This window comes from Pseudooceanicola onchidii (genome assembly GCF_004959925.1).
GTDB lineage: Bacteria > Pseudomonadota > Alphaproteobacteria > Rhodobacterales > Rhodobacteraceae > Pseudooceanicola > Pseudooceanicola onchidii.
The window spans coordinates 167803-224770 of the sequence record NZ_SPUW01000002.1 but is presented as its reverse complement, the minus strand read 5'-3'; the positions used below and the strand labels follow the sequence as shown (position 1 = coordinate 224770).

At 65.9% G+C, this 56968-nt stretch carries 52 protein-coding genes and 1 tRNA gene (2 of these 53 running past the window's edge); 22 read left to right on the top strand and 31 right to left on the bottom strand.

The window, feature by feature from the left end:
- The 8 genes from trxA to regB form a co-directional block, all read right to left on the bottom strand.
- A protein-coding gene (gene trxA, locus E4S58_RS08985; RefSeq protein WP_136636079.1) for a thioredoxin crosses the window boundary here: on the bottom strand, window positions 1-218 show its 5' portion. The gene continues 103 nt to the left of window position 1, outside the view; the window shows 218 of its 321 coding nt (coding positions 1-218); it begins with the start codon at window positions 216-218; its stop codon lies off the left edge, out of view.
- A gap of 62 nt (window positions 219-280) precedes the next feature.
- A complete protein-coding gene (gene addA, locus E4S58_RS08980) occupies window positions 281-3640 on the bottom strand; it encodes a double-strand break repair helicase AddA (protein ID WP_136636078.1) in 3360 nt (1119 codons plus the stop codon).
- Entirely contained in the window at window positions 3637-6576 is a 2940-nt protein-coding gene (gene addB, locus E4S58_RS08975; protein WP_136636077.1) for a double-strand break repair protein AddB, read from the bottom strand. Before addB ends, addA begins: the two co-directional genes overlap by 4 nt.
- Window positions 6569-7231, bottom strand: a complete 663-nt coding sequence (locus E4S58_RS08970) for a nucleotidyltransferase family protein (RefSeq protein ID WP_136636076.1) — start codon at window positions 7229-7231, stop codon at window positions 6569-6571. Before E4S58_RS08970 ends, addB begins: the two co-directional genes overlap by 8 nt.
- Window positions 7228-8226 (bottom strand): aminoglycoside phosphotransferase family protein, encoded by a 999-nt coding sequence (locus E4S58_RS08965; RefSeq protein WP_136636075.1) that lies wholly within the window; start codon window positions 8224-8226, stop codon window positions 7228-7230. The genes E4S58_RS08970 and E4S58_RS08965 overlap by 4 nt, the downstream gene beginning before the upstream one ends.
- Entirely contained in the window at window positions 8219-8689 is a 471-nt protein-coding gene (gene tsaE, locus E4S58_RS08960) for a tRNA (adenosine(37)-N6)-threonylcarbamoyltransferase complex ATPase subunit type 1 TsaE (RefSeq protein WP_136636074.1), read from the bottom strand. Before tsaE ends, E4S58_RS08965 begins: the two co-directional genes overlap by 8 nt.
- 44 nt (window positions 8690-8733) lie before the next feature.
- Window positions 8734-10266: a PAS domain-containing protein gene (locus E4S58_RS08955; protein ID WP_169052643.1), complete on the bottom strand. Its 1533-nt coding sequence runs from the start codon at window positions 10264-10266 to the stop codon at window positions 8734-8736.
- An 88-nt stretch (window positions 10267-10354) separates the two neighbouring features.
- Window positions 10355-11749 carry a sensor histidine kinase RegB gene (gene regB / locus E4S58_RS08950; protein ID WP_136636798.1) on the bottom strand — a complete coding sequence of 465 codons (1395 nt, stop codon included), beginning with the start codon at window positions 11747-11749 and terminating at the stop codon, window positions 10355-10357.
- Between the two features lie 94 nt (window positions 11750-11843).
- On the opposite strand from regB, the gene E4S58_RS08945 reads away from it, so the two are divergent.
- Window positions 11844-12464 carry an SCO family protein gene (locus E4S58_RS08945; RefSeq protein ID WP_136636072.1) on the top strand — a complete coding sequence of 207 codons (621 nt, stop codon included), beginning with the start codon at window positions 11844-11846 and terminating at the stop codon, window positions 12462-12464.
- A 96-nt stretch (window positions 12465-12560) separates the two neighbouring features.
- Window positions 12561-13109, top strand: a complete 549-nt coding sequence (locus E4S58_RS08940) for an ActR/PrrA/RegA family redox response regulator transcription factor (protein ID WP_136636071.1) — start codon at window positions 12561-12563, stop codon at window positions 13107-13109.
- Here E4S58_RS08940 and E4S58_RS08935 read toward each other — a convergent pair.
- From E4S58_RS08935 to E4S58_RS08925, 3 genes are all read right to left on the bottom strand, one after another.
- Complete coding sequence (locus E4S58_RS08935; RefSeq protein WP_136636070.1) at window positions 13106-13984, bottom strand: LysR substrate-binding domain-containing protein; 879 nt, start codon at window positions 13982-13984, stop codon at window positions 13106-13108. The genes E4S58_RS08940 and E4S58_RS08935 overlap by 4 nt on opposite strands.
- A gap of 223 nt (window positions 13985-14207) precedes the next feature.
- The gene (locus E4S58_RS08930) at window positions 14208-14687 is read right to left on the bottom strand and encodes a GNAT family N-acetyltransferase (RefSeq protein ID WP_136636069.1); all 480 of its coding nucleotides are present in this window, start codon (window positions 14685-14687) and stop codon (window positions 14208-14210) included.
- A complete protein-coding gene (locus E4S58_RS08925; RefSeq protein ID WP_136636068.1) occupies window positions 14684-15280 on the bottom strand; it encodes a hypothetical protein in 597 nt (198 codons plus the stop codon). Before E4S58_RS08925 ends, E4S58_RS08930 begins: the two co-directional genes overlap by 4 nt.
- A gap of 194 nt (window positions 15281-15474) precedes the next feature.
- Here E4S58_RS08925 and ahcY point away from each other — a divergent pair, with 194 nt between their 5' ends.
- From ahcY to E4S58_RS08910, 3 genes are all read left to right on the top strand, one after another.
- Window positions 15475-16863 (top strand): adenosylhomocysteinase, encoded by a 1389-nt coding sequence (gene ahcY / locus E4S58_RS08920; protein WP_136636067.1) that lies wholly within the window; start codon window positions 15475-15477, stop codon window positions 16861-16863.
- A gap of 134 nt (window positions 16864-16997) precedes the next feature.
- Window positions 16998-18107, top strand: coding sequence for an NADH:flavin oxidoreductase (locus tag E4S58_RS08915; protein WP_136636066.1), 1110 nt, complete (start codon window positions 16998-17000; stop codon window positions 18105-18107).
- Window positions 18108-18254: 147 nt separating this feature from the next.
- Entirely contained in the window at window positions 18255-18596 is a 342-nt protein-coding gene (locus E4S58_RS08910; protein WP_136636065.1) for a DUF2853 family protein, read from the top strand.
- 54 nt (window positions 18597-18650) lie between these two features.
- Here the strand turns inward: E4S58_RS08910 and E4S58_RS08905 are convergent, their stop codons facing one another.
- From E4S58_RS08905 to tsaD, 5 genes are read right to left on the bottom strand one after another with little or no spacing between them, the layout of a single operon-like run.
- Entirely contained in the window at window positions 18651-19046 is a 396-nt protein-coding gene (locus tag E4S58_RS08905; protein WP_136636064.1) for a DUF1761 domain-containing protein, read from the bottom strand.
- Window positions 19047-19106: 60 nt separating this feature from the next.
- Entirely contained in the window at window positions 19107-19520 is a 414-nt protein-coding gene (locus E4S58_RS08900; protein ID WP_136636063.1) for an EVE domain-containing protein, read from the bottom strand.
- On the bottom strand, window positions 19520-19792 hold the full coding sequence (locus E4S58_RS08895; RefSeq protein ID WP_136636062.1) for a YciI family protein: 273 nt from the start codon (window positions 19790-19792) through the stop codon (window positions 19520-19522). Before E4S58_RS08895 ends, E4S58_RS08900 begins: the two co-directional genes overlap by 1 nt.
- 1 nt (window position 19793) lies before the next feature.
- Window positions 19794-20750, bottom strand: a complete 957-nt coding sequence (locus E4S58_RS08890; protein ID WP_136636061.1) for an NAD(P)H-dependent glycerol-3-phosphate dehydrogenase — start codon at window positions 20748-20750, stop codon at window positions 19794-19796.
- On the bottom strand, window positions 20747-21838 hold the full coding sequence (tsaD, locus tag E4S58_RS08885) for a tRNA (adenosine(37)-N6)-threonylcarbamoyltransferase complex transferase subunit TsaD (RefSeq protein ID WP_136636060.1): 1092 nt from the start codon (window positions 21836-21838) through the stop codon (window positions 20747-20749). Before tsaD ends, E4S58_RS08890 begins: the two co-directional genes overlap by 4 nt.
- A 70-nt stretch (window positions 21839-21908) precedes the next feature.
- On the opposite strand from tsaD, the gene E4S58_RS08880 reads away from it, so the two are divergent.
- The 4 genes from E4S58_RS08880 (at window position 21909) to E4S58_RS08865 (ending at window position 25652) form a co-directional block, all read left to right on the top strand.
- Window positions 21909-22625, top strand: a complete 717-nt coding sequence (locus tag E4S58_RS08880) for a uroporphyrinogen-III synthase (RefSeq protein ID WP_240789514.1) — start codon at window positions 21909-21911, stop codon at window positions 22623-22625.
- A gap of 47 nt (window positions 22626-22672) precedes the next feature.
- On the top strand, window positions 22673-23998 hold the full coding sequence (locus E4S58_RS08875) for a COG4223 family protein (RefSeq protein WP_169052642.1): 1326 nt from the start codon (window positions 22673-22675) through the stop codon (window positions 23996-23998).
- Window positions 23999-24010: 12 nt separating this feature from the next.
- Window positions 24011-25531: a heme biosynthesis protein HemY gene (locus E4S58_RS08870; protein WP_136636058.1), complete on the top strand. Its 1521-nt coding sequence runs from the start codon at window positions 24011-24013 to the stop codon at window positions 25529-25531.
- Between the two features lie 45 nt (window positions 25532-25576).
- Window positions 25577-25652: transfer RNA gene (locus E4S58_RS08865), tRNA-Thr, on the top strand.
- A 246-nt stretch (window positions 25653-25898) separates the two neighbouring features.
- Here the strand turns inward: E4S58_RS08865 and E4S58_RS08860 are convergent.
- Window positions 25899-28466 carry an HWE histidine kinase domain-containing protein gene (locus E4S58_RS08860; protein WP_136636057.1) on the bottom strand — a complete coding sequence of 856 codons (2568 nt, stop codon included), beginning with the start codon at window positions 28464-28466 and terminating at the stop codon, window positions 25899-25901.
- Window positions 28459-28992 (bottom strand): biliverdin-producing heme oxygenase, encoded by a 534-nt coding sequence (locus E4S58_RS08855; RefSeq protein ID WP_136636056.1) that lies wholly within the window; start codon window positions 28990-28992, stop codon window positions 28459-28461. Before E4S58_RS08855 ends, E4S58_RS08860 begins: the two co-directional genes overlap by 8 nt.
- A 455-nt stretch (window positions 28993-29447) precedes the next feature.
- Between E4S58_RS08855 and E4S58_RS08850 the strand changes: the two genes are divergently transcribed.
- The 5 genes from E4S58_RS08850 to E4S58_RS08830 all read left to right on the top strand — a co-directional run bounded on the left by E4S58_RS08850 (window position 29448) and on the right by E4S58_RS08830 (window position 35285).
- Window positions 29448-31442 (top strand): TonB-dependent receptor domain-containing protein, encoded by a 1995-nt coding sequence (locus E4S58_RS08850; RefSeq protein WP_136636055.1) that lies wholly within the window; start codon window positions 29448-29450, stop codon window positions 31440-31442.
- 74 nt (window positions 31443-31516) lie between these two features.
- Window positions 31517-32566 (top strand): hemin-degrading factor, encoded by a 1050-nt coding sequence (locus E4S58_RS08845; protein WP_136636054.1) that lies wholly within the window; start codon window positions 31517-31519, stop codon window positions 32564-32566.
- A complete protein-coding gene (locus tag E4S58_RS08840) occupies window positions 32563-33411 on the top strand; it encodes a heme/hemin ABC transporter substrate-binding protein (RefSeq protein ID WP_136636053.1) in 849 nt (282 codons plus the stop codon). The genes E4S58_RS08845 and E4S58_RS08840 overlap by 4 nt, the downstream gene beginning before the upstream one ends.
- Window positions 33412-33430: 19 nt before the next feature.
- Complete coding sequence (locus tag E4S58_RS08835) at window positions 33431-34492, top strand: FecCD family ABC transporter permease (protein ID WP_136636052.1); 1062 nt, start codon at window positions 33431-33433, stop codon at window positions 34490-34492.
- 1 nt (window position 34493) lies between these two features.
- The gene (locus tag E4S58_RS08830) at window positions 34494-35285 is read left to right on the top strand and encodes a heme ABC transporter ATP-binding protein (RefSeq protein WP_136636051.1); all 792 of its coding nucleotides are present in this window, start codon (window positions 34494-34496) and stop codon (window positions 35283-35285) included.
- On the opposite strand, the gene pepT is transcribed toward E4S58_RS08830, so the two are convergent.
- The 5 genes from pepT to E4S58_RS08805 all read right to left on the bottom strand — a co-directional run bounded on the left by pepT (window position 35282) and on the right by E4S58_RS08805 (window position 39954).
- Window positions 35282-36511 (bottom strand): peptidase T, encoded by a 1230-nt coding sequence (gene pepT, locus E4S58_RS08825; protein ID WP_136636050.1) that lies wholly within the window; start codon window positions 36509-36511, stop codon window positions 35282-35284. The two genes, E4S58_RS08830 and pepT, sit on opposite strands and share 4 nt — an antisense overlap.
- Before the next feature lie 9 nt (window positions 36512-36520).
- Window positions 36521-38026 (bottom strand): L-piperidine-6-carboxylate dehydrogenase, encoded by a 1506-nt coding sequence (amaB, locus tag E4S58_RS08820; RefSeq protein ID WP_136636049.1) that lies wholly within the window; start codon window positions 38024-38026, stop codon window positions 36521-36523.
- Between the two features lie 90 nt (window positions 38027-38116).
- Window positions 38117-39394, bottom strand: coding sequence for an NAD(P)/FAD-dependent oxidoreductase (locus tag E4S58_RS08815; protein ID WP_136636048.1), 1278 nt, complete (start codon window positions 39392-39394; stop codon window positions 38117-38119).
- Window positions 39395-39514: 120 nt separating this feature from the next.
- The gene (hemP, locus tag E4S58_RS08810) at window positions 39515-39682 is read right to left on the bottom strand and encodes a hemin uptake protein HemP (protein ID WP_136636047.1); all 168 of its coding nucleotides are present in this window, start codon (window positions 39680-39682) and stop codon (window positions 39515-39517) included.
- A complete protein-coding gene (locus tag E4S58_RS08805; protein WP_136636046.1) occupies window positions 39670-39954 on the bottom strand; it encodes a DUF2218 domain-containing protein in 285 nt (94 codons plus the stop codon). The genes hemP and E4S58_RS08805 overlap by 13 nt, the downstream gene beginning before the upstream one ends.
- 127 nt (window positions 39955-40081) lie before the next feature.
- Here E4S58_RS08805 and E4S58_RS08800 point away from each other — a divergent pair, with 127 nt between their 5' ends.
- From E4S58_RS08800 to E4S58_RS08780, 5 genes are all read left to right on the top strand, one after another.
- The gene (locus E4S58_RS08800; RefSeq protein WP_136636045.1) at window positions 40082-40990 is read left to right on the top strand and encodes a siderophore ABC transporter substrate-binding protein; all 909 of its coding nucleotides are present in this window, start codon (window positions 40082-40084) and stop codon (window positions 40988-40990) included.
- A complete protein-coding gene (locus E4S58_RS08795) occupies window positions 40991-41935 on the top strand; it encodes an ABC transporter permease (RefSeq protein ID WP_136636044.1) in 945 nt (314 codons plus the stop codon). It abuts the gene before it with no gap.
- The gene (locus E4S58_RS08790) at window positions 41928-42893 is read left to right on the top strand and encodes an iron chelate uptake ABC transporter family permease subunit (protein WP_136636043.1); all 966 of its coding nucleotides are present in this window, start codon (window positions 41928-41930) and stop codon (window positions 42891-42893) included. Before E4S58_RS08795 ends, E4S58_RS08790 begins: the two co-directional genes overlap by 8 nt.
- A complete protein-coding gene (locus E4S58_RS08785; protein WP_136636042.1) occupies window positions 42890-43642 on the top strand; it encodes an iron ABC transporter ATP-binding protein in 753 nt (250 codons plus the stop codon). The genes E4S58_RS08790 and E4S58_RS08785 overlap by 4 nt, the downstream gene beginning before the upstream one ends.
- Window positions 43643-43757: 115 nt before the next feature.
- Complete coding sequence (locus tag E4S58_RS08780) at window positions 43758-45731, top strand: TonB-dependent receptor domain-containing protein (RefSeq protein ID WP_136636041.1); 1974 nt, start codon at window positions 43758-43760, stop codon at window positions 45729-45731.
- A 98-nt stretch (window positions 45732-45829) separates the two neighbouring features.
- On the opposite strand, the gene E4S58_RS08775 is transcribed toward E4S58_RS08780, so the two are convergent.
- The 5 genes from E4S58_RS08775 to E4S58_RS08755 are packed head-to-tail and all read right to left on the bottom strand — an operon-like array spanning window position 45830 to window position 48707.
- Window positions 45830-46870 (bottom strand): energy transducer TonB family protein, encoded by a 1041-nt coding sequence (locus E4S58_RS08775; protein ID WP_136636040.1) that lies wholly within the window; start codon window positions 46868-46870, stop codon window positions 45830-45832.
- A complete protein-coding gene (locus E4S58_RS08770) occupies window positions 46867-47256 on the bottom strand; it encodes an ExbD/TolR family protein (protein WP_136636039.1) in 390 nt (129 codons plus the stop codon). Before E4S58_RS08770 ends, E4S58_RS08775 begins: the two co-directional genes overlap by 4 nt.
- Complete coding sequence (locus tag E4S58_RS08765) at window positions 47253-47639, bottom strand: ExbD/TolR family protein (RefSeq protein WP_136636038.1); 387 nt, start codon at window positions 47637-47639, stop codon at window positions 47253-47255. Before E4S58_RS08765 ends, E4S58_RS08770 begins: the two co-directional genes overlap by 4 nt.
- Entirely contained in the window at window positions 47632-48282 is a 651-nt protein-coding gene (locus E4S58_RS08760; RefSeq protein ID WP_136636037.1) for a MotA/TolQ/ExbB proton channel family protein, read from the bottom strand. Before E4S58_RS08760 ends, E4S58_RS08765 begins: the two co-directional genes overlap by 8 nt.
- Complete coding sequence (locus tag E4S58_RS08755) at window positions 48279-48707, bottom strand: hypothetical protein (RefSeq protein WP_136636036.1); 429 nt, start codon at window positions 48705-48707, stop codon at window positions 48279-48281. The genes E4S58_RS08760 and E4S58_RS08755 overlap by 4 nt, the downstream gene beginning before the upstream one ends.
- Before the next feature lie 348 nt (window positions 48708-49055).
- On the opposite strand from E4S58_RS08755, the gene E4S58_RS08750 reads away from it, so the two are divergent.
- The 3 genes from E4S58_RS08750 (at window position 49056) to E4S58_RS08740 (ending at window position 54305) form a co-directional block, all read left to right on the top strand.
- Complete coding sequence (locus E4S58_RS08750; protein WP_240789513.1) at window positions 49056-50159, top strand: efflux RND transporter periplasmic adaptor subunit; 1104 nt, start codon at window positions 49056-49058, stop codon at window positions 50157-50159.
- Between the two features lie 3 nt (window positions 50160-50162).
- Window positions 50163-53261, top strand: a complete 3099-nt coding sequence (locus E4S58_RS08745) for an efflux RND transporter permease subunit (protein ID WP_136636034.1) — start codon at window positions 50163-50165, stop codon at window positions 53259-53261.
- A gap of 69 nt (window positions 53262-53330) precedes the next feature.
- Entirely contained in the window at window positions 53331-54305 is a 975-nt protein-coding gene (locus tag E4S58_RS08740) for a LysR family transcriptional regulator (protein WP_136636033.1), read from the top strand.
- Here the strand turns inward: E4S58_RS08740 and E4S58_RS08735 are convergent.
- The 3 genes in view from E4S58_RS08735 to E4S58_RS08725 are tightly spaced (at most 23 nt apart) and all read right to left on the bottom strand, a layout consistent with a single transcriptional unit that may run on beyond the window.
- Window positions 54277-55101: an HTD2 family dehydratase gene (locus E4S58_RS08735; protein WP_136636032.1), complete on the bottom strand. Its 825-nt coding sequence runs from the start codon at window positions 55099-55101 to the stop codon at window positions 54277-54279. The genes E4S58_RS08740 and E4S58_RS08735 overlap by 29 nt on opposite strands.
- A 20-nt stretch (window positions 55102-55121) precedes the next feature.
- Complete coding sequence (locus tag E4S58_RS08730) at window positions 55122-56288, bottom strand: acyl-CoA dehydrogenase family protein (protein ID WP_136636031.1); 1167 nt, start codon at window positions 56286-56288, stop codon at window positions 55122-55124.
- Between the two features lie 23 nt (window positions 56289-56311).
- A protein-coding gene (locus tag E4S58_RS08725; protein WP_136636030.1) for a CaiB/BaiF CoA transferase family protein crosses the window boundary here: on the bottom strand, window positions 56312-56968 show its 3' portion. It continues 474 nt past the right edge of the window; the window shows 657 of its 1131 coding nt (coding positions 475-1131); its start codon lies beyond the right edge, outside the window — the gene reads right to left on this strand; its stop codon occupies window positions 56312-56314.

Below are 56968 nucleotides of genomic sequence, written 5' to 3'. Positions count from 1 at the left end.
CCACGAACGCCCATCTGCATCGGCGAATTCGGGTTCGAATCGACGTCGACCTTGGCAATTTTCACTTTGTCGCCAAACTCTTCCGCCAGTTCTTCCAGAGCCGGGCCGATCTGCTTGCACGGTCCGCACCATTCGGCCCAGAAGTCCACGACAACGGGGACGTCCGAGTTTTTCACTTCAGCATCAAAGGTATCGTCGGTGACGGCAACGGTGGTCATGCGGGATCTCCTGGATCATGGGTGCGCTTGGGGATCAAACCTAGGCTTGCGATCTGGGAAGTTCAAGAAGCAGTGGTGTCGCGCAAAGCCGCCATCACAATATCCTGAGGCAACATCATCAGCTGTGCCGTGCGCGTCCAAAGCAGCGCGGTGTCGATCTTCCGGTCGGGATAGATCTGCGCCAGTGCGGCGGCATAGGCGCCCATCTGGCGCAGCAGGCCATCGGGAATATCCTCGGGCCGGTCGGGCACCACGGCGTTGGTCTTGAAATCGACGGCCAGCACGCGATCGTGGGTCACGATCAACCGGTCGATGGTGCCGTGAATGCGGTCGCCAAGTTCGTCCAGCTGCGCGGTGACGGAAACCTCCTCCAGCGCCTCTGGCCCGAACAGCATGGCGAGATGGGGGGCGGACAGCACGCGCTGCGCCTCGCCCGTCAGAAGCGCCAGTTCCGCACCCTCGGCCCGGTCCATCCCGTCGGACAGCAGCAGACCGGCGCGCGCGGCAAAGTCCGCCTCGGTCACGCCGGGCAGGTGTTCCAGCAGGCGGTGCACCTGGCGCCCGCGCCGTTTCGCGGCCTCTTCGTCCAGTCCGGCCTCGCCCGGCAGCGCCTTGGCGCCACCCAGATCAGACGGGCTGAGCGTGCGGCGCGGGCCTTCCACAACGGGCGCAGGCCGCAGACCCCAGTCGGGCAGGGCAGGGCGGTCATCCCGGCGTTCCGGCGCGGGCGCAACGTCGAAGCCCGACCAATCGCCGGTTTCCAGCCGCAGCCCCCGGCCCCCCGGCGCGTCGAATTCGACAGCACCCAGATCGGTCATGCCGTCACGGATGCGGTCGTACCAGGTGTCACCATCCTTGCCCAAATCACCCGCTGCAGCGGCGATCAGCCATTTCTCGGCCCGCGTCATCGCGACGTAAAGCAACCGGTCGGACTCCTCGGCCTGCTTGGCCAGCGCGGCGTCGCGCAAATTGGTCAGCCGGGCCGGGGCGTCGTCCTTGTTGGGGCGCCACCAGGCCTGACCTTCGCCGGTCAGCACCTCTCCGCGCAGTTCCTCGCGCCGCTTCTGCGTTTCGGGCAGGAAGACCACGGGCGCTTCCAGACCTTTGGAGCCATGCACCGTCATCACCCGGATGCGCGACCCGGCGCTTTCCATCTGGCGCTTCACCTCGGGATCGTCGCCCTGAAGCCAGACAAGGAAGCCGGTAAGGCTCGGCACCTCGTTGCGTTCGTATTGCAGGGCCTGATCCAGAAGCGCGTCGATGCCGTCCTGCGCCTCGACTCCAAGCCGGGCCATCAGCCGCCGCCGCCCGTCGTGCTTGGTCAGGGCCCGTTCAAGCAGTTCGTAAGGCCGCAGGAAATCCGCGTTGTTGCGCAGGTCGCGCAGTATCGCCCGGGTCTCGGCGTGATCTTCCCGGTGATCCAGCGCGGGCCATAGCCGCCGACTTTGCCGCGCGTGCGCCAGGTCGAAAAGCATCTTCTCGTCCCAGCCGAAAAGCGGCGATTTCAGCGCGGCCGCCAGGCTCAGGTCATCGTCCGGCGTCGCAAGGAAGGCCAGAAGCGCGGTCAGGTCCTTCACCGCCAGTTCCGCCCCGATGCGCAGCCGGTCGGCCCCGGCGATTTCAAGCCGTTCGGCCTTGCAGGCGCGGATGATCTCGTGAAACAGCCGCGCGCGGCGGCGCACGAGGATCAGGATATCGCCTTCCGAAATTTCGCGCGCCCGGCCACCGCCAAGGGGCAGAGGCGTCTTCGCATCGATCATCCGTCGAATGTCCCGCGCCACCCGCCGCGCCAGAACCACGTCGTGATCGGTTTCGGCAGGCAGATCCACCGGATCATCCCAGTCGCCATCTTCGCTGTTGTCCACCTTGTCGATGTGCGGCCACAGATCGACGCGGCCGGGCAGGGCCTCGTGAAAGGCGATGTGTCTCTCTTCCGGGGAAAAACCGGCCTTTTCGCGCCCCTCGAACACCTGGTCGACCAGCGACAGGATGGCGGGGGACGACCGGAAGGAATGCGCCAGCGCCATCCGCTGCAACGGCGTGCCAAGCGCGGTAAGCCTTTCGTCGAAGTCGTCGCGCATGCGGTCGAATTCGGACGGATCGGCGCCCTGGAACGAATAGATCGACTGCTTCTTGTCGCCGACGACAAAGATCGTCCGGGCCTTGCCGTCCTGCGCGCCCTCGCCGCTGGTGAATTCCCGCGCCAGGGCCTGGATCACCTGCCATTGTTCGGGGCTGGTATCCTGCGCTTCGTCCACGAGGATGTGGTCGATCCCGCCATCCAGCCGGTACAGCACCCAGGACGACACATCGCGATTGGTCAGCAGGTCCCGCGCCCGCAGGATCAGGTCGTCGAAATCCATCGCGCCGCGCAGGGTCTTGGCCATGGAATAGGCCGGCAGGAAGGCGGCCGCAAAGTCGTGCAGGGTGACGGTCTTGTCCAGCGCAGCCAGCGCGACGCGCCTGTCCCGCGCGGTTTCGACCCGCAGCATCAGCGGTTCGATCCGGTCCATCAGATCCGCGTGCGCCGCCCGCACGCCCTTGGTCGGAACCGAGCCTATCTTGGCGGAAAACGGCACCTTGGCCGATCCGCCGGTCAGGAACACGTCCTCAAGCAGTGTCAGCGTCTTCAGGTCAGGGCCCGTGGCCGTGGCCAGCTTGGCCGAAAGCTTTGAATCGCTTGCCCCGCCGCCCGCCGTCGCATCGCGGAGAGAGGCGATCAGCTCCATTTCTCCGCCCAGGAAGACCTCGGCCAGAAGCTGATCCAGGTCGAACCCCGGCGGCAGGTCCAGCCGCGCGGCCAGGGCATCGCGCCCCGGGTGTCGGGCCAGAACATCGGCGTGACCCGCGACCGTCGCCGTCAGCTCCTCCATCGTCTGGCCGGAATACTGCATCGCCATCCGCGTCAGCACCCGCGCGTCCGGCCCCTCGGCCAGCCGTTCGATCACATCGGCGCGCAGAAGGGCGGCGTCGCGCTCCTCCATCTCGGTGAACTGGGGGCTGACCCCGGCCTCAAGCGGGAAGCGCCGCAGAAGCGAGGCACAGAACGAATGGATCGTCTGGATCTTCAGCCCGCCCGGCGTTTCGATCGCGCGGGCAAACAGCGTCCGGGCATGGCGCAGCCGCGCGCCGTCCACCGCCCCTTCGATCCCGAGCGTGTCAAGTTCGGTACGCAGATCGGCATCCGGCAGCATCGCCCAGGCGCCAAGCCGTTTGAACAGGCGGTTCTGCATCTCGGTCGCGGCGGCCTTGGTGTAGGTCAGGCACAGGATGTGCTGCGGCGACACGCCTTCCAGCAGCAGGCGCGCCACCCGGTCGGTCAGCACGCGGGTCTTGCCCGACCCGGCATTCGCGGCCAGCCAGGTGGACCGGTCAGGGCGCGCGGCGTCGACCTGGCGCTGGGTGGCGGCATCGCGGCTCATCCGACGTCCTCCGGTGTTGCGTCCTGCGACACGTCCCATTCCCCCAGCCGCGCAAGGTGGTCATAGTCGCCTTCCATCGCGGTCTTGAACATGGCCCGGCGCGAGGTGAAGGGCTGTGCCGGGTCCGAATACCGCTGGATCAGGGTCGAAAATCGCGCCCAGACATCATCGGCCGAGATATCCCACAACGGGGCTTCGACTTCTTTCGTCACCGATCCGATCCCGATGAAGGCCGCGCGGACGACGTGGCGCGGATCCAGATCGCGGAAGGCCCACCGTTCCGCCATCGCCGCCTGCAACAGCAATTGCAGATCAAAGCTTTTCTGCTGGTCAGGCGATGACATCGCCCCGGTCTTGTAGTCGTAGATCAGCGCATTGCCGTTGGCATCCAGGTCGACCCGGTCTGCCCGCGCGGTCAGTTTGAAATCGTGCTGGTCCAGCACGATCTCGCCCGGCACCTCGTAGACGGCGGGCCGGGCAAGGCCCTGGCGCGTGATCTCTCCGGCGATGATGTCCTCGGCCGATCGCGCCATGCGGGCCAGCCAAAGGATCCGCGCCTCGGCCCAGGGCACCTCGCGCGCCAGAACCTCTTCGGTCAGGGCGGTCAGCCGGGCGGGGGTCAGCATCGCGGGGTCATCCACGACGTCCTTGACGAAGCGTTCCATGACCTCGTGCGCGATGATCCCCCGCAACAGCGCATCGGGCGCTTTCATCAAGGGATCCAGAGGTTTGAGGTCAAGGATCTTGCGGGCGTAGATGGCATAGGGATCGCGGATCAGTGTCTTGACCTGCGTTACCGACAGGTCGCGCAGCCGCGCATGGGCGGGCGGTCGGGGCGCGGGGCGTGGGGCGGGTGGCACCGGTGTGACGGCTTCAAGCGTGCGTACAAGGCCCAGCCAATGCCGTCCCCGCGTCCGCGCGCCGGCCAGGGCGGTCTGGCCCGGTTCCCCCAGCCCGTTCAACAGGTTGGTGATCCGGTTCAGCCAGCGCGAGGCGACGGTTTCGGCCTCGGACCCGCGCAGGGCGCGCGTCACCCAGACCTCGGGCGCGGCAATGGCCTGTTGGAAGTCGTGCGCGGACAAGCCGATCCGGCGTTCCGGCAACAGCAGCCCGACAGCCGCCCGCATCTGCCGGTTCAGCCAGGGATCAGGCGACGGGGCTTCAGGCCACGACCCTTCGTTCAGCCCACCCAGGATCACCAGGTCGGCCCCCTGAACCCGGGCCTCGAGCGTACCCCAGATGAGGATATCGGGATGCGGCGTGGTGCTGTCGCGTTCCTCGGCGCCGCGCAGGATCGCGGTCAGCAGGTTGGTGAAATCGTCCGGACCGATCGCGCCCGCCACATCGGCGGCATCCTGAAGCTCTTGCAGCTTGCCGCGCACGTCCTCGCCCGCGTTGCCCTGCCATAGCCCGCCGGATCCGTCCGTCCCGGTACCCGCTGCCAGCTGCCCGGCGCGGTCGATCAACAGGTCAAGCCGGTCACCCAGAGGCCGCGGATCTTCGTCCGGACCCGAAGCCAGAAGCGGCGCAGCCCAGGCGGCCCAGGCCATCACCTGGGGTTCGTTCATCATCTTCGCATAAGTCTCTGCAAAGGCGAACAGGGTCTGGGCATCGGGAAACGGTGGGCCGTGACGCCGCAGTTGCAATTCGAAGGCACGGCAGTACCGCAGGTGATCGGCGCGGTCGGCCCCGCTGTGACACAGCGGGTGTTTCAGCAGCGCAAGGATTCCCGCGGCCCCGACCCGCCGTTGCCACAGCGCGGCAACCTGCCGAATGAACCGCCCGGGCGGGGTCAGGTGCAACGCCTCGCCCGCGCTGTCATCAGGCAGGATGTCCCAACGGCTCAGCGCGGCCTTGACCTGGCGCGACAAAAGCCGGTCGGGCGTGATCAGCGCCGCGCGCTGTCCCTCTTCGGCCGCCTGCCGCAGACGCAGGGCGATGGCCTGCGCCTCTTCCCGGGCCGACGGTGCCTCAAGCAGGGTGACGCCGTCAAAAGCCTGGTCCAGTTCCCGCAGGGCCGGACCTTCGGACAGCCATTGGTCCGTCACGGGGGCGGGCCGCATCGCCAGCGACACCAGCCGGTTCCGGGCGTCGTTCTGCCGCGACATGTGCCAACGCCCGATATCCCGCGGGCCCAGATCCAGCGACACGGCCAGCTTGCGGAACCGGAACTGCGGGTGATCCTCGCCGGTCAGGGGATCATCCAGCGCCGAGGTCCAGACCGCATCCGGCAGGTCGAAATCGTAACCGGGCAGCACGACGGCCCCCTGCGGCAACCGCGCCACCGCCTGCATCAGCACGTTGGTCGCACCGCGTGATCCGGTCGACCCGGCAAGGATCACGGGTCCGGGCGGCGGTGAAAGCGGCCAGTCCTTCGCCAGCATCTCGGCCACGAGGCGCAGGCGGGCGGCGGGGTCGGGCGCCTCTTCCTCCTCGACCTGGTCGACGATGGTCAGAAACTTGAGCGCCCGCGCCCAGTGGTCCGAATGCTGCGATACGTCCAGTGTCCGGATGTCATCGAAACTGATGCCTTCACCGCGCATTTCCTCAAACACCTGCGCCAAGCTGTCGGCCAGGTCATACAGGGCAGCGCGGGGGGCAAGATCGGGCTCCTGCTCCAACAGGGCCGAGACCAGCTGCACAAGCCCCAACCGCCGCCGCAAGGGTGACACGGGCGCGGGAATCGTCCCTAACGCGAAGGTTTCGCCAATATCGGTGACCAGCTGCACCCGGGGCAGAAGCCGCGCCGGGCCTTCATCGAACAGGGATCGGATACGCCGGGCCATCCGCCGTGTGTTCACGATCAGCGTCACCCGGCCCAGGGCTTCGGGCGGCAAATGGGACGTGCGTGCGATCAACCCCTCGACCAGAAGGCGCGGGAAATCCGCGCCGGGGGGCAGGCCGAAGACCCGGGCTTTGTCCGAAGGATCAAACATCGGCCAGCATCGCCTCGGCCAGCGCGATCCCCTCGGGGCGACCGACATCGCACCATTGCCCGCCATAGGGCAGGATGTGCAACGTCCCCCGCACCAGCATCCGGTCCCATAGCAGGTTGAGAGAGAAGGCGTCTTCGGCGATCTCGGCCAACCCGTCGGTCCGGATGATCTGGGCGCCGGAATAGACCAGCCCAGGGCCGCGCGCGACAGGCGGTCCGGGGGTGAAATCACCCAGGCCGACATGGCCGATCGCCTGAGCTGGCGGGATGCCCAGCAACAGGGCCTCCATGTCGTCACGCCAGGCGGCATTCAACAAGGCCAGAGGATTCGGGCCCGCCCAGACCGCATCGGAGTTCAGTGTAAAGACCGGCCCCGTCCCCAGGTGGGGCAGGGCGTTGCGAAGCCCGCCACCGGTTTCAAGGATCGGGTCTTCGTACAGGCAATGCACCGGGCTTTCGGCCAGATGCGCCTTCAGCTGGGGGGCGCGATAGTGGGTGTTCACCACGATCGGCCCGGCCACCGGTAAGGCCAGGTCCAGCGCGTGATCGATCAGCGGGCGCCCCGCGACCTCGACCAGCGGCTTGGGCCGGTCGGCGGTCAGCGCGCCCATGCGGGTGCCGAACCCCGCCGCGAACAGCATCAGGGGCCGCGTCATCGGCGCAGCGCCTTGAGCACGTCTGGCGTCGGTTCCGGCAGATCGCGTCGCACGATCGCAGCGACATCGGCCAGTGCGGGATGCGACAGGTTGCGCATCAACAGCCCCCAGACGCGCGGGATCAGGTCGACATAGTGCCTCTTGCCATCACGCTGCGACAGCCGGGCAAAGGCACCGATGATCCGCAGGTTCCGTTGCGCCCCGGCGACGTGATAGCGCGCCTCGAAACCCGCGCGATCCATGCCGGCGCCGTCCGCGTATCGGGTGATCATCGCGGTCTCGACCTCTGCCGACACATCCCGCCGGGCGTCCATCAGGATCGACACGAGATCGTAGGACGGATCGCCGGTCATCGCGTCCTGAAAATCCAGAAGACCGACCCGCGCCGCGCCTGTCCTGTCGGGCAGCCACAGCAGGTTTTCCGCGTGATAGTCCCGCAGGATCACAACCGAACAGTCGGTGTGCTGCGCCAGAACAGGCTCTAACGCGGCACAAAACGCGTCCCGTGCCGCATCATCCCGCCCCCGGGCGCCTGCCAGGTACCAATCATAGGCCAGCGCGGCGAGCGGGGTCATCACGGCCGGATCATAGGGTTTCAGCCCCGCCATCGCCGGCGCCCGGTGCAGGTCCAGAAGAACATCCGTCGCAGCCTCGTAGAGCGGGCGTTCCAGGGCCGGATCGCGGGCAACGACGCGGGCGAACAGATCATCGCCCAGATCCTCGATCAGCAGGAAGCCATGCGTCGGATCCTGCGCAATGATCCGGGGGGCGGACAGCCCAAGACCGGTCAGCCAATCGGCGACGGCAACAAAGGGCCGAACGTCTTCGCCAAGCTCGGGCGCAGCGTCCATCAGGACAGCACTGTCGTCCCCCAAGTGCAGGCGCTGATACTTGCGGTTCGACGCGTCCCCGGCCAGGGGGGCGCGGTCGGCCGACGCCCAGTCGGTCGTCGCCAGAAAGGCGGTGGCAAGCGCGTCGCGCGGGGTGTCAGGCATCGGTGTCTCCGGGCAGGATATCGTCCCAGGCAGCGGGTCCGTGGGCGGTGATCCGACGGCCATCCTCAGCGTCTGGGACAAAGGTCAGGTGCAGCGCATCGCCGGGGGCAAGATCACCCAGCCGATCGGGCCATTCGACCAGAACGATCGCGGTCTCGAAGGCCTCTTCCAGCCCCAGCTCGATCACCTCGTCGGGGGATGACAGCCGGTAGAGGTCGCTGTGCCAGATCTCTCCGTGCGTGCCATCGTAGGTCTGCACCAGAGTGAAGGTCGGCGAGGGCACGTCTTCGGGCACGGACAGCAGCGATTGGATCAGCGATCGGGCGAAATGGGTCTTCCCGGCACCGACCGGCCCGTCCAAAAGCAGTACATGTCCGGGCCGCAGGCCAAGGCCGATCCGTCGTGCCAGATCCGCAGTCTCATCAGGGGACATCGAACGATAGCTGCGGTGGATCTGGCTCATGGCCAGACATTACCGCGCCGGGCCGCACCTGCAAGGTCAACCGGTCAGCCGACGCCACGGTAGGCGACGGCGCGGGCGGGCTGGGCGCTTTTGAAGATCGCCAGCGATGCGCCGCCCGCAAGGGGTCGGAACAGGCAATCAACCATGCCGCCATTGCGCAGCTGAACCGATGCCTCCCAGTCCGCGCGTTCTTCGAACCCGACGACGAAATCTCGAAAATCGCCCCAGACCGGGCTGGGTTCGCTGTGCGATTGCCAGTGGCGCGACACCTCGTTGACCGAAACATCCAGCGTCTGCCGTTCGTCGGGGTCACCCCAGAGATCGCGGTAGGCTTCGTTCGTATAGCTGAGCATCCCCTGAGGCGAGAAGACCGCGACCGCGTCGTCAAGCGAGTCGATCACCGTTTGCGACATGTCGAGCTGTTCGCGGAAACGGCGGGTCAGCATGACCTCGGCGCTGATGTCTTCCACAAGGAAGGCGACGGCCCCGTTTGGATGCGGTCGACCCGTGACCCGGTAGGTATGACCCGACGACAGCGTCCAGGTTTCCTGGTACCGGCCGTTTTCGGCGGCGGTGATCAGGTCGAAGATCTTTTCGCGCCAGCTGGCATAGCTGCGGGGTTCGGGCATGATGTCCTCGTCGCGCAGCTTGTCGAAGAACGACAGATAGCTGGGCCGCCCTGACAGGTACTCGGCGCTCAGCCCGGTCATGTCGACCAGCGCGGGGTTGAACAGGGCCAGCCGCCGTGTCCGGTCAAAGATCGCCAGCCCGGTCGACAGCTGGGCGAAGGTCTTGGTCAATGTCTGGACGAAGGTGCGCTGCGCGGCCTCGGCCTGGACGACGGCGGTCACATCGGTGGCGTGGTGCATCAGCGTACCGTCGCGGGCGGCGGTCGATACATCGACCCAGCAGTCGGGTCGTCCGTCGGAAAAGGTCAGCTGGTACCGACGCTGTTCCCGATCCGGCAGGCTACGGGCGGGGTCGAGCCCGCGCAGGATCGACACCTCGTCGCCACCTGCATGCCCCAGATCGCGGATCAGCGACAGGTAGGCCCGATTGGCCCAGATGACCTCGTCGCAGTCATCGGTGACCCAGATCGGATGGGGCGAAGACTGCGCCACCAGATCGGAAATCCAATGGGTGTGTTTTCGATAGCGGGCCACGTGATCCCTCACGTCTGGCACACCGACCGGAGAGATCAGCGACACCGTCAGCACATCCTTGCGCCGCACCACGTGAAGTTCGACCAGGTCGGCGGCGTTGCGGGCGACGAACGTCATGTCGAGCGTCGGTTCGTCACCCGGGAAATCCGAAGGCAAGCCACGGAATCGAAAGGCGAAAAAATCACGCAGCCGGGTGATGGACCCATCCCAGCCGCGCTGGGTCAGCAGGTGAAGAAAGTCGCTGTCGGCGTCTACCATCCGACCCTTGAGACACCGGATCACGACCCCGCTGCCGGGCCCCTGGGCGGCGCTGCGATTGTACCGTGACCAGATTGCCAGACCGCTCAGCGTCACCCCCGCCGTCGAGAGGCAGACGGCCGAGATGATCACGATTTCTGTCACACCGATAGACATGGTTACCCCAAGACGCAGGTACACTAAGAAACAAGCCATCAATCCTTAAGATTTGATTAATGGTATCACGAAAAGACGCCAACTGGCATCAGTTTGTGATTGGCTTGTTTTCACCGCTCGGGACGGGCGTATCGCCCGACCGGGCGTCGACCCGGCGTCTGGGCCAGACGACCTCGACGATCGCGCCGGTGGCCTCGGTCGGTTGCCCGGCGCGGTCCACGCCGTCGGATCCATTGGCAAAGCTCAGCTCGGCTCCGGTCCGTTCCAGAAGTGTCTTCGCGATGAAGAGACCCAGCCCCATGCCTTCGTACCCTGGTCGCTGCGAAGATGCAGAACTGCGCCTGCGCCGCACGAAGGGATCGCCGATGCGGCCGATCACCTGCGGCGCATAGCCCCTGCCGTCATCCATGATCCGAAGGGCGATCCGGTCGTTCGACCAGCGCCCCTCGATCCAGACGTTCCCCGATGCGAAATCGACCGCGTTCTGGACCAGGTTGCGGACCCCGTGGATCAGTTCGGGCTTGCGCAGGATCGGGGGCGGCAGATCATCGCCACCCTCCTCTGGCCCGAAATCGTAGTGGATCAGCTTGCCCCGCCCCTGGTGGGGATCGGCGGCCTCTTCGATCACGGTGGTGAAGGGCGCCTGACGCATGTGCAGGTCGTCCTTCCCGGCCCGTCCCATTGACCGCAGGATATCGCGGCAACGGTCGGCCTGATCCCGGATCAGCCGGGCATCTTCCGCCAGGTCGGGACGGTCTTCCAGATCATCGGCCAGTTCCGACGAGGTCAGCTTGATCGTGGCCAGCGGCGTGCCCAGTTCATGCGCGGCGGCGGCGACGACCCCGCCCAGGTCGGTCAGCTTCTGTTCCCGGGCCAAGGCCATCTGCGTCGCCTGAAGCGCGTCAGACATCGAATGAAGCTCGGTCGCGATCCAGCGCGAGTAGATGCCCAGGAAGACAATGGCGATCACGATGGCAAGCCACTGACCAAAGACGAAGATATCGGCGATCTGAAGCTGGGTGCCATCCCATGTCTGCAGCGGCAGGTAAAATTCGGTCAGCACCGTCGCCAACCCGATCGCGACGCTGCCGATGAACAGCGTCGACCGTCCCGTCAGGGCCATAGCCGACACCGTCACGGGCCCCACCACGAGGATCGAGAACGGGTTGTGCAACCCGCCGGTCAGATACAGCAACAGGCACAGCTGCAGCAGGTCGAACAGCACCATCAGCAGGTTCTCGACCTCGGACAGGCGCTTGTTCTCGGGGAAGATGAAACTGGCGACAAGGTTCCCGATGACCGATGTGCCGACCACCAGGAAACACAGTCCGTATTCCAGCGACAGGCCATAGATTTCGCGCGCGACCAGCAATGCGGCCAGCTGGCCCCCGATGGCCCCCCACCTGAGCAGAATGATCGTCCTCAGCCGGATCCAGTTGCCGCGATCCTGCCCCTTGAGCACGTCGAATTCGGTTTCGGTCATCTTCGCTGTGCCCATATGTCTGATTGATTGTTCGGGGCCCATTGTTAAATAGGCCCCAACACGCCCGCAATCATCCTCAGCACCGAAGGCCACAATGACACGTATCTTCGCAATCACGGCCGTGGCGGCCATCGTGCTTCTGTCGGTGGCAATCTGGCTTGTCACCATGGGCCGCACCGGCGACGACGCCTTTGCCCAGTGCCGCAGTTCGACCGTGGCCGGCGGCGCGGCCGAGATCGGCGGGCCGTTCACCCTGGTCGACGAGGGCGGGCAAACCGTGACTGACACGGATGTGATAGACAAGCCGACGCTGGTCTATTTCGGTTACACCTATTGCCCCGACATCTGCCCCTACGACGCCGCCCGCAACGCCGAGGCTGTGACCCTGCTGGAAAACGACGGCTACATGGTGAAGCCGGTGTTCATCACCGTCGATCCGGAACGCGACACGCCCGAACAGCTGGCTGATTTCACCAGTTACATCCATCCTCGTATGGTCGGCCTGACCGGGTCGCCCGAACAGATCAAGGCTGCTTCGACCGCCTACCGGACCTACTATCGCAAGCAGGACGCCGAGGATGACTATTACCTCGTCGACCATTCGACCTTCACCTACCTGGTCCTGCCCGAGGAAGGGTTCGTCGAATTCTTCCGCCGCGACGCCACGCCGGAACAGATGGCCGAAGCCACCGCCTGCTTCATCGACGCAAGGTAATAACCAGCATTTCAGGGTTTGAATATTTGACCCCACCATGGGGTCGGGATACATACCCTAGACCGCAGCAAGGCGCATCATGGAAGGACCATTGCCATGACCGGAGAGCTCGACCTCGGCGAAGACCGTACCCTGCTCCTTTTGGATGATGACGAACCTTTTCTCAAACGTCTGGCCAAGGCGATGGAGAAACGCGGCTTTGAAGTCGAAACCGCCGAAAGCGTCGCCGCCGGCAAGGCCATCGCGACGGCCCGGCCACCCGCCTACGCCGTCTGCGACCTGCGGCTTGAAGATGGCAACGGGCTCGACGTGGTCGAGGTGCTGCGCGAAAAGCGCCCCGATGCACGGATCGTGGTGCTGACCGGCTATGGCGCCATCGCCACCGCGGTGGCCGCCGTGAAGATCGGCGCGACCGATTACCTGGCCAAGCCCGCCGATGCCACCGACATCACCAACGCCCTGCTGGCCCGGGGTGACGAACTGCCGCCGCCGCCGGAAAACCCCATGAGCGCGGACCGCGTTCGGTGGGAACACATCCAGCGGGTGTACGAGCTTTGTGATCGCAACGTGTCGGAAACCGCGCGCCGCCTGAACATGCACCGCCGTACGTTGCAGCGCATTCTGGCGAAACGCTCGCCCCGCTAGGCCTCCGCCGGGCCGACCTCGGCCATCAGCCAGTCCATGAAGGCCCGGACTTCTGCGCGCAGCGGTCCCTCGGGCGTGACCATCCAGTATTGCGCGACCGGCAGCGGCGGATAGTCGACCTCGACCAGTTTGCCCTGCGCGATGCTGTCCGCCACCACGCGGTCGGTGGCAAAGATCAGGCCCAGCCCGGCCTCGGCGGCGGAAACCGACAGGATCGGGTTGTCCATCGACTGGATCTTCACCTTGCGGATATCAAGGCCCCCAAGCTCCAGCCACTCGGCCTCGGACGGATAGCCTTCGTCGACGATCCACGGCAGATCGGCCAGCGATGCCCCGCCAGCCAGCAGTGCGGGGGCGCCGACGACCACCATCTGCGTGCGAAACAGAAAGGTGCTTTGCGTGTCGGGCCAGGGGCCGGTGCCCGTACGGATCGCCAGATCGGCCCCGTTGCGGCCCAGGCCCACGACCGATTGCGTCGGGTTCAGCGACACCGGGATGTCAGGATGCCGGGCCCAGAACCGGGGAAGGCGCGGCATCAGCACGGTCTGCGACAGGGCCACCGTCGCCGTGACGCGGATGCCCCGCACCCGGGCCGGGCGGCGCAAGTCCTCGACCGCCCCCGCGATCCGGCTGAAGCCTTCGCCCAGCGCGGTGGCCAGCCGCGTGCCTTCGGGCGTCAGGGCCAGCCCGCGCCCCTGCCGGGTGACAAGCGTGACCTCCAGTTCGGCCTCAAGCCCGCGCACCTGTTGGGCCACCGCCGCCGGGGTGACGTTCAGCGCCCGCGCCGCCGCGCTGAAGCCGTCCAGCCGCGCGGTTGCCTCGAACGCCCGCAACGCCGACAGGGACGGCAAATGGCGCCAGTCCAAGTCCTCCATCTGATACCTCAGCTAACAGATCACACATTATCGCTGACTTCGTGTGTGACCGCGCCGGGGCTATATGTCCAGCAAGGAAACCCGACCGGAGGGACGGACATGATCAGATTGCCCGATGAAATGCTCAGGTTGCAAAGACATACGCCCGCGCCCGCATGGCGTCCGGCCAAACCTGCCTCCAAGCTGTCGGGGTGGATGACGCAATTTCTGCGCGGCCCGAAACTTAAAGGTCGTACCGCTTGAGGACTTTGTCCACGACTTGCCCGTTATCCATCCGGTAACCTTCGATGCGGCCGTAATCTTCGAACCCGCGTGACTGGTAATAGGCCAGACCACCGGTGTTGTCGGCCCGGATATTGGCGCGGATCCAGTCATAGCCTATCGCAATGCAATCCGCCTTGGTCGCCTCGAACAGCTTGGACCCGATGCCCAGCCCGGTCTGACCCACCCGTGCAAAGGTGGCGATTTCCGCGACCAGCCCCGGCTCGGACGCCAGTGGCGTCACATATTGAAAGCCAAGCAGCACGCCGGTTTCGTCCTCGGCGAGGTTCCAAACCGATTTAGGCGTGTCAAACCGGGCGGTCAGATCATCACGTTTGACCTCCTGGGTAATGGCGGTGGTGCCACCAGCCCGGATGATTTCGTTCAGCAGTTCGGCCATCGCCGCGCCATCAAGCGCCCCGGCACGTCGGATATGAATCATGATAATGCCTCCAGCAGCGCCTCATGGCGGGCGGTGAAATCCCGGCGCACCTCGACCGGCGGGCGCAGGTGGATGTCCAGCCCCTCGATCAGCGCGGCATCTGGGCGGCCGAAGAACTTGTCGGCCTCACCGATCGAGAATCCGGCGATCTGCACCGCCTCCATCCAGGCCGAGACCTTGTCGGCTTTCTTGATCTTCTTCTTCAGCGCTGCCGGTGTCACCGCAGGCAGGCCAAAGCGAATATGGATCGCAGCCGTCAGCCGGTCGTCCAGCGCGCCATAGCCCGGACCCACGGCGGCCTTCACCGGAGAGATCATGTCGCCGATCACGTACTCCGGCGCGTCGTGCAGCAGGGCGGTCAGCTGTTCGGCGGGTTTCGCCTTGGGCTCCATCCGCGAAAACAGGGCCTCGACCAGGATCGAGTGTTCCGCGACCGAATAGGGAAAATCCCCACGCGTCTGCCCATTCCATCGCGCGACGAAGGCAAGACCGTGCGCGATGTCCTCGATCTCGATATCCACCGGGGTCGGGTCCAGCAGATCCAGCCTGCGCCCCGACAGCATCCGCTGCCATGCCCGTGCCTGTTTCGCCATCCGACCCTCCGTTTTCGGAACAGATAGACGTGAACCGGCGCAGAGTCACCGGCGACATGACTCTCATGACCGTACGGTGGTGTCGTACTTTGTTAATGAACCTTACCTAAAACACACCGAAACGGCGCTTACCTTGCTCTCTTACAGGGGGTTTGGTACTGGCCGGACAACCTTGATCGAAACGGAGCGCCCCAATGGCCACGGATTATATCGTCAAAGACATTTCTCTTGCCGGGTTTGGCCGCAAGGAACTCGACATCGCCGAAACCGAAATGCCGGGCCTGATGGCTCTGCGGTCGGAATACGGTGAGGCCAAGCCGCTGAAAGGCGCGCGGATCGTCGGCTCGCTCCACATGACCATCCAGACCGCCGTTCTGATCGAAACGCTGGTCGCCCTGGGCGCGGATGTCCGCTGGGCCTCGTGCAACATCTTCTCGACCCAGGACCACGCGGCGGCGGCGATCGCCGAGGCTGGCGTGCCGGTCTTCGCCATCAAGGGTCAGACGCTCGAAGAGCACTGGGATTACCTCGACAAATCCTTCCTGTTCGAAGACGGCCCGAACATGATCCTCGACGATGGCGGCGACGCGACGCTCTATGTCCTGCTGGGTGCGCGTGCCGAGGCGGGCGAAGACATCATCCCGGTGCCGTCCTCGGAAGAGGAAGAGGTGATCAAGAAACAGATCGCCAAGCGCATGGCGGCCTCCCCGGGCTGGTTCACCAAGATCCGTGATCAGATCCAGGGCGTGTCCGAGGAAACCACCACCGGCGTCAACCGCCTGTACCAACTGGTCCGCGACGGCCAGCTGCCCTTCCCGGCGATCAATGTGAACGACAGCGTCACCAAGTCGAAGTTCGACAACAAGTACGGCTGCAAGGAATCGCTCGTCGACGGCATCCGCCGCGCCACCGACACCATGATGGCCGGCAAGGTCGCCGTGGTCTGCGGCTATGGCGACGTGGGCAAGGGCTCGGCCGCCTCGCTGAAAGGCGCGGGCGCCCGCGTGATCGTGACGGAAATCGACCCGATCTGCGCCCTTCAGGCTGCGATGGACGGCTTCCAGGTCACCACGCTGGAAGACGTGGTTGGCATGGCCGACATCTTTGTCACGACCACCGGCAACAAGGACGTCATCCGGATCGAGCATATGCGCGAGATGAAGGATATGGCGATCGTCGGCAACATCGGCCACTTCGACAACGAGATCCAGGTCGCCAGCCTAAAGAACCACAAGTGGACCAACATCAAGGAACAGGTCGACATGATCGAGATGCCGAACGGCAATCGCATCATCCTGCTGTCCGAAGGTCGCCTGCTGAACCTTGGCAACGCCACCGGCCACCCGTCCTTCGTGATGTCCGCCTCCTTCACCAACCAGGTGCTGGCGCAGATCGAGCTGTTCACCAAGGGCGACGAATACAAGAACGACGTCTACATCCTGCCCAAGCATCTGGACGAAAAGGTCGCGCGCCTGCACCTCGACCGGATCGGGGTGAAGCTCTCGACGCTGAACAAGGACCAAGCGGCCTATATCGGTGTGACCCCCGAAGGCCCGTTCAAGCCGGAACACTACCGCTACTGATCGCGCCCTGCCGCGACCCGGAACGCCCCGCCCGCAAGCGGGGCGTTTTGCGTTGTGACCTAACGGAACTGTTGTCCCGCCCCCGGCCCCGCTTATCAATTCCCGCAAATTCTGACCGCCCCGGAGAAGACGTCATGAGCCGCACCGATACCCTGTTCGAACCCGTAAACCTGCCCAAGCTGAGCCTGAAGAACCGCATCGTCATGGCCCCGATGACGCGCACCTATTCCCCGGGCAACGTGCCGAACGACAAGGTGGTCGATTACTATCGCCGCCGCGCCGAAGGTGGCACCGGGCTGATCATCACCGAAGGCACCTGCATCGATCATCCCTCGGCCAGCGGCTATCCCAACGTGCCCTCGTTCTATGGCGAAGAGGCCCTGGCCGGCTGGAAGAAGGTCGTCGATGCCGTGCACGCCGCGGGCGGCAAGATCGCCCCGCAGCTTTGGCACGTTGGCGCGATCCGCCGTCCCGGCGTGACACCGGGCGGCGATACCCCCGGCTACAGCCCAAGTGGCATGGCGGTTCCCGGCAAGGTGGTCGGCCACGCCATGACCCAGGATGACATCGGCGCCGTTGTCGCGGCCTTTGCCAAGGCCGCGGCGGACGCCAAGCGGATCGGCATGGACGCGATCGAACTGCACGGCGCGCACGGCTACCTGATCGACCAGTTCTTCTGGGACGGCACCAACCAGCGCGATGACGACTACAACGGCGATCTGGCCGCCCGGTCCCGGTTCGCGCTTGAGATCGTGCGGGCCTGCCGCGCCGCCGTGGGCGAAGACTTCCCCATCATCTTCCGCTTTTCCCAGTGGAAACAGCAGAACTACGACGCGCGCCTGTGCGAAACGCCCGAAGCGCTGGCGGATTTCCTGAACCCGCTGGCGGAGGCCGGGGTCGACATCTTCCATTGCTCGACCCGCCGCTTCTGGGAGCCCGAGTTCGAGGGCAGTGACCTGAACCTTGCAGGCTGGACCCGCAAGCTGACCGGCAAGCCCGCGATCACCGTGGGCAGCGTCGGCCTGAACGCTGATTTCCTGCCCAATGACGGCACCGCCGATTTTCGGTCGGCCGAACCCGCCAGCCTCGACAACCTGCTGGACCGGCTGGACGCCAACGAGTTCGACCTTGTCGCCGTGGGACGCGCCCTGATCGCCAACCCGGACTGGGCCAATCAGGTCGCCGCCGGACAGTTCGACGACCTGGCCGCCTATGAAAAGGACATGTTGAAAGAGCTTGTCTGACAGGCTGATCCGCTTGCACGCCGTCCTGAGCCTGCGAAAAGTTAAGAAAATTTATCGCAAAATGGTCGGGACGGGGTATAAATTCACTGTTGAAGCCAAAAACACGCATAAATTCAGTGTGTTGAAAGGATAGTGAGGGAGAATACAATGGGCAAGCGTGACGACCTGATCGCGAAATACGCCGAAGATCTTAAGGAAAAATGCGGGATGACCCCCGACATGGACCTGCTGACCAAGGTCACCATCGGCTGCGGGCCGGCGATCTACAACGACGATGCCTCGACCGTGGCCGCCAGCCAGTCGAGCGAGCTTGAGACCATCAAGGAAAACTTCCTGATGAAGAAACTGGGCCTGCCCGACAGCCCCGACCTGATGGCGGGCATCGACAGCGTTCTGGAAACCTACGGCAAATCCAACCGCAACAAGTACCGCGCGGTGGTCTATTACCTGCTGACCAAGCATTTCGGGAAAGAAGCCGTCTACGGCTGATCGCGGGCAACCGCGCAGATTCGGGACCCGGCCAGACGCCGGGTCCTTTGCGTTTCAGAACAGGCCCAGCACCAACCCGATCACCGCGCAGCCCAGCACGGCATAACCGCCATCCAGCACCGCAAGGTTCCGTGGCCGCATGGCATAGGCATAGTTCATGGTGATCCAGGGTGTGATGAAGAACAGCCCGATACCCAGACCCGCGACCAGTCCCTTTCCGGCGCCGTCGATCCCGGCCATGGCGAACATGTGCCGCATCATCCCCGCAACCAGGATCATCGCGACAAAGGAAATCACGAAGGGCAGGGGCGATCCGTTGCCCTGGGGTTTCCCGTTTTCGTCAACCGGGATCCCGGCCGCCGCCATCCACGGTTTGGCCAGGGTCATGTACCACACGGCCCCCATGGCAAATCCGGCCACCGCCGCGACCAATACTGCAATGACGCCCATCTCACCCTCCCTGATGCGTTCGACATCAGCTTACGAAGGGCGATCCGCTTTGCCTAGGTTTCAAAGTCCGCCCATGCGGCAGATCAGGGCCCATTCCTCGGGCGTGACGGGCTGCACCGACAGGCGCGAATTCTTGACAAGGACCATGTCGGCAAGGTCGGGCGTCTGCTTGATCTCGTCCAGCGTGACCGGGCGGGGCACCGGCTGCACGGCGCGGATATCGACGCACTCCCATCGGTCGTCATCGGTCGAACTGTCGGGATGCGCGGTCGCGCAGACCTCGACGATGCCGACGATCTCTCGGGTTTTTTGCGAATGATAGAAGAAGCCCCGGTCGCCCAGCTCCATCTCGCGCATGAAGTTGCGGGCCTGGTAGTTGCGCACGCCGTCCCATTCCTCGCCCTTGTCACCCCGGGCGACCTGCTGGTCCCACGACCAGGTGTCGGGTTCGGATTTGAACAGCCAGTAGCGCATCAGCCGATCACCTTCTTCCACGGCAGGATTGCCACCGACTCGAACAGGCCTGCCTTGGCATAGGGATCATTTTCGGCCCAGCCATCCGCCGCCGCCTGGTCGTCGACATCCAGGATCACCAGCGATCCGCACATGTCGCCCGCGTCATTCAGCAGCGGTCCGGCCTGCGCGACCACGCCGGTGTCGGCGATATAGGCCAGGTGCGCGTCGCGGTTGGCCTTGCGGATCTCAAGCGCGCCGGGTTTGTCGTGGGCCATCAGGGCAAACAGCATCTCATTCCTCCTTCAGCGGGCGCGAGAGCAGACGAGTCATCGCATCGCGCACCCCAAGTGTTCCGTCGATCAGGTCAACGACAGCATCGGTGATGGGCATGTCAAGGCTCAGCGCCCGCGCCCGCGCCTTCAACGCGCGCGCCGTGGCCGCGCCTTCGACGGTAACCGAGGGGTCGAACCCTTCGCCCGTCCCGATCGACAGGCCGAAGCGATAGTTGCGCGACAGGTCCGACGTGCAGGTCAGTGCCAGATCCCCGAAGCCCGAAAGCCCCGCCAGCGTGTCAGCCTGCGCCCCAAGCGCCAGCGCCATGCGCTGCATTTCCGCATAGCCCCGCGTCATCAGGGCGGCGCGGGCGCTGTCGCCCAGCCCGGCCCCGATGGCCGCGCCGCAGGCGATCGCCATGACGTTCTTGACCGCCCCGCCGATCTCGGCCCCCGGAACATCCGTGGTGCGGTAGACGCGGATGTTCTGCGTGGTCAGGGTCGATTGCAGATCGGCGCTCAGGCCCTCGTCGGCGCAGGCCAGCGTCAGCGCGGTCGGCAGGCCCCGCGCGATGTCCTGCGCGAAGGACGGACCGGTCAGGATCGCGGCGGGCGCATCGGGACGCATCTCGGCGATCACCTGCGTGGGTGACAGGCCCGAGGACAGCTCGATCCCCTTGCAGCAGGCGACCAGCGGACGGGGCCCGAAGTCGGGCAGATCGTCCAGCGCCACGCGCAACTTCTGCATGGGAACGGCCAGCAGCACCGGACCGTCGGGCAGCGATCCGGCGTCGTCCGAGACCCGCAGCGCATCGGGAAATGCCATGCCCGGAAGCCGCGCGGCGTTCTCGCGCGTGGTGGCCATGGCTGCCACCTGCGCCACATCCCGCGCCCACAGCGTCACCTCGGCCCCGCTGCGCGACAGCGAAATCGCCAGCGCCGTGCCGAAGGCGCCTGCTCCGATCACCGATGTCATGCCTTTGGTCCCTTCCTGCCGCCGCCCAGCATCCCGGCGGCCCCCTGGTCCAGCGGCCAGCGTGGCCGGGCGGCAAGGGTCATTCCATCAACCTGCCCCGCCGCGAAACGTTCCAGCCCGGCATAGGCGATCATCGCGCCATTGTCGGTGCACAGCCGCAAGGGCGGCGCCATGAACCCGACGCCCATTTCGGCCGAAACAGTCTCTAACCCGGCCCGGATGGCGGTATTCGCGGCCACGCCGCCGGCCACGGCCAGCGTCGGGGCTGCCGGGTTTTCCGCCAGGTAGATCGCCAGCGCCCGCCGGGTCTTTTCCACCAGCACATCAACCACCGCCTGCTGGAACCCGGCGCAGAGGTCGGACCGGTCCTGCACCTTCAGCGTGCCGTCCACCATCAATTCGTCCCGGGCGCGCAGCAGTGCGGTCTTCAGGCCGGAAAAGCTCAGGTCGCAGCCCGGGCGGTCCAGCAGCGGACGCGGGAAGCGCAGTCGCTTCGCGTCGCCGTTCAGGGCCTCGCGCTCGACCGAGGGGCCGCCGGGCTGTGACAGGGCCAGCAGGCGCGCGGTCTTGTCGAAGGCCTCGCCGGGCGCGTCGTCGATGGTGCCGCCAAGGCGGGTGAAATCCTCGACCCCGCGCACCAGCAGAAACTGGCAGTGCCCGCCCGACACCAGCAACATCAGGAACGGATAGGCCACGCCGTCGGTCAGGCGAGGGGTCAGCGCATGGCCCGCCAGATGGTTCACGCCGACCAGCGGCAACCCGGCCCCGGCGGCGATGCCCTTGGCGCACATGACGCCCGACATGACCCCGCCGATCAGCCCCGGCCCCGCCGTTACGGCCACCGCGTCGATGTCGCCCAGCCCGACCCCGGCCTGATCCAGCGCCCGGGCCACCACGACGTCCATCCGTTCGGCATGGGCGCGTGCGGCGATCTCGGGCACCACACCGCCGAAATCTGCGTGCAGCGCCGCCTGTCCCTCGACAACCGACGACACCACCTGTGCCGCGCCGGGCGCCCCGCGCACCACCGCCGCCCCCGTATCGTCGCAGGAGCTTTCCAGCCCCAGTATCGTGAACTCTTGCGCCATGGCTTCCGATTGCAGTTGGCCCCGCTCGCAGGTAACACCGCGAGGTGGCTGAAACAATGGCGAGGCCAAGATGCGGCGCCCGACGATCCTTGTGACACGACCTGCCCCCGACGGGGCCGCCACGGCCAAGGCCCTGGCGAAGGCCACCGGACTATCCGTCGTGGAAAGCCCCCTGCTTGAAATCGCGACGACCGGCCCGCTGCCCGATCTGGACGGCATCCGGCAGCTGATCTTCACCTCGCGCAATGGCGTGCGGGCCTATACCGCGCTTGGCGGCCCCGACCTGCCCGCGATCTGCATCGGCGACGCCACCGCAGAGGCCGCGCAAGAGGCCGGGTTGACCGCCAGGGCCATCGGCGGTGATGCCGAGGCGCTGGTCGCGGCCCTGATCCAGGACCGCCCCGAGGCGCCGATCCTTCACCTGCGCGGCGAAGCGGCCCGCGGTGAGATCGCCGAAAGGCTGACCGCCGCTGGCATCGCCACCCGCGAGGCGGTGATCTATCGCCAGACCCCGCTGGATCTGACCGAAGACGCCCGCGCCCTGCTGTCCGACCGGCGCCCGGTGATCCTGCCGCTGTATTCGCCGCGCACCGCCGCCCGCCTGGCAGAAATCGCGCAGCCCCGCGCGCCGCTTCATCTGGTCGCAATGAGCACGGCAATCGCCCGCGCCGCCGCCCCCCTGGGTGCTGAAAAGAAGATCATTGCAGACACGCCCGACGCCACCGCGATGATCCGTGCGGTGCTTGCGACCCTGCGGCGGGTTGAGGGGATGGGGTCACCGCACTAAGTTATCGTTGCTGCATTTGAAAAGCAGGGATTCGAAAGGACTTATTCGTGGCCCCAAGGAAGAAATCTCAGACCTCCTCTGACGAAACGCCTGCGGTGGACCCGAAGGATACGGTCGCTGCCACATCCGGGGATGACTCCCTTTCCGACACGGCCGAAGCCGCTGAAACCATTGCCTCGGGTCCCGCCGACAGCATTCCGGCCGCCGCCGACGAAGACAGCATCGAACTGCCCGAACCCGAAGCCAGCAAGCCCGAGGAAGACAGCCTCGACGCCTCTGACACGCTGACGGATCAGGCGGATACGCTGCAGGCCACCTCGGGCGATGATACCGTGGAATCGGTCGAAGGCGTGATCGTCGAAGAGACCGCGCCCGAACAGCAAACCACCCACGACGACAGCCGGGGCACGGATGGTCCTGCCGCCCCGCCCCCGCCTAGCGTGGTCGAGGTCAGGCGCAGCGGCGGCTTCGTTCCCATGGTTCTGGGCGGCATCGTCGCCGGTGCCATCGGCTATGGCATCGCCTATTATCAGGCTGGCGGACAGGATTATGGCACCCGCATCGACGCACAGGATCAGGCGATTGCCGATCTGCGCGACACCCAGCCCGCGCCGGTCGATCTGTCGGCCCTGGAAGGCAGCGCCGAATCCAACACCGCCGCCCTCTCTGACCTTAGCGGTCGAGTGGATGCGCTGACGACACGGCTGGACGAGATGGACGGCCAGATGGCCGAACTGGCCCGGGCGCCCCTGGACAACGCCGTGTCGCAAGAGGCGGTCGAGGCCTATGAGGAAGAACTGGCCCGCCTGCAGGATGCCATGCGCGCACAGCGGGCCGAGGTCGAACAGATGGTCGCCAATGCGCAGACCATGCAGGCCGACGCCGATGCCCAGACCGCCCGGACCGAAGCGCGCGCCGCGCTTACCGCGATCATGGCGGCCTTCGACAGTGGCGAAGGCTATTCCGACCCGCTCGAGTCGCTGCGGGCCACCGGCCAGCAGGTGCCCGAGGCGCTTGAAGCCAATGCCGACGGGATCCCGACCCTCGCCGAACTGCGCGCCGAATTCCCCGCCGCCGCGCGCGCCGCGCTGGCCCGGACCCGGGGTGCCGGCAACGAAAGCGTGGGCGATTTCTTCCGCACGCAACTGGGGATCCGGTCACTGGAACCCAAGGCCGGGGACGATCCCGATGCCGTGCTGTCCCGTGCCGAGGCCGCCGTGGCCGATGGCGATCTTTCGACCGCGCTGACGGAAATCGGCACCCTGCCGCCCGAAGCGCAGTCCGAGCTTTCCGCCTGGGCCGCCGACGCCGAAACCCGTCTGACCACCGTCGAGGCCGCACGTGCCCTGATGGCTGAACTGAATTCGAACTAAGGAACGCCGCCGATGCTCTGGTCCCTCGTCAAGATCCTGGTTTTCGTCGCGCTGGTGGCGGCCGCAACGCTTGGTGCCTCCTACCTGCTCGACATGGAGGGCGGGGTCCGCATCGCCATGGCGGGGGTGGAAATCAACCTGTCCCCCATCAAGGCGGTGATCGCCGCGATCCTGCTGGTCGTCGGCATCTGGCTGTTCCTCAAGCTGCTGGGCCTGCTGGTCGCGCTGCTGCGGTTCATCAACGGCGACGAAACGGCCCTGTCGCGCTATTTCGACCGCAACCGCGAACGCAAGGGGTTCGATGCGCTGAGCGAGGGCATGATGGCCCTGGCCTCGGGCGAAGGCCGCAAGGCGATGTCAAAGGCTGCCAAGGCGGAACGGTACCTTGACCGGCCCGAACTGACGACCCTGCTGACCGCGCAGGCCGCCGAACAGGTCGGGGATCGCGCCAAGGCCGAGGACGCCTATCGCAAGCTGCTGTCCAACGACAAGACGCGCTTTGTCGGCGTGCGCGGCATCATGCAGAAGAAGCTGGCCGAAGGGGACACCGAAACCGCCTTCGCCCTTGCGGAAAAGGCTTTTGCCCTGAAGCCCGGGCATGAAGAGGTGCAGGACACCCTGCTGCGACTTCAGGCCCAGAAGGGCGACTGGAAAGGCGCGCGCGCGACGCTCAAGGCCAAGCTGCGCCATGGCAGCCTGCCGCGCGACGTGCACCGCCGCCGTGACGCCGTTCTGGCGCTATCCGAGGCCAAGGGTGTCTTCGACGAAGACGCCAGTATCGAATCCCGCGAGGCCGCGATCGAGGCGAACAAGCTGTCGCCCGACCTGATCCCGGCAGCCGTCATGGCGGCCGACGGCTATACCGCCAAGGACCAGAAGCGCAACGCGGCCCGCGTCCTGAAGAAAGCCTGGGAGGCCTCTCCGCATCCGGACCTCGCCGCCGCATTCGCCCGGATCGAACCCGAGGAATCCGCGACCGACCGGCTCAAGCGGTTCGAAAAGCTGGTAAAGCCGGTGCCGAACCACCGCGAATCCCGCCTGCTGATGGCCGAGCTCAACATCGCCGCCGAAGATTTCCCCGCCGCGCGCCGCGCCATGGGCAACCTGGCGACCGAAAGCCCCGACGCCCGGACCCTGACCATCATGGCGGCGATCGAGCGGGGCGAAGGGGCCCCCGATGCGATCGTGAAGGGCTGGCTGGCCCGCGCCGTCACCGCCCCGCGCGGTCCGCAGTGGACCTGTGAGAACTGTCATCAGATCCACGGCCACTGGACCCCGGTCTGCGACAACTGCGGTGCCTTCGACAGCCTGGCCTGGAAGGAAGGGCCTGCAACGGATTACCAAAGCCCGGTCGGCACCTCGATGCTGCCGCTCATTGTCGGAGAGATCGAGGACAAGCGATCGACCGCCCCCATGGCGACGACGCCAGAGCCGGTCGACGAACCGGAAGAGGCGCTTGTCATTCCCGACGAACCCCCCGCCGGTGCCGCGAATGCATCGCCTGCGGAAGATGCGGAAAAGCCCAAAGAATAGGTCTTTCCCTAGGCGTGACGCGGTGCTATAGCCCCGCGTCACGGGGCCGCTGTAGCTCAGCTGGTAGAGCACGTCATTCGTAATGATGGGGTCGGGGGTTCGAGTCCCTTCAGCGGCACCACGATACTTTCCCCGGGAAAGTGATCGACATCCCAACAGAAATCACACGCAGCCGGGTCCTTCGGAGACCGTCAAAGCTGTTTCGGTTAGCACGCCGTCTGTCGGGGTCTTGCACGGTTGCTGGATGGACCCGACCGCCTGCAGCCGTGCCCATGCGACGACACGGATAACGGCAGTGCTTTGACCCATAGAAGCACCACGTTCTGACATCATACCCGTACCAGACATACCCCGCAGGTGTGCGGGGTCAGTCCTGGTCGGCGTTGTCTTCGGACAGAATGGCCGCCAGCGTTTCGGCCGTGTAGGGCTTGCGCAGCACCGGGAAGTCCGGGAAGCCGTCCAGCAGGTCGCCGTTGCCGCCGTAACCGGTGGCCAGCACCGCGCGGATACCGCGATCCTTGCACAGTCGCGCCACGTCCAGCGAGGTCTCGTCGCCCAGGTTCACGTCGAGAAGCGCAAAGGCGATCTCCTCGGCCTCGAGAAGACGCAGCGCCTCCGAGACGCGGCTGACGGGGTGGACGGTGCTGCAGCCCATGTCGCTCAGGATGTCGCTGGCATCCATGGCGATGATCATGTTGTCCTCAAGGACCATCGCCGCGCCCTCGATCCGGACGGACCCCTTCTTCTGGACCACCTCTTTCGGGGCGGCGGGGTCGACGGTGCCCGCCTGGACGTGGATTGCCGGGATCATGAAGTCGGCCTCGAGACCCGAGGCCTTGTAGTGCAATTCGGCTGTGCCCTTCAGTTCGAACGGGATCGACCGTTCGATGATCGTCGTGCCGAAGCCACGGCGGGTCGGCGCCTGAACCGGCGGCCCGTTTCGTTCGCGCCACGAAAGATAGGCGGTGCCGTCCGCGGCCAGACGCATCGAGATCTCGACACTGCCGCGACTGTCGTTCAGCGCGCCGTACTTGGCCGAATTGGTCACCAATTCGTGGATCACCAGGGCCAGCGTGGTGAAGGCGGTCGGGGACAGGTCAAGCTTGTCGCCCGACACCTTCACACGATCGGCCTTGCCCGCCAGGAAAGCCCGGACCTCGTTGTCGATCAGGTCGGACAGCGACACCCAGTTCCAGGACCGTTCGGTCAACTGGTCATGGGCCCGGGCCAGAGCGTGGATCCGCGCATCAAGAAGCTGGCCATAGGCCAGGATACTGTCCGCACCGGCCCGGCTTTGCGACACCAGACCCCGGATGAGGTTCAGGATATTGCGCACGCGGTGGTTCAGCTCGGCGATCAGAAGTTCCTGCTGTTCCTGGGCGCGGCGGCTGTTCGCGCTCGATTCGTCGGTCAGCTTCAGCACCACTTCAAGCAGGGTGACCCGCAGCGCCTCGGCCGCGCGCAATTCGCCAGAGCGCCAGGCGACGCAGCTGCCACGCACGACTTCGCGCCAGGCGTCAAAGCTTTTGCGCGGGGTCAGGCGAAGACCATTCGGTCCGGGCGTGACCGGCTTGTCCGGATTGCCTGCCCAGGTGACCGACTGTGCCACTTCGCGCCGGAACAGCACGATGTAATCGCGCGGCGTGCGCGAAATCGGCAGAACCAGCAAACCGGCCGCGCGATCGGCAAAGTCCTCGGCCGCGGGATACCGGTCGCCCAGTCGGTCGGTGGCATAGATCTGCGCGGTCTGGGTGGTGTTGAGAAACCGGGCCAGCCCAAGGAATTCCTCGGCCGTCGGGGTCGACCCCCGGGCCCGGTAGAAGCCATTGGAATAGACGGCGATCCCGTCATAGGCGATCACCTGTTCCAGTTCGTCTGCGACGGTGTCGAAGCTGTCGACCAGCGACCGCTCGTCCGAGATCTGCTGCATCATGCGATCGTGCATGTCGCGGGCCTTGTTGACCTCTTCCAGTTCCTGATCGGTTTCCAGCCGGGCCAGTTCATAGTTGAACAGCTGCACGAACAGTTCGATCGCGCTGCGCTTCTGGAAATCCATGTGGAAGGCGGTGCGATGGTGGCAGGCGAACAGCCCCCACAGCTTGCCCTTGCGCAGGATCGACACCGACATCGACGCACCCACGCCCATGTTGCGCAGGTATTCCAGATGGATCGGCGACACGGCCCTCGTCACCGCCAATGACAGGTCGAGCGGTTGGCCTTCAGGGCCAAGGGTCGGATGGATGGCGAAGGTTTCGGCCTGCACGTCCGGAATGATCCGCAGGACGTTGCGCACATACAGCGCGCGGGCCTGCTTGGGGATGTCGCTTGCCGGATACCGCAGGCCAAGATAGGCCTCCATGTTCGGCTCGGTCGCCTCGGCGATGACGGTGCCCGTGTCGTCGGGTTCGAACCGGTAGACCATCACCCGGTCGATGCCGGTCAGCGCCTTCAGGCTGCGGGCGGCTTCGGTTGTCATCTTTTCAAGCGTGGAATGGCGTTGCACCCGGGCGATCAGGGCCTGCACGATGGCGGTGTCGTCCCGCATCTCGGCGCCGCCGAGGCGAGGTTCGAATTCGAAGATCAGGAACCGGCCGGTATTGTGGACCGAGATGTCGAACAGGCGCCCGTCGCCGAACAGGTCATAGGCATAGATCCGGGCGTTGCCGGTATCACGGGCCAGGATCTGCAGGCGGGACCGCAGGTAGTGCACGACATCGCGGCTGAAGAAGTCGACGAAGGGCACACCGATGGTATCCGTGGCCTCGACCCCCAGAATCGCACCGCAGTTTTCCGACGCATGGGCGATGATCCAGTCGGACGACACGGCCAGAAGACAGCCGTAATGTTGGATCCGACCCGGGATATGGATCGGTTCACGATCACATGTGGTCAGATCGACGGCTTGGTCGGGCACCTGGGAGGGCGCGTCAGACATGGGGCAGGGCCCTTTCTTGCGTTTCGGCGGCTGCGTGATGACCAAACAAGGCGAAAACGGCTGCGGCATGGCGCAGGATACGGTCACTCTCGGGCCCTTCGGCAGGCAGGGCGGCGGCGCGGCCACAAAAGGCTTTCCACAGGTCGATATGCCCGGGCGCCGAGAAATAGGCCGAGGCCGCCCGCACGGCCGTGTCGTCCGAGGACAGCCAGCGCTTGTGCAGCAGTTGCGATCCAAGGCGCGACCCCGCGATCACGTAATCGACCGCCAGCGGATGCAGGTCGTCGGGCAGCGTTTCGGCATGGCTCAGGGGCGGAACGCCAAGCGTCAGAAGATCAAGGCGCGCGCGGTCCTGCAGATCGGCGATGGCGTCACGGGTCAGATCTCCGGCGCCCGCGTGGTGCAGCGCCGACAACCCCCCATGCTGGATGCGCAGGAAAGAGGCAAACCCGGTCCGCGTGCGCAGGTCGAACGCAGAGATCTGACTGTCGAGGGTGGCGTGCACCTCGGTCAGATCCGAACGCAATCGGGTGCGCAGATTACCGGAATCGATCAATAATTTCAGTCCCGTGTCTTGGTCCTTCGGACATAATCAATATGCTGTGTACAGGTTTGGCGCGGATCGATCAAACCTTGTGATCGCACAGAACGATATATCGTCCCTGACGCAGCGAATTCAATTATTCTACTATACCAAAGGTTTATATCGAGACGTCCTTGCAGTGCGCGTCACGTGGTCCGTAACGGGATTTGGGCCGACCGGTCGTTGATCCGCACGATCAGGTCGGCTGTGGCTGTACCTGTATCCACCTAGACTTTCGATTAGGATATACCAGCGCCGATCGCGGATATTTATGCACAGACAGCCGTGATAGACTTTCTTAGCAATCTTGACTCTTTTACTATGGATTGGTAGCCGGTCGCCAAAGCCAGCATCGCATCTCGTGCCAGCAAGATAATCCCTCTGATTGGAACGAGACTATGACACGCTCCCAGCTTATGGCGGGTGCCAGCCTTCTGGTGCCGCTCGCCGTGCCCCTTCCTGCATTTTCCCAACAGGTCGTGCTTGATACGATCGCCGTGGAAAGCATGCGCAACGTGTCGACCGACACGGCGACCTCTGAAACCACCCTGAACCAGGAAGAGCTTGACGCGCGGCAGGCCGCGACGCTGGCCGAACTGATGGGCACCGTGCCGGGCGTGACCCTGTCGAACGCCGCGACGCCGCAGGGATCGTCGATCAACATCCGGGGTCTGGGGGCCGACGCGGGCACCTACGGATCCAACACCAAGGTCAACGTCGTCGTCGACGGCGTCGCCAAGGGGCAGGAGGAGCTATACCGCCAGGGCAGCCTGCTGACGGTCGAGCCCGAGCTTTTCAAGGAGGTCAAGGTGATCCGCGGCCCCGGCGAAAGCTTCCGCTTTTCGTCGGGCGCGATCGGCGGCACGGTCGAAGCGGTCACCAAGGACGCGGCGGATTTCCTGCAAGGCGACGACACCTTCGCCTTCCGCCAGAAGCTGGCCTTCGAAAGCAACGGCAACGGGGCCGTGTCGACCTCGATCCTCGCGTGGCGGCCAGATGACAGGCTGGATGTGCTGGCCTTCTACGGATACCGGAAATCGGACGACTACGAGGACGCCAATGGCGTGGTGCAGGCGGACACGGGGTTCAAGCTGCCGTCCTACCTGGTCAAGGCGAAGTACAGGGTCACCGAAGACCTGTCGTTCACCGCGTCTTACGCGCGCAACAACATCGCACTGCGCGATGTCAGCTATGATTTTATCGGGTCGCTGTTTGGCGTGCGGGTGGATGCGGATATCACCGATGTCACCGCCTACCTGGCGATGGACTACACCCCGTCGGACAATCCGCTGATCAACCTGACGGCCAAGCTGGTCTATTCCGACGAGCTGATCGAGAACCTGTCGGGAACGACCTCATCGACCATCTACAATGCCGACAACCGGACCGAACGGCTGGCCTTCATCCTTGAAAACCAGTCCGAATTCAGCACCGGGGCCGCACAGCACAGCCTTCTGGCGGGGGTCGAGGTCGGCAAGCGCGAGCGTAGTTCGATCAGCCACACCGGGCAGAACGCAGGCTCCACCCCCGGCGGGACGGACGAATACCTGGCCCTGTACCTGACGGACGAGGTTGACCTGGGGGCGCTGACCCTGACCCCGCAGCTGCGTTGGGAAACCCAGAAGATCACGTCCAAGGGCAATGCGACCCCGGCCGATGGCACCAGCTACAAGGCGTCGGATTGGGCGGGGGCGCTGTCGGCGCGCTATGCCTTCACGCCCGAATGGGCGGCCTTCGGGACGGTGGCCTACAACACCAGCCTGCCGATCATCGATGACCTGACCTCGGCCACCAACATGGTCACGACGGAAAAAGCACTGACCTACGAACTGGGCCTGTCGTTCGATGCCAACGATGTCATCACTTCCGAGGACAACCTGTCGTTCAAGGTCACCGGCTTCCAGACCGAGATCTGGAACAACACGACCTACTCCAACTTCAACTCGGCCGCGGCGGATCGCATCGACCTGAAGGGCGTCGAGGTCGAACTGTCCTACGCCAGCCCGGCCTTCTACGTCGACGTGAACGCATCGCAAATGCGGGCCAAATGGGGCGACGGCAGCTGGTTCAACAACGCCCCGGCGGATTCGCTGCAGGTGACGCTTGGCAAGCGGTTCATGGATGACCAGCTCGACCTGTCGGTCGAAATGCGCCACGACTGGGCCACCAGCCGCAATGTCCAGCACCCGATGAACGGCGGCGGGTCGATCACCACGCCGGCCTTCACCACCTGGTCGCTGGCCGGGGCCTACATCCCCAATTCCGGTCCGCTGGAAGGCGTGCAGATCCGCGCGGGCGTCGAGAACCTGTTCGACGCGGATTATACCCCCTACCTGTCCAGCCGCCCCGCCCCGGGCCGCACCTTCAAGATCTCGGTGGCCAAGGTCTTCTGATCCACCCCCACGACGACCCGGGGGCGGCACGGATCGCCCCCGGTTTTCCCAAGCTTCAGCATGATGAGGATAAGATGTCCCACAGCCCCCAGGATCTTCGCGCCGCAAAGGCCGACGCCACCCTGCGCGACCGCGATCTGGCCGCCAGCCTTGGTGTCAGCGAAGCCGCGCTGGTCGCCGCCCATGTCGGGCAGACCGGTGCCTTCCGCGCCACCCGGATCAAGCATCACCCGGATGATGTCATGCCCGCCGTGTCCGATCTGGGCGAGGTCATGTCCCTGACCCGCAACAATTCCGTGGTCCATGAACGTGTCGGCACCTTTGGCGAATACCGCTCGGGTCCGCACGCCGCGATGGTCCTGGGGTCCGAGATCGATACGCGCATCTTCCCCAAGCACTGGGCCTACGGTTTCGCGGTCGAGGCGGACGGCGATCACGGCACCCGCCGGTCGCTGCAGTTCTTCGACACCACCGGCGAGGCGCTGCAGAAGATCTACCTGCGCGACACCTCGAACGCCGAGGCCTGGGTCCCGCTGGTCGACCGCCTGCGCCTTGACGACCCGTCCGACGCCATCACCCCCGATCCCGCCATCCCGACCGAAGTCGCCAGGGCCCCGGCCGACAAGCGCGATCAGCTGGTGACCGAATGGCAGAAGATGACCGACACCCACCAGTTCAACCGCATCTGCGCGCGCCTTGGCATGAACCGCCTTGGTGCCTACCGGCTGGCGGGCGCGCCCTTTGTCCGCCGCGTCGATCCCGCCTGTGTCGAAGGCTGGATGGAGGCGATCCGCGACACCGGCCAGAAGGTGGTCCTGTTCGTCGGCAATCGCGGCCACATCCAGATCCACTGGGGCACGTTCGAGACGGTCAAGCCCATGGGTCCATGGCTCAACGTGCTGGATCCGCGCTTCAACCTGCACCTGCGCGGCGACCACATCGCCGAGGCCTATGTCGTCGACAAACCGACCAAGCGCGGTCCGGCCATTTCGCTGGAATGTTTCGACGCCGAGGGCGGGCTGATCTTCCAATGCTACGGCCAGCGTGAAGGCGAAGACGACACGCTTGATCGGTGGCACGGCATCCTTGATGCGCTGCCGCGCGTGCAGGAGGCCGCCGAATGATCCGCCTTGTCCTCGCACTTTTGGTGTTGCCCGGCCTCGCGTCGGCGCAGCCCTATCCCGACGCCCGCCGCATCGTGTCGGTCGGCGGGCCGGTGACGGAACTGATCTTTGCGCTTGGTGCCGGGGATCGGGTGATCGCCCGCGACACGACCTCGCAATTCCCCGAGGCGGTGAACGATCTGCCCGACGTCGGCTACATGCGCCAGCTCTCGGCCGAGGGCGTGCTGTCGGTGAACCCCGACCTGATCGTCACCCGCGACACCGCCGGCCCGGTCGAGGTGCTGGACCAGCTGCGCGCCGCCGCGATCCCGCTGGTCGAGGTCCACGACGGGTTTTCGTCCGAGGCTGTGATCGCCGCCATGCGCACGGTCGGCTCGGCCCTTGGGCTCAGGCCCGAGGGTGAGGCGCTCGCCCGGCAGGCCGAGGCCGATTTCGCCGCGCTGGCGGATGATATCGCCGCCGGGCCGCAACCCCGGGTCATGTTCGTCCTGTCCAATCAGGGTGGCCGTCTGAACGTCGCGGGCGCGGGCACCGGTGCGGATGGCATCATCGCGCTGTCCGGTGGCGTCAACGTCATGGCCGAGGCGTTCCAGGGCTACAAGATCGTGTCGGACGAGGCGATCATCGCCGCCGCACCCGAGGTCATCGTCATGATGGCCCCGACCGGCAACGCCGAACATGACAGCCGTCGTGAAGGGGTCATGGCGCTTCCGGCGATCACGCAAACCCCGGCCGGGGAGGCTAATGCGCTGGTGCATGTCCCCGGCGCCGCGCTTGGCTTCGGCCCCCGCACGGCACAGTTCGCGCGGGATCTGAACACCGCCTTCACCGCGGCGGTGCAGTGACGTGGTGGCGGTGGCGCAGATGGACGATCAGCCGGGGCTGACGGGCGATCGCCGGGGCCGCGCCGCCGCCCTGCGCTTCGGGCTGATCGCGCTGCTGATCCTGATGTTACTGCTGGGCCTTGGCTGGGGTGCGGCGGGCGACACGCAGGTTCTGGCCGCGTTAGGGTCGAAGTTTGGGCTGGCCGAGGCGTCTTTACGCGACACCACGATCATCTGGGACATCCGGATGCCCCGGGTTCTGACCGCCGTACTGGTCGGCGCGGCGCTCGCGGTATCGGGCGCAGTGATGCAGGGCCTCTTCCGCAATCCGCTGGCCGATCCGGGCCTTGTCGGCGTCTCGGCCGGGGCGGGCTTCGGCGCGGTGGCGGCGATCGTTCTGGGCGGCTTCCTGCCCGTGGCGGTGCTGTCGGTGGTCGGCGCCTACCTTGTGCCGTTTGCGGCCTTCCTTGGCGGCTGGGCCTCGACCCTGATCCTCTATGCCATCGCGACGCGCGGCGGGCGCACCTCGGTCGCGACCATGCTTTTGGCGGGGATTGCACTTGGCGCCCTGACCGGCGCGCTGACGGGGTTCATCGTCTACCGCGCCACCGACGACCAGCTGCGCGACCTGACCTTCTGGGGCATGGGTTCGGTCGCGGGGGCCACCTGGATGAAATTGCTGACCGCCGGTCCGGTGATCGCCCTTGGCCTGATCGCCGCGCCCGTCCTTGCCCGCGCCCTGGATGCGCTGGCCTTGGGTGAATCCGTGGCCGCGCACCTTGGCATCGACACGCAGCTGATGAAGCGGCTGGCGATCCTGTCGGTGGCGCTGTCGGTCGGGGCCTCGGTCGCGATCACCGGCGGCATCGGGTTCGTGGGCATCGTCGTGCCCCATGTCCTGCGTCTGCTGCAGGGGCCGGAACACCGCAACCTGCTGCCCAATTGCGCGATCCTCGGCGCGATCATCCTGTTGGCCGCCGACATGATCAGCCGCACCGTCGTCGCCCCGGCCGAACTTCCCATCGGGATCGTCACCGCCACCATGGGTGGGCCGTTCTTCCTGTGGATCCTGCTGAAAAACCGCCACATTCTGGACATCTGACATGCAGTACCGGGCCAAGGGCCTCACCGTTTCCTATGGCGCGCGCACCGTCCTGCGCGACGTGAGCTTTACCGCAGAGGCCGGAGAGGTCACGGCCATCGTCGGCCCGAACGGGTCGGGCAAGACCACCCTGCTGCGCACCCTGTCCGGAGAGATCGCGCACAGCGGCACCGTGACGATCAACGGGCAGGACGCCGACCGGATGCACCCCCGCGACCGTGCCCTGCACCGTGCCGTGCTGCCGCAGTCGGGCAGCATCGCCTTCCCGTTCAACGTGCTTGAACTGGTGCGCCTTGGGCTGACGGCGGGCCTTGCCTCGGCCGATCCGGGCGAAGGCGACCGCATCGTCATGGCCGCCATCGCCAAGGTCGGGCTGGAAGGCTACGGATCCCGCATGGTGCAGGAGCTGTCGGGCGGCGAACGGCAAAGGGCGCAACTGGCGCGGGTGCTGGTGCAGATCTGGCAGCCGGTGCTGGACGGGCAGCCGCGCTGGCTGATGTTGGACGAACCGGTCTCGGCGCTCGATATCCGGCATCAGCTGACGATCATGCGGCTGGCGCAGGATTATGCCCGTGGGGGCGGAGGCGTGATCGCGGTGATGCACGACCTGAACCTGACGGCGATGTTCGCGGATCGTGTCAGCCTGCTCTACGAAGGGCAACTGCAGCGCAGCGGCCCCCCGAAGGAGGTGCTGAACGACCACGACCTGTCGATCTGCTACAACTGCCCGGTGCGGGTAAACACGCCGCCCCCCGGCGGCGGTCCATGGGTGCTGCCGCAGTCGATGGTTTAGCTAGCGGCGCGTTTCACCACGGCAAGGCACAGGTCGGTGGCCTTGGCCATGTCCTGAACCGACACCCATTCCAGTGGCCCGTGGATCATCTGCATGCCCGTGAACAGGTTCGGCGTCGGCACCCCCATTTCGGTCAGGCGCGACCCGTCGGTACCGCCGCGAATGGGCACGGACACAGGCTCTAACCCAAGCGATTTTGCGGCATCCCGTGCCAGATCGACCGGCGTCATGTCCGTCTCAAGCCAGTAGCGCATGTTGCGGTATTGCGGCGTGATGGTGCAGGTGATCTCGGCCCGGGGCTCGGTCGCCTGCACGGCTTCGCAGACCTTGCGGACGATCTCGCCCTTCTGCTCCAGCCCCTCCAGTTCGAAATCGCGCAGGATCAACTTGATCCGCATCTGCGACGACCCGCCCTCCATGTCGGTGGCATGGATGAACCCGTCGCGGTCGCCGGTCAGTTCAGGCACCATCGACTGTTGCGGCAGCATGTCGATGATCTTGGAGGCCAGGTGGATCGCGTTCACCAGCTTGCCCTTGGCGTAGCCCGGATGGATCGACACGCCCTTGACGATGATCTCTGCACCATCGGCCGAGAAGCTTTCATACTCGATCTCGCCAACCTTGCCGCCGTCGAAGGTATAGGCGAAATCCGCCGCCAGATCCTTGGGCAGTTGCGGCCCGACCCCGCGCCCGATCTCCTCGTCAGGGGTGAAGGCGACCCGCACCGGCCCATGCGCAATATCCGGGTTGTCCAGCAGGTGCTGCATCGCGGTCATGATGATCGCGACGCCCGCCTTGTCGTCCGCCCCCAGCAGGGTCAGACCCGAGGCCGTGACGATGTCATGCCCCTGTTTCGACCCTAGATAAGGCGAATTTTCCGGTGACAGCACCAGGTCGGCGTTATCCGGATAGGTGATATCCCCGCCGTTGTAGCCGCGGATCACCCGCGGCTTCACACCTGTCGCGTTGAACTGCGGTGCGGTGTCCACATGGGCAAGAAACCCGATGGTCGGCCCCGGCGCGGTGCCGGGGATGGTGGCCAGCACGACGCCGTAGTCGGTCAGGGTCACATCCTGCGCGCCCATGTCGGTCAGTTCGGACTCGAGCATCCGCAGCAGGTCGTACTGGATCGTGGTCGAGGGCGCGGTCGGGCTGTCGGCGTCCGACTGGGTGTCGACGGCGCAATAGCGGACCAGCCGGTCCTCGAGGTCTTGGTCAAAGCTCATGTCAGTGCCTCAGATATCAAAGACCACGCCCTGGGCGAGGGGCAGTTCCTTGGAATAGTTGATCGTGTTGGTTGCGCGACGCATGTAGGCGCGCCAGGCGTCGGACCCGGATTCACGCCCGCCGCCGGTTTCCTTTTCCCCGCCAAAGGCTCCGCCGATCTCGGCTCCGCTCGTGCCGATGTTCACGTTGGCGATGCCGCAGTCCGATCCGCGTGCCGAAAGGAATGTCTCCATCTCCCGCAGGTCGGTGGTGAAGATCGACGACGACAGCCCGCCCCCGACCGCGTTGTGATCGTCCAGAACAGTGTCGAAATCGGTGTATTTCATCACGTAGAGGATCGGCGCAAAGGTTTCGCGCAGCACCGGGCCGTCGTGCACCGGCATCTCGACGATCGCCGGGTGGGCGTAATACCCGTCGCCCGCGACCTCGGCCCGTTCGCCGCCCTGCACGGTACCGCCAAGCGCCCTGGCTTCGTCGAGCGCCGCGCCCATGCCGTCGAACGCCGCCTTGTCAATCAGCGGCCCGACCAGTGCGTCCGATTCGAGCGGGTTGCCGACTGTGACGCTGGCATAGGCCTTTTTCAGCGCGGGCACGATCTGGTCGTAGACGTCCGCATGCACGAAAAGCCGCCGCATGGTGGTACAGCGCTGCCCGGCGGTGCCCATGGCCCCGAAGGCAATCGCCCGCAGCGCCATGTCCAGATCGGCGGACGGGCAGACGATACCCGCGTTGTTCCCGCCCAGTTCAAGAATGCACTTGCCGAACCGCGCCGCGACCTTTGGTCCGACGATGCGGCCCATGCGGGTCGACCCTGTTGCGCTGATCAGGGCCACATCTTCGCTGTCCACAAGCGCCGCGCCCACATCAGGCCCGCCGACCAGAACCTGGCTCAGTCCCTCGGGTGCGTCCCCAAAGCGGGCCAGTGCGCGGTCCAGCACCGCCTGGCAGGCCAGCGCGGTCAGCGGCGTCTTTTCCGACGGTTTCCAGATCACCGGGTCGCCGCAGACAAGCGCCAGCGCCGAATTCCAGCACCAGGGCGCGCAGGGGAAGTTGAAGGCGGTGATGATGCCGACGACGCCAAGCGGGTGCCAGGTTTCCATCATCCGGTGGCCGGGGCGTTCCGTGGCGATGGTCAGGCCATAAAGCTGCCGCGACAGGCCGACGGCAAAATCGCAGATGTCGATCATCTCCTGCACTTCGCCCAGCCCTTCGGAGGGGGACTTGCCCGCCTCGATGCTGACCATCCGGCCCAGGTCTTCCTTCGACTTGCGCAGCTCTTCGGCAAACAGCCGGACCAGTTCGCCCCGGCGCGGTGCGGGCACCATCCGCCACGCCTTGAACGCGGTGCGGGCGCGGGCGATGGCGGCTTCGGTCGCCTTGGCGTCGTCGGTCGCCAGCGTCGCCACGACCTTTCCGGTGACCGGAGAGACCACCTCCATCCCGCCGGAATGGGCAAGGTCGCTGGTCACGCCGCAGGCGGTCATCGTGTCGCGGGTCAGGTCGGCAAGGGTCATGGTTGCTCCGTCTGTCTGGGGTCTGTCTGGGGTCTGTCTGGGGCCCAAGGGGGCTTTGACGCGACCCTAACGCCGGGGCGCAGCGACAGTCTAGGCCAGCCGGGGCAAGGGCCGCATTGCCCCGGCGGCATGGGCGGCCAGGGCGCCCGCCTCGTACCACAGCCCGCGCAGCCGGGTCGCGGGATCGCGGTGGTTATCGACGGGGTCCAGCGGCAGGCGCGACTCGCCGCCGCCCAGCACGCAATCCGCCAGCGCCTTGCCAAAGACGGTGCCGGTGCCGATGCCGCGCCCGGAATAGCCAAAGGCGGCATATCCGTTCGGGCCCAGCCGCAGGATCCGGGGCAGGTGGTCGGCCGTGTTGGCGATGGTGCCGCACCAGCCGTGGCGCAGCGGCACACCGGTCAGCTGCGGGAAAAGCCGCGCCATCTTGCGCTGCGCCCACAGGCGATGGAGGCCGGACAGCGCGTGATCCAAGGACCCGATCGCGCCGACGATCATCCGCCCCTCGGCATCGCGCCGGAACGAGGTCATGACCAGCGCCGTGTCCCAGCACCCTTCGCCCCCCGGCAGGATCGTCGCGGCCAGATCGGCGGGCAATGGATCGGTCGCCATCTGGAAAAAAGACAGTGGCGCGAACCGGTACGGCATGGTGGTGTAGCCGTTCGTCGCCTCGATCAGCGCCGCGCCTTCGATCACGCGATCTTCGACCCTGATCCGCCAGTTCGTGCCTGTATGGGCGACATCTTCGGCCCGCAGGCCTTCCACGATCTCGGCCCCGGCGGACCGGGCGGCGCGGGCCAGTCCCCGGGCATAGGCGAGCGGCTGGATGGTGCCGGCACGCGGATCGAACAGCGCGCCATGGACGGCATCCGACCCGACCCGTGCGCGCGCCGCACCGGCCTCGAGCAAGGTGACGGGCGCGCCGCTTGCGATCAGCTGCCGGTGCCGATCCGCCAGCGCCTGCATCCCGGCGGCGGAATGGGCGCAATGCAGGGTGCCTTGCCGGACGGCGTCACAGGGGATCTGCAGCGTCTCGATCAGATCGAAGACCAGCGCCGGGCCGTCGGCCAGCGCCCCGGTCAGCCGCGCGGCCCGATCCGCGCCCAGCCGGTCCGCCACCGCGCCCGGCGGCAACCACAGACCCGCGTTCACAAGACCGACGTTGCGTCCCGACCCGCCGAACCCGATCTGGCGCGCCTCGACCACCAGCACCGACGCCCCGGCCCGCGCGGCATGGAGCGCCGCCGACAAGCCGGTGAACCCGCCGCCGATGGCCAGCAGATCATAGCGGTCGCGCGACGGGGCATCGGCGCCACGATCCAGATCGGGCGCGGTACGGGTCCAGAGGTTGCTTTGGGCTAGGCTCATCTTGGGTCCGGCATCCTTTGCCCGACCCTAGTCACGCAGCACGGCCCGATGCCAGCCCGAATCGAAAGGGACCCCAAGGGGCCCCGCGCCCGCAAGGGGGCGACACCCGACTGACCGCGATCACTTGGTCAGGATCAGCTTTCCGGCGCGGGTGATCCGCAGGGAATAGACCTTGCCGTCCAATTCGATTTCAGCCTGTTTTCCGTCTCCGGTCAGGTCCTTGGCGCGATACTGGGGGATCCGGGCCAGGTCAGGATCCCGACGGACTTCTCGAACTACGCGCTCCATTGCAGGGCCTCCGGTTCTTCGCGAAATGCAAAACGCAGCAGGTGATCCTCGATGATGAACTTGGCGCGCATCAGGCTTTGCACGTCCGCGCCGCTGACCTCGATGTTCAGCCCGGTGTCGTCGGCCTGCAGAACCGCCGGACCCGGCGGCAGATCCGCCCGGCCCTGGACCGCGTCGTAGCTGACGGAAACCTTGTGCGCGAAATGCTTGCACAGGGACTGAAGGTATTTCGACGCGTTCGGCGTTTCGAACCTGGTCGAGGCGGTGACCATCGGGAACTTCCTTTCTGATTCTTTTACTAAGGTATTTTGTTGACCCATATTTGACAAGAGGTTAAGCACCGGATGACCAGCCAGCGCCGTCGCGTCAGCCAGAAACACATGACCCCGAGGTCCGTTCATGCCGCTGTCGCGCCGCCTGTTTTCCGCCTGTCTTCTGTCCCTTGGTCTGGCCGCGCCGGTGCTGGCCGATCCGGTCACCTTCGCCACCGCGACCGGCGACATGACCCTGGAAAACCGGCCCGAGCGCATCGTTGCGCTGGATGTCTCGGCCATCGACACGATCACTGCCCTGGGGGTGATTCCGACCGGGGTCGTCGCGCCGCTTTATGTCGATTACCTGCCGCAGGTCGCCGGTGCCGCGAAAGTGGGGAGCTTCTTCGAGCCGGACATGGAGGCCATCGCCGCGCTGGCCCCTGATGTCATCGTCGTCGGCCCCCGGTCGGCCGCCATGGCCGATGCCCTGTCGCGCATCGCCCCGGTGGCGGACATGAGCGTCGGGACGGACGCCCTTGCCGACGGCAAGGCGCGACTTGAGGCCTTTGGACAGATGCTGGGGAAGGTCGATGAGGCGGCCGCCCTGTCGGACGCGCTGGACGCGAAGCTGGCCGATCTGCGCGCGCGGGTCGAGTCGACGGGGGGCGACGCGCTGATCCTGATGACCAACGGGCCGAAGCTGTCGGTCTTCGGCCCCGACAGCCGCTTTGGCTGGCTTCATACCGAGGTCGGGTTCGGCCAGGCCGTGCAGGGCATCGCCGAGAACCGGCACGGAGAGGCGGTGTCGTTTGAATACATCGCCGAGGCCGATCCTGAAACGCTGCTGGTCGTGGACCGTGCGGCGGCCATCGGCGGCGGGGATCAGGCGGCGCGGGCCACGCTGGACACGCCGCTGGTTCAGGACACGCGCGCGGCCAAGGCGGGGCGCATCATCTATCTTTCCCCGGCTGAACTCTATATCTCAACCGGCGGAATTCAGTCTCTGAACCGGACGATTGACGAGGTGTCGGAAGGTCTGGCCGGGGACAGATAGGTGCGTCTCGCGGGCGCTGCCCTTCTGTCCGGTCTGTGGCTTCTGTCGCTGGCCATCGGGGCGGCGGACCAGTCGCTGGCCGATCTGTTTCTGACACCCGAGGGACGCGCGCTGATGCTGGAAAGCCGCCTGCCGCGCACGGTCGCGGCGGTACTGGCCGGGGTCGGGCTGGCCATGTCCGGGCAGGTGATGCAGGTGCTGGCGCGCAACCGGTTCATCGAACCCATGACTGCGGGCGCGGGGCAAAGCGCGGCGCTTGGCGTTTTGCTGTGCACGCTGGTGCTGCCGGGTGCGGCGATTGGGGTGAAGATGGCGGCTGCGGCGCTCTGTGCGTTGGCAGGCAGCCTTGGGCTGATGGCGCTGATCCGGCCCCTGCCGCCGACCCAGCCGCTTCTGGTGCCGCTGGTTGCCCTTGTCTATGGCGGCGTGATCGGCGCGGTCGTGACCTTCGTGGCCTACCAGGGCAACATGATGCAGTTTCTCGGCACCTGGCTGACCGGAGAGCTGTCGGGCGTGCTGCGGGGGCGCTACGAACTGCTGTGGATCGGCGCTGTGGCCTCGGGCGCGACCTATCTGATCGCGGACCGGCTGAGCCTGCTGAGCCTTGGCGAAGACGCCGCCCGCGCCCTTGGGTTGAACGTCGGGCTGGTGACGGCGGCGGCGGTGGCGGCGATTTCCGTCGTGACGGCGATGATCGTGGTGACCCTTGGTGCGATCCCCTTCGTCGGGCTGGTGGTGCCCAATCTTGTTGCGCGTCTGGCCGGGGACAACCTGCGGCGTGCCCTGCCGCTGACCGCCCTGGCCGGGGCGATCCTGGTGCTGGCGGCGGACATCCTGGGCCGGGTCATCCGCGCGCCCTACGAAGTGCCGGTGGCCACGACGATCGCGGTCATCGGGGCGACGGCATTCGTGGTGATGCTGAACCGGGGGCGGACCCGTGCCTAGACGCCTGATCGCCCTGGCCCTCCTGCTGGCGCTAAGCGCGGCGGCCTATATCCTGATCGACCTCAAGGGGCCGGTCGCGTTCATCCTGCCCTACCGGCTGACGAAACTGGCCGCGCTGATGCTGGTGGGTGTGGCGATCGCCGTGGCCACGGTGCTGTTCCAGACGATCACCGGCAACCGGATCCTGACGCCGTCCCTGATGGGGTTCGATGCCCTGTATGTCTTCGTGCTGACGGCCCTGGTGCATACGCTCGGCTCGGTCGGGTTTTCCGCCCTGTCGCCCGGGGTGCTTTTCGCGCTGAACCTGACGGCAATGACGGCGCTTGGGCTGGTGCTGTTCGGCGTGCTGATGCGGCTGGCGCGGGGTGACATGGTGCGGCTTGTGCTGACCGGGATCGTGATCGGCCTGCTGATCCGCGCGATCACCGAATTTCTGCAGCGGCTGATCGACCCGAATGAATTCCAGACGGTGCAGTCGCTGTCCTTTGCCCGGTTCACCCAGATCGACGGCGTGCTTCTGGCGGTGTCAGCCGTGGCGGTGATCGTCGGCACGGGTCTTGCCTGGCACCTGCGGCACCGCCTTGACGTGCTGTCCCTGGGGCAGGAGGCCGCGACGGGCCTTGGCGAACCCCCCGCGTCTCTGCACCGGCTGGCCCTGCTGACGATCTGTCTGCTGGTGGCTGCGGCGACGTCGCTGGCCGGGCCGCTGTCGTCGGGCGGTTTCGGACCGGCCAGTTTCTTCGGCCTGATCGTGACGGCCTTTGCCCACATGGTCACACCGACGCACCGCCACGCCATCCTGCTGCCCTGCGCCGCGCTGATCGGCGGCATCATCCTGATCGGCGGTCAGCTGGTGATGGAGCGTCTGCTGGACCTGGCCACGCCCCTGACCGTCGTCATCGAGCTGATCGGCGGCGCGGTGTTCCTTTACCTCCTGCTGAAACGGAGAGCCGCATGATCCGCATCGAAGGCCTGAGCCACGCCATCGGCGGCAGCCCGATCCTGCATGACATCGATCTGACTCTTCCCGAAGGGGGCGTGACGGCTTTGATCGGGCCGAACGGGGCCGGCAAGTCGACCCTGCTGTCCCTGATCGCGCGACTGCAGAAGATCCAGGCCGGACGCATCACCGTCGGCGGGCAGGAGGTCGGCCGGACCAGCGACCGGGATCTTGCCCGGACCCTCGCCGTCATGGCGCAGTCGACCCATGTGTCGGCCCGGCTTAGCGTTGCGGATCTGGTGTCATTCGGGCGCTATCCCTGGCATCGCGGCCGTCCCGGTGCGATCGATCGCGACCACGTTGAACAGGCGCTGACCCGGTTCGATCTTCTGGCCCTGCGCCACCGGTTCCTCGACGAGATCTCGGGCGGGCAGAGGCAACGCGCCTTCGTCGCCATGGCCTATGCGCAGGACACGCCGTACCTGCTGCTGGATGAACCGCTGAACAACCTCGACATCGCGGCGGCGCGTGACCTGATGGGGCTGGTGCGCGACATGGCCGATCGCGATGGCCGGACGGTCGTCATCGTGCTGCACGACATCAACTATGCCACCGGGTTCGCCGACCGCCTAGTCGTGCTGAAAGACGGTCGCATCGCCGCGCAGGGTCAGCCGGCCCAGATCGTGACCGAGGCCTTATTGCGCGATGTGTTCGGCACATCTGCAACGGTCGAGACGCTGCAAGGCCGTCCTTACGTGGTGGTCTAGCCGGGTAAATTGACAAATTTACTAAGGTAAAATATCGCCAACCCTGTTAGCCAGCCATGCGCCCACCCCTCGAGCGTTCAGCAAGCATGAACGTTAGATATTTGGGGAATGGGACATGACACTCTCTCGCAAGGCGATCCTGCTGGCGGGGGCGGCGTTTTACGCGCCGCTCGTCCAGGCGCAGGACGTCGTTCAACTGGATACCATCCGCGTCGAAAGCGATGCCGCGCAGGACGCGCTTGGCAACACCGTCATCTCGGAAGAGGAAATGGCGGAACGCAACGCCGCCTCGGCTGACGAACTTTTCGCGGGCCAGTCCGAAATCCTGGCCACCGGCGGTGCCGTTGTGGCGCAGAAGGTGATGGTGCACGGGATCGAGGAAAGCAACCTGGCCGTCACCATCGACGGCGCGCGCCAGAACAAGGGCGCCTTCCATCACACCGGCAACGTGCCGATCGACCCTTACCTGCTGAAACAGGTGCAGGTCAGTTCGGGCCTTGCCCCGGCCGATGCGGGTCCCGGCGCGCTGGCCGGTGTGATCGCCTATGAAACCAAGGATGCCGCCGACCTTCTGGAAGATGGCAATACCTTCGGCGGTGTCGCCTCGCTTGCCTACAATTCCAACGGCAACGGCTTCCGGCGCAACCTGGCCGTCTTCGGCCTGCAGGGCGGCTTCGAATACCTGCTGGGCTATTCGCACCAGACCGGTGACGATTACGTCGATGGCTCGGGCAAGACCATCGGCGGGACGGAACCCGAGCTGACGGATTATTTCGGCAAGTTCGCCTACACCTCGGACAGCGGCAAGCGGATCGAATTCTCGGCCGAGAATATCTCGGACAAGGGGATGCGGCCGTTCCAGGGCGGCTTTGCCCGGCCCGACTTCGAAGCCGTGCCCGGGCGGCCCACGACCTATCTGATGGCCGTGACGGAACGCACCAGCTATGCGCTGACCTACAGCGACGAAAACCCCGACGGCGCCCTTACGCCCACGATTCAGCTCGCCTTCAACGAACAATATGTCGACGTCGGCACCGTGAAGGGCCGCAACACCAGCCTGTCCGGCAAGATCGAAAACGACTTCTACGTCGGCAGCGGTGTCCTGACGGCGGGTGTCGATTTCTTTGTCGACGAAGCCACGCCGATCGGTCCGGTCGGCACCACGGCGAACACCTATGCCTCGGTCAACAGCGAAAAGGTCCAAAGTATCGGCGTCTATGCCCAGATGCGGCAGGATGTCGGCGACCGCCTGTCGCTATCTTACGGTTTCCGCGCCGACAGCCAGACCTTCACCAGCCCGACCGGCCAGAAGTGGAGCGACAGCGGGCTGAGCGCCAATGCCTCGGCCGACGTGATCCTGTCCGACCAGCTGACGCTGAACGTCGGGGCGGCCTCGGTCTGGGGCGGGTACGAGCTGAACGAAGCTTCGCTCATCAACCTCCAGCAGCTGCGGGGCGGCGTGCTGACCAACAGCTTTGCCACCTATGCAACCCCGACGACCAGCCGCGCCAACAATGCCCGGATCGGCCTGCGGTTCGAACAGGGTCCGCTGACCTTGGCCGGGGCACTGTTCCACACGGAAATCACCGGGGCGGACGATCCCTTCACGGCGGCGGCCAGCGTCAACACCATCACCTCTCAGGGTGTCGACCTGTCGATGCGCCATACCGCGTCGCGCGGGTATTTCGAGGCGAACTGGACCTACGCCGACGTCAAGACCAACGGATCGACCACGCCGACCACCGGCTACTATGTCGGCCGTCCGGTCGGCCACATCATCGGCCTTTCGGGCGCCTATGACGTGACCGAGGAGATCCGCATCGGCGGCACCGCCGAGATCGCGCTGAAGAACGATGCCCCCGCCTCTCTAGGGGCGCCCTATTCGGCGCTGCCGGGGTACGAGGTCGTGAACCTCTGGGCCACCTACAAGCCCAAGGCGGTCAAGAACCTTGAAGTGCGGTTCGACATCAAGAACGTCTTTGACGAAACCTATTCGGGTCGCGGCAACGACGGTGTCGGTTTTGCCAACGTGGTTCCGCTGACAGAACCGGGCCGGTCCTTCGGGATCATGGCGACGATGCGGTTCTGATCCGGGCCGGGGGGCCAATGCGCCCCCCGGACTACACCTTGCAAAGCAAAACCGCGCCTATCGGGGCGCGGTTTTTTCATGTCATTGCCATTGTTGGATCAGCGGAACTGGATCGGCACCGAAAAGCGGCGTTGCGCCCCTGCGGGGGGGCGGGGGAAGGGTGCGGCGCGCTGCACCATCTTCAGTGCGGCCTGATCGATGCGGGCATCACCGGACGACTTGCTGACCGACACCCCGCCAAGCCCGCCTGAGGCGTTGATCGAAAAGGCCACCCAGGCCGTGCCACGCCGGTTCATCGACGGTTTGCGCACCCGCGCCAGCTTGCGCTGCACCTGGCCGGGATAGTTGCTGACGGCCGCATTGCCGGACTCGGTCGCCTTGCCCTTGGCCACACCCTGGGCCTTGGCGGTCGCGGTCTGCGATCCGGTCGTCGACCCGGCCCGCGCGTTTTGCTGGGCGTTGCCCTGCGGGGCCTTCTTGGCCACGGGTTTGGGATTCGGCTTGGGCTTCGGCGCCTCGGCCCGCTTGATCGGCGTTTCCATCGCCGGATCGCGCATGACCGGCCGCTTGGACATTTCCGTCACCGGAACGTCCGTCTGCGCCTGCAGGGTCTCAACAGGCTCTGTCACCGGGGCGGTTTCCGTGATCTCGGGTTTCGCGGCTTCAAGCACCTCGGGCGTCAACGGCTCGGGTTCGGCCACCTCGGGCTGCGCGATGTCCGGCACCGGGGCCAGCGCGCCGTCGGGCACCTCGGGCACCAGCGCGGCCATCTGCTCCGGCACCACGGGGGTGTCGGTCGGGGTCGGCTGTTCTGCGGTGTCAGGCGTCTCCGCTTCCGCGAGGTCGGCCTCGACGGGGTCTGCTTCACTGAACTCGGGCTCGGGCGTGTCGACCGGCTCGATCTCGGCCGTCTCGACCTCCTCCGGCTCCACGACCTCGGTGGTGTCCTCGACCGGCTCGGGCGTCATCGTGCCTGCCGCCATGTCGGCAAAGCTGGACCCGATCTGCGCTTCTTGACCGCCGGCCATGCCTTCGACCAGCACGGGCTCGTCCCGGATCAGCGCGACGGCCACGGCGGTGTGCATCACGCCGGCGGCGACCAGCGCCAGGATCTTGAGCGGTTTTGACGACGCGATCATTCCAGCCCCCGTTCCGTGACAATCAGGACCGAGGTCGCACCGGCCACCCGCAGATCGCGGGCCAGCGCGACCAGCTGACCGGCGGGCAGGTTCCGGTCGGGCACAATCCGCGCGACCTTGGTCTCGGCGTCCCCGTCTGACCCGGCAAGATAGGCCGCCGCGTCCACGATCGCCTCACCGCGATAGCTGAGCCGTCCATCGGGATGCACGACCAGCGCATCGGGCGGCGCGACGCCGTCCAGATCGCGGGTGTCGACCAGTGCCAGATCCTTGTCCAAGGGCGGCGCCAGCGATCCGGCGACCATGAAGAACACCAGCATCAGGAAGACGATGTTGATCAGCGCAATGGTCGGTTCGCGTTTCGATCTTTCGCGTTTGCGCTTCACGTTCCGCCCCCCAGAACCATCGGCGTCACGCCCGGCACGCCGCGCAGCACCACCAGCAGGTCGGTCAGCCGCTGCGCGGTGACTTCGGGCGCCAGTGCCACGATCAGCGACCGCGGGCTGTCGACGTCGGCTTCCGGGCCAAGCGCCTCGGCCAGCCCCTCGACCGCCAGGTCGCGACCGTTGAGGTTCAGCGCCTCAGGCGACAGGCGCAGGAACAGCGGCGGACGGTCCGAGGATGCGCCCACGGAGGATCCGGCCGCCATCAGCTCGACCTCGGAGAATTTCGAGAAGGTCGAGGTCAGCATGAAGAAGAGCAGCAGCAGGAAGATGACGTCGATCAGGGACGTCATCGACAGCCGCGATGCCCTCTTGGCCTTACGCATGGGCGGGCACACCTTCCGGCGCGCCGACGGGGGCAGATCCGCGCGGTTGCAGCACCGTCTGGATCGCGCGCCCGGCCAGCACGCGTTCGCTGTCCATCCGGCCTTCGAACCACGACAGGACCACCGCCGTCGGCATGGCCACCACCAGCCCGACCGCCGTGGTCAGAAGCGCCACCCAGATACCGCCGGCAAGGATCGACGGATCGACCTGCGACCCGGCATCCTGCAACGCCTGGAACGCTTCGATCATGCCCAGAACCGTCCCGAAGAGACCCAGCAGCGGGGCCAACTGCGCGACACTGTCCAGATAGCGCAGCCCGCGTTCCAGCTTGGCAAAGCGCATCTCGGCCTCGGCCTCGAGCCGTTCGGTCGCGCCGGGGCCGGACGAAAACGCCTGATCGACAACCGGGGCGAGATAGCTGGTCGACCGCGACAGGGCCTCGCGGGCGATCGCCCGGTCACCGGCATCCCAGGCCGCGACCGCCTGCGACAGCGCGCGGTGACGCCCGACGCCGGCGGCGGTGAATTGCCAGATCTTGTAAAGCACCACGGCCAGGGTGATCACCGACACGGCCAGCAGGATCATGACGACAGGGCCGCCGATGTCGGCGATGCGGCGGATCAGGTCCAGAACGGCGGTCATCCGATCACCTCGATCTCGGTGCGGGTCTTAAGCTCAAGCCCGGTGGAACAGGCGCCCTCGGGCAGGCCCGCGCCGTCACAGGTCTGTGCCCCGTTGAACAGGATCTGCCCGATCCCGTCACAGGCGGTCGCGGGAATGACGAACTGCCGCACGCGCGGGCGGCCCGGCGGCAGCGCGCCGAAATCAAAGAGCGTCAGCCGGTTCACCTGACCCGAGGCATCGAAGATCACCGTCTCATAGACCACCTTGGTGATCGCGGCCTCGTGCGTGCTTTGCACCAGGAACGACAGCTTGCAGGCGTCATCCTGCGGCTGCGCGGCGTTCAGTTCGACCGACATGTGCGGTGTCTGATCCTGGGCGGCCAGGGGGGCGGAGGACAGGATCATCGCCGTCCCCGCCATCATCGAAGTCAGCCTTTTCCGCATCTTGTCCACCTTTCGCCTCTGGGAATCCGGGTCGCGGGCTGTGCCGCGGTCGCGAAGGTTGTCGAATACCTGATAAAAATAGTCAATAGCTGTGGATCATGACCTGCCTGCGCGGGGATCGGTGACGACCCCAGCTGATGCCTGCGAATGCTGCAGGTGCGAAGCAAAGGCGCGGACCCGTCGACGCTGCAGTGCCGCATTTGCATTTTTCACCCGACGGAATGGCGGGATGGGGGCGTATCTCATACCGTAACCGACCCGCAGTTGAGGCCTTTACCGTTGATCCCCCGTATTCCCCGCCGACCCCTTTCGACCGTTCTTATCCCATTGATCTTGCTTGCCACGCCCTTGACCGCGCAGCCGATGCCCGGTGCCGCTGGTCGGGTCACGGATGTTGGTGTCGTCACGCTTGAGGAGGCAGAGGTTCCCTTTTCGGTCACGCTTCCCGGCCGCGCCGTGGCCTCTGCCCAGACGGCCATCCGCCCGCGCGTCAACGGCATGGTCGAGGAGATCACCTATCAGCCCGGCGTCGCGGTCGAAGTCGGCGATGTGCTGTTCCGGCTTGAGGCCGACACCTACGAGGCCGCGTTGGCCGCTGCACAGGCGGAACGCGATGGTGCCGCCGTGGCGGTCGATACCGCGCGGGCCACGGTCGACCGCTATGCGCGACTGGAAGGCACGGGGGTCACGACCTCGGATCTGCAGACGGCGCGGTCGACCCTGGCGCAGGCACAGGCCAGCCTGTCCAGCGCCGAGGCCGCGCTTCAGACCGCGCAACTGGACCTGAACCGGGTCGAAATCCGCAGCCCCATTGCCGGCATGGCCGAGGTCAGCGCGGTATCGGTCGGGGCCATCGTGACGGCCAACCAGACGGACGCCCTGACCTCGGTCACGGCGATGGATCCGATCTTTGTCGATGTCTCGGAAAGCTCGGCCCGGATGTTGCGGGTGCGGTCGCGCATCCGGGGCGGGACGATGCAGCCCGGCGACAATCTTCAGGCCACGCTGACGCTGGAAAACGGTGAAACCTATGAAGGCACGGGCACCTTCGTCAGCCCGTCGCGGCAGGTGTCGACGACCACGGGAAGCATCGCGCTGCGGTTTCAGTTCGACAACCCCGACAGCCTGATCATCCCCGGCCAGTTCCTGCGCGTCGGCATCACCATCGGCCAGCAGACCGCGATCCTTGTTCCGCAACGCGGCACCGAACGGCAGTCCGACGGCAGCCTGACCGCCTTTGTCGCGCGCGACGGCACGGCCCGGCAGGTCACGCTGGACTATTCCGGCACCTACCAGAACGCCTGGATCACCACTGGCGGGGTCGAGATCGGTGATCAGCTGATCGTGGACGGGCTGACCAACCTCGCGGATGGCGCGCAGATCAATCCCGTGCCGGTCACGATCAACGCCGAGGGCGTGGTCGAAGACGCGGCGTCCGGCGGGCAGGACTGACCCATGGCCCAGTTTTTCATCCACCGGCCCATCTTCGCCTGGGTTCTTGCCATCGTCGCCATGCTGGCCGGCGCGTTTTCCTTCACCCAGCTTCCGGTGTCGCAATACCCCGACATCGCGCCCACGACGATCCGGGTCAGCGCAAGCTATTCCGGCGCCACGGCCTCGGCGGTCGAGAATTCGGTCACCTCGGTGATCGAGGACGCGATGACCGGGCTGGACGGCGTGCTGTACATGGAAAGCACCTCGCGCGAGGGGTCGTCGTCGATCTCTCTCACGTTCGATGAAAGCATCGATCCGGTGGACGCACAGAACAACGTGCAGTCCAAGGTCAGCCAGGTCGAAGGGCGGCTTCCCGACGCGGTGCAGTCCTCGGGCGTGTCGGTGTCGCGGTCCAGTTCGTCGATCCTCATGGTCGGCGCGATCGTGTCGGAAGACGGGCGGTATTCGACCATCCAGCTGGGCGATATCCTTGACAACCAGGTGTCGGGACCGGTGCAGCGGACCGAAGGGGTCGGCGGGCTGAACATCTTCGGGTCCGGCTATGCGCTTCGGGTCTGGCTTGATCCGCTGTCGCTGTATGAATTCCAGCTGACGCCGTCGGACGTGACCGATGCGATCCGGGCGCAGAACACCACCGTGTCGGTCGGATCCCTTGGCGAAATGCCTGTGGTGGCGGGCCAGCAGTTCACCGCCACGATCACCGCGCAAAGCCAGCTGACCGGGGTCGAGGATTTCCAGAACATCCTGCTCAGGTCCGAGGAGGACGGCAGCCAGGTGCTTCTGGGTGACGTCGCGCGGATCGAGATCGGGCAGGAAAGTTATGGCGGCGATTCCAGCTTTGACAGCGCCAATGCGGCCGGGTTCGGCATCAACCTTGCGACCGGCGCCAATGCCGTCGACACCGCCGAGGCCGTGCGCGCAACCCTGACCGAACTTGAACCCTCACTCCCCGAGGGGCTGACGATCCGCTATGCCTACGACACCTCGCCCTTCGTCGAACTGTCGATCGAAAAGGTCTATCACACGCTGATCGAGGCGGTAGTTCTGGTCTTCTTCGTCATCCTGATCTTCCTGCAAAGCTGGCGCGCCACGCTGATCCCGATCATCGCGGTGCCGGTCGTTCTGGCAGGCACCTTCGCGACGCTCGCGGTGCTGGGTTATTCGATCAATACGCTCACCATGTTCGCCATGGTGCTGGCCATCGGCCTTCTGGTGGACGATGCGATCGTCGTGGTCGAAAACGTCGAACGCGTGATGGAGGAAGACGGGCTTGATCCGCTGCCCGCCACCGAAAAGGGGATGCGCCAGATCACCGGGGCCGTCATCGGCATCGCGCTGGTGCTGTCGGCGGTCTTCCTGCCGATGGCCTTTTTCGGCGGCTCGACCGGCGTGATCTATCGCCAGTTCTCGGTCACCATCATCTCGGCCATGGTGCTGTCGGCGCTGGTCGCGCTGATCCTGACGCCGGCGCTGACCGCATCGATGTTGCGCCGCACCGGGCATGGCAGCCAGATCGCCCCGGCCCGCTGGTTCAACGCCGGCTTCGCCCGGCTGACCAACGGTTATGAAAACACGGTCGGCCGCCTGTCGCGCCGTCCGCTGATCGCGATGGCGGTGATCGTCGGGCTGGTCGTCGGCGCGGGCGGGATCTATTCCCGGATCTCGTCGTCTTTCCTGCCGCAGGAAGACCAGGGCGTGCTGATGGCCATGGTCAACCTGTCCGAAGGGTCGACCACGGCGCAGACCGCGCAGGTCGTGGATCAGATCAAGGACTACCTGATCACCGAGGAATCCGAAGCCGTCGAAAGCACCTTTGCCACGCTTGGCTTCGGCTTCGGCGGGTCGGGTCAGAACACCGCCATGGTCTTCGTCAAGATGCGCGACTTCGACGACCGCAAGGATGCGGATCTGTCCGCCTCGGCGGTCGCTGCGCGGGCCACGGCCAGGTTCGGGAACCTGCGCGCCGGGCGCGTGATGTTCAGCCAGCCGCCCGCGATCCCCGGGCTCGGCAACACCTCGGGCTTTTCCATGTACCTCGTCGATTACGGCGGCACCGGGCAAGAGGCTTTGCGCGAGGCTGCCGTCCAGCTCGAGTCCGCTGCCGGGGGCGATGCGCGCCTGTCCAACGTTCGCGCCCGCGGCACCGACAGCGAAGCCGTGCTGCGCATCGATATCGATCAGCAGAAGGCCGAAAGCTTCGGCGTCAGCGTGTCGAGCGTGAACAGCATCCTGTCGACGATCTTTGCCGGGTCCAGCGTCAACGATTTCGACATGAACGGATCGCTGCGCCCCGTGATCGTGCAGGCCGAGGCCGAATACCGGATGCAGCCCGAGGACATCGAGACATGGTTCGCCATCAACAACAGCGGCGAAATGGTCAGCTTCGCGTCCTTCATGGAAACCTACTGGGTGTCCTCCACCCCCTCTCTGGCGCGGATCGACGGGGTGAACGCGATCTCGATCTCGGGCAGCCCGGCGCCCGGCACGTCCTCGGGTGAGGCGATGGAGGCCATCGCTGCGCTGGCCGCCGATCTGGAGGGCGGGTACGGCGTGGCCTGGACCGGCCTATCGTTCCAGGAACAGCAATCCGGCAACCAGGCGCCCTACCTCTATGCCCTGTCGGCGCTGGTGGTCTTCCTGTCGCTCGCCGCGCTTTACGAAAGCTGGTCGATCCCCTTTGCCGTGATGCTGTCGGTGCCCGTCGGTGTCGCCGGGGCCTTTGCCTTCGCCTGGCTCTTCGGGCAGTCGAACGACGTCTATTTCAAGGTGGGCATCCTGACGACCATCGGCCTGGCCGCCAAGAACGCGATCCTGATCGTCGAATTTGCCCGCGATCTGGAACAGCGGGGCCGCAGCACCCTGGACGCCGCGATCGAGGCCGCGCGCATGCGCCTGCGACCGATCCTGATGACGTCGTTCGCCTTCATGATGGGGGTTCTGCCACTGGCGCTGGCGACCGGGGCGGGGGCCAATGCGCAGAACGCCATCGGCATCGCGGTGCTGGGCGGCATGGCGGCGGCCACCTTTATCGGCGTCTTCGTGATCCCGGCCTGTTTCGTACTGGTGCGCAGGCTCTCGGGGCGTCGCGCATTGACGTGACGCCCTGCGCCGCCGATACCGGGTCGACCCGGCGCGCTCCGGCGGCGCGCCCCGCCCGAAGGATGGCCCATGGATATTCGCCAGCTGCGCTACATCATCGCCATTGCCCAGTCCGGGTCGCTGTCCGAGGCCGCGCAGAAGCTGAACCTGGCCCAGCCCTCGTTGTCGCAGCACCTGTCGAACATGGAGGACGAACTGGGCCTGAAACTGGTCGTCCGATCGCCACGCGGATCGTCACTGACCCCCGAAGGCCGGGTCCTGCTGGGGCATGCGCAGGATATCTCGGCAATGATGACCCGCTGCATGTCCGAGATGAAGGAACTGTCGGCCGAGGTCTCGGGCACCGTACGGTTCGGTATGCCGCCATCCTCGTCGATGGTCATGTCGGTGCCGCTGGCCGAAACCGTCCGGGTCGATCTGCCCCGCGTCCGCCTGCGCGCCAGCGAGGCGATGAGCGGGTTCATCAAGACCTGGGTCGAAGATGAAACGGTCGAGATCGGGCTGCTCTACAACCTGCAAGGCGCCGAGCATTTCCTGTCCACCCACGTGATGGACGAAGAGCTTTACTTCTTCTCGGCCCCCGACGCCTGGCCCTTGAAGACCGACCCCGGCACACCCGTGCCGCTGCGGGATCTGGAACGGATCGAGCTGGTGCTGCCCGGCGAAAGCCACGGGCTGCGGCGGATCATCGAACGCGCGGCGCAGTCGAACGGGATCGCGTTGAACGTGGTGACCGAACTTGATGCCATGACCCAGATCAAGGAACTGGTCGCGCGCGGATCGGGGTTTTCCATCTTCGCCCCGGCCGCCTGCCACGACTTCGTGGAAAGCGGCCGCCTGCTGAAGGCCCCGATCGTCGACCCGGTGATTTCGCGCCCCGTCTACCTTGTCCGCAATCCCCGCGTCGCGCAGTCCCGCGCCTGTGCCGCGATCGAGGCGCTGACGCTGAAGGTCGCCGCCGATCTGGTCGGGCGCGGGATCTGGGAAGGCCGCCTGGCCTTCGATCCCGCCACGCTTACGCCTGCGCCGTTGCCGCCATCGTGACCACGTCACGCGTCAGGTCGCGCACCCGCAGATCAAGACCAGTGTCGGTCCTGCGCGCTTCGACCGCAACGGGGGTGCCGACGGTCAGGGGCGACAGGCCGCGATAGCGGAACGCGCCCGGCACCTGGCCCAGCATGTCGGTCGCCAGGTGCTGCATCCAGGTCGACTGGATCGGCCCGTGCACAACCAGCCCGGCATAGCCTTCGACCTGCGTGGCATAGTCGTGATCGTAATGGATGCGGTGCCCGTTGAAGGTCATCGCCGAATAGCGGAACAGCAGGGTCGCGTCCGGCGTGGCCCGGCGCACCTCGGCCCCCTCCCATGGCTCGGCCTTCGGGGGCACCGGTGTGGGCGCCGATGGATCGGGGTCCTCGCGATAGACGATGTCGTGCACTTCCTCGACGCGCAGGGCGCCGCCGACCAGATAGCGATGATCCAGCGTGACGAACCCAAGCCGCCCGGTCCGGCCGTCCTTGAACGTGATGTCGCGCACCGTGGTGTCGCGGGTCACCGTATCGCCTTCGCGGATGCCGCCATGCCAGGTGATCGACCCGCCGGCCCACATGCGCCGTGGCAAACCCAGGTCCGGCACCACCAGACCCAGCCTTGGATGGGCATCGCGGCCCAGGTCCTCGGCCGGATAGATGTCGGGTGCCAGGATCCACTGCAGGCCCGGCGCATCCGGCCCGTTACAGTGCATCCCGCCGATGGTGACGCGGAATTCCCGCGCCAGCCGGTCGGTGATCGTGTCGGTGGCGCTGCGGGTGCGTCCGATCCAGTCGTCGAAACTGCTCATGATCCTGTCCTCCGGCCCGGTCAGAACGACCGGGGCATGCCCAGCACGTGTTCGGCAACATAGCTGAGGATCAGGTTGGTCGAAATCGGCGCCACCTGGTACAGCCGCGTTTCGCGGAACTTGCGTTCGATGTCGTACTCCTCGGCAAAGCCGAAGCCGCCATGGCTTTGCAGGCAGGCATTCGCGGCCTCCCACGAGGCATCCGCCGCCAGCATCTTGGCCATGTTCGCCTGCGCGCCGCAGTCTTCATGCGCATCGAACCTGCGGCAGGCTTCGAACCGCATCAGGTTGGCGGCTTCGATGTTGACGTAGGACTTTGCGATCGGGAATTGCACGCCCTGGTTCTGGCCGATCGGACGGCCAAAGACCGTGCGTTCGCCGACGTAGGTCGAGGCCTTTTCGACGAACCAGTAGCCGTCCCCGATGCATTCCGCCGCGATCAGCGTGCGTTCGGCATTCAGCCCGTCCAGAATGTACCGGAAGCCATAGCCTTCTTCGCCGATCAGGTTCTCTTCGGGGATCTCGAGGTTGTCGAAAAAGACCTCGTAGGTCTCGTGACCCACCATGTTGCGGATCGGCTTGATCTCCATCCCGTTGCCGATCGCCTGCTTGAGGTCGACGATGAAGATCGACATGCCAAGCGACTTGCGCTTCACCTCGTCCAGCGGCGTGGTCCGGGCCAGCAGGATCATCAGGTCCGAATGTTCGATCCGGCTGATCCAGACCTTCTGGCCGTTCACCACATAGCGGTCGCCCTGCTTCTTCGCGACGGTCTTGATCTTGGTGGTGTCGGTGCCGGTCGTCGGTTCGGTCACGGCCATGGACTGCAGGCGCAGCGCGCCGCTGGCGATGCCCGGCAGGTACTTGGCCTTCTGGGCGTCCGATCCATGCCGCAGCAGGGTGCCCATGTTGTACATCTGCCCGTGGCAGTGGCCCGCATTGCCACCGCAGCGGTTGATCTCCTCCATCACGATCGAGGCCTCGGTCAGGCCCAGCCCCGCGCCGCCGAACTCTTCCGGGATCATCGCGGCCAGCCAGCCGTCGCGGGTCAGCGCGTCGATGAATTCGGCCGGATAGGTTTCGTTGCGGGCATGGGTGCGGTGATAGTCGCCGGGAAATTCGTTGCATAGCGCGCGCAGGGCGTCGCGCAGTTCGTCATGGTCGGTCGAGGCGCTGGTGGGAAGCATCTGGGGATCCTTTCGAAATGGGGTCAGCGGGTCGCGGTGAATTCTGCGCGCACTGCGTCGGTGTGTTGGCCAAGGGCGGGGACGGGGCCGAAGTCCGGCACGGCGCCATCAACGACGGCACCGGGCGCCAGAAGACGCACCGGGCCGGTCGGCGTGTCGACCTCGACCAGCCGGTTCTGGGGGTGGTTCGCCAGATCCTCCATCGTGCTGACGCGGCCATTGGCGATGCCGACCTCGTGCATCAGCGCCGACAGGTCGTCGCGGGTCATCGCGGCGAAGATGTCGGTGATCAGCGCATCCAGCGCCGTCCGGTTGGCGACGCGATTAGAGTTGCTGTCAAACCGGGGGTCGGTGGCGATCTCGGGGCGGTTCAGCACGCCGTCACAGAATTTCACCCATTCCCGTTCGTTCTGAATAGACAGAAGAACCTCTTTCCCGTCCGATCCGGGGAAGGCGCCGTAGGGCGCGATGGTCGGATGGCTCAGCCCGTTGCGGGCGGGTTCCTTGCCGCCATAGGCGTACTGCAGGTAGGGCACGTTCATCCAGTCCGCCAGCGCGTGGAACAGCGACACCGAGATATGCCGCCCCTTACCAGTCACGCCGCGCCCGATCAGTGCCTGAAGCACCGCCTGATGGGCCGTCATCCCGCAGGCGATGTCGCAGACCGACACGCCGACCCG

Coding starts and splice junctions, on each gene's coding strand:
- E4S58_RS08945 (WP_136636072.1), top strand. CDS start 11,844: ATGACACGTATCTTCGCAATCACGGCCGTGGCGGCCATCGTGCTTCTG.
- E4S58_RS08895 (WP_136636062.1), bottom strand. CDS start 19,792: ATGCTGTTTGCCCTGATGGCCCACGACAAACCCGGCGCGCTTGAGATC.
- E4S58_RS08940 (WP_136636071.1), top strand. CDS start 12,561: ATGACCGGAGAGCTCGACCTCGGCGAAGACCGTACCCTGCTCCTTTTG.
- addB (WP_136636077.1), bottom strand. CDS start 6,576: ATGTTTGATCCTTCGGACAAAGCCCGGGTCTTCGGCCTGCCCCCCGGC.
- hemP (WP_136636047.1), bottom strand. CDS start 39,682: ATGGAGCGCGTAGTTCGAGAAGTCCGTCGGGATCCTGACCTGGCCCGG.
- E4S58_RS08930 (WP_136636069.1), bottom strand. CDS start 14,687: ATGATTCATATCCGACGTGCCGGGGCGCTTGATGGCGCGGCGATGGCC.
- E4S58_RS08730 (WP_136636031.1), bottom strand. CDS start 56,288: ATGCTTCCCACCAGCGCCTCGACCGACCATGACGAACTGCGCGACGCC.
- E4S58_RS08880 (WP_240789514.1), top strand. CDS start 21,909: ATGCGGCGCCCGACGATCCTTGTGACACGACCTGCCCCCGACGGGGCC.
- E4S58_RS08850 (WP_136636055.1), top strand. CDS start 29,448: ATGACACGCTCCCAGCTTATGGCGGGTGCCAGCCTTCTGGTGCCGCTC.
- E4S58_RS08955 (WP_169052643.1), bottom strand. CDS start 10,266: ATGTCTATCGGTGTGACAGAAATCGTGATCATCTCGGCCGTCTGCCTC.
- tsaE (WP_136636074.1), bottom strand. CDS start 8,689: ATGAGCCAGATCCACCGCAGCTATCGTTCGATGTCCCCTGATGAGACT.
- ahcY (WP_136636067.1), top strand. CDS start 15,475: ATGGCCACGGATTATATCGTCAAAGACATTTCTCTTGCCGGGTTTGGC.
- E4S58_RS08805 (WP_136636046.1), bottom strand. CDS start 39,954: ATGGTCACCGCCTCGACCAGGTTCGAAACGCCGAACGCGTCGAAATAC.
- E4S58_RS08785 (WP_136636042.1), top strand. CDS start 42,890: ATGATCCGCATCGAAGGCCTGAGCCACGCCATCGGCGGCAGCCCGATC.
- E4S58_RS08800 (WP_136636045.1), top strand. CDS start 40,082: ATGCCGCTGTCGCGCCGCCTGTTTTCCGCCTGTCTTCTGTCCCTTGGT.
- E4S58_RS08835 (WP_136636052.1), top strand. CDS start 33,431: ATGGACGATCAGCCGGGGCTGACGGGCGATCGCCGGGGCCGCGCCGCC.
- E4S58_RS08765 (WP_136636038.1), bottom strand. CDS start 47,639: ATGCGTAAGGCCAAGAGGGCATCGCGGCTGTCGATGACGTCCCTGATC.
- E4S58_RS08815 (WP_136636048.1), bottom strand. CDS start 39,394: ATGAGCCTAGCCCAAAGCAACCTCTGGACCCGTACCGCGCCCGATCTG.
- amaB (WP_136636049.1), bottom strand. CDS start 38,026: ATGACCCTTGCCGACCTGACCCGCGACACGATGACCGCCTGCGGCGTG.
- E4S58_RS08830 (WP_136636051.1), top strand. CDS start 34,494: ATGCAGTACCGGGCCAAGGGCCTCACCGTTTCCTATGGCGCGCGCACC.
- E4S58_RS08755 (WP_136636036.1), bottom strand. CDS start 48,707: ATGCGGAAAAGGCTGACTTCGATGATGGCGGGGACGGCGATGATCCTG.
- E4S58_RS08900 (WP_136636063.1), bottom strand. CDS start 19,520: ATGCGCTACTGGCTGTTCAAATCCGAACCCGACACCTGGTCGTGGGAC.
- E4S58_RS08925 (WP_136636068.1), bottom strand. CDS start 15,280: ATGGCGAAACAGGCACGGGCATGGCAGCGGATGCTGTCGGGGCGCAGG.
- pepT (WP_136636050.1), bottom strand. CDS start 36,511: ATGAGCTTTGACCAAGACCTCGAGGACCGGCTGGTCCGCTATTGCGCC.
- E4S58_RS08905 (WP_136636064.1), bottom strand. CDS start 19,046: ATGGGCGTCATTGCAGTATTGGTCGCGGCGGTGGCCGGATTTGCCATG.
- E4S58_RS08775 (WP_136636040.1), bottom strand. CDS start 46,870: ATGATCGCGTCGTCAAAACCGCTCAAGATCCTGGCGCTGGTCGCCGCC.
- E4S58_RS08870 (WP_136636058.1), top strand. CDS start 24,011: ATGCTCTGGTCCCTCGTCAAGATCCTGGTTTTCGTCGCGCTGGTGGCG.
- E4S58_RS08860 (WP_136636057.1), bottom strand. CDS start 28,466: ATGTCTGACGCGCCCTCCCAGGTGCCCGACCAAGCCGTCGATCTGACC.
- E4S58_RS08890 (WP_136636061.1), bottom strand. CDS start 20,750: ATGACATCGGTGATCGGAGCAGGCGCCTTCGGCACGGCGCTGGCGATT.
- E4S58_RS08845 (WP_136636054.1), top strand. CDS start 31,517: ATGTCCCACAGCCCCCAGGATCTTCGCGCCGCAAAGGCCGACGCCACC.
- E4S58_RS08780 (WP_136636041.1), top strand. CDS start 43,758: ATGACACTCTCTCGCAAGGCGATCCTGCTGGCGGGGGCGGCGTTTTAC.
- E4S58_RS08965 (WP_136636075.1), bottom strand. CDS start 8,226: ATGCCTGACACCCCGCGCGACGCGCTTGCCACCGCCTTTCTGGCGACG.
- regB (WP_136636798.1), bottom strand. CDS start 11,749: ATGACCGAAACCGAATTCGACGTGCTCAAGGGGCAGGATCGCGGCAAC.
- E4S58_RS08915 (WP_136636066.1), top strand. CDS start 16,998: ATGAGCCGCACCGATACCCTGTTCGAACCCGTAAACCTGCCCAAGCTG.
- E4S58_RS08760 (WP_136636037.1), bottom strand. CDS start 48,282: ATGACCGCCGTTCTGGACCTGATCCGCCGCATCGCCGACATCGGCGGC.
- E4S58_RS08735 (WP_136636032.1), bottom strand. CDS start 55,101: ATGAGCAGTTTCGACGACTGGATCGGACGCACCCGCAGCGCCACCGAC.
- addA (WP_136636078.1), bottom strand. CDS start 3,640: ATGAGCCGCGATGCCGCCACCCAGCGCCAGGTCGACGCCGCGCGCCCT.
- tsaD (WP_136636060.1), bottom strand. CDS start 21,838: ATGGCGCAAGAGTTCACGATACTGGGGCTGGAAAGCTCCTGCGACGAT.
- E4S58_RS08840 (WP_136636053.1), top strand. CDS start 32,563: ATGATCCGCCTTGTCCTCGCACTTTTGGTGTTGCCCGGCCTCGCGTCG.
- E4S58_RS08970 (WP_136636076.1), bottom strand. CDS start 7,231: ATGACGCGGCCCCTGATGCTGTTCGCGGCGGGGTTCGGCACCCGCATG.
- E4S58_RS08935 (WP_136636070.1), bottom strand. CDS start 13,984: ATGGAGGACTTGGACTGGCGCCATTTGCCGTCCCTGTCGGCGTTGCGG.
- E4S58_RS08910 (WP_136636065.1), top strand. CDS start 18,255: ATGGGCAAGCGTGACGACCTGATCGCGAAATACGCCGAAGATCTTAAG.
- E4S58_RS08745 (WP_136636034.1), top strand. CDS start 50,163: ATGGCCCAGTTTTTCATCCACCGGCCCATCTTCGCCTGGGTTCTTGCC.
- E4S58_RS08740 (WP_136636033.1), top strand. CDS start 53,331: ATGGATATTCGCCAGCTGCGCTACATCATCGCCATTGCCCAGTCCGGG.